Source organism: Ochrobactrum teleogrylli (assembly GCF_006376685.1).
Classification (GTDB): Bacteria; Pseudomonadota; Alphaproteobacteria; order Rhizobiales; family Rhizobiaceae; genus Brucella; species Brucella teleogrylli.
Genome location: NZ_VEWL01000007.1, coordinates 57,138 through 113,377, shown reverse-complemented (window position 1 = coordinate 113,377; position 56,240 = coordinate 57,138). Strand labels below are relative to the sequence as shown.

The window sequence follows — 56,240 nt, the reverse complement described above, 5'->3', positions numbered from 1 at the left end:
CATCACCGACGATGTTGAAGCTGCGCGCGTGGCGAAAGAAATCGGCTTCCCGGTCATCATCAAGGCTTCGGCCGGTGGTGGCGGTCGCGGCATGAAAGTGGCGCGTACCGAGGAAGACCTGTCGGTTGCGCTCGCAACCGCGCGCTCCGAAGCTGCTGCCGCTTTCGGTGACGATGCCGTCTATATCGAGAAATATCTCGAAAAGCCGCGTCACATCGAAGTTCAGGTCATGGGCGATGGTGCGGGCAACGCGATCCATCTGGGCGAACGCGACTGCTCCTTGCAGCGCCGTCACCAGAAGGTCTGGGAAGAAGCCAACTCTCCGGCTCTTAATTCGGAAGCGCGCGACAAGATCGGCATGATCTGCGCCAACGCTGTTGCCGAGCTTGGCTATCGCGGTGCGGGCACGATCGAGTTCCTCTATGAAAACGGCGAGTTCTATTTCATCGAAATGAACACCCGCCTGCAGGTGGAGCATCCGGTCACGGAAGCCATCACCGGCATCGATCTTGTGCATGAGCAGATTCGTGTCGCTGCGGGTCTCGGCCTTTCGGTGAAGCAGAAAGATGTGCGTTTCTCTGGCCATGCCATTGAATGCCGCATCAATGCCGAAGACCCGCGCACCTTCACGCCATCGCCGGGTCTCATCACCCACTACCATACGCCTGGTGGCCTCGGCATCCGCGTGGATTCCGGCGTTTATTCCGGCTATCGCATTCCGCCTTATTACGACAGCCTCATCGGCAAGCTCATCGTGCACGGACGCAACCGCGTCGAATGCATGATGCGTCTGCGTCGTGCGCTGGACGAATTCGTGGTGGATGGCGTCAAAACGACCCTGCCGCTGTTCCAGGAGCTGATTGGAAATCAGGACATCGCCAATGGTGCCTATGATATCCACTGGCTGGAAAAATATCTGGCCAGCCAGTCCGAGAACGAAGGCGCTTAAATAAGTGACTGCAGGAGCAAAACCGGACGACTATGCAATCGAACCGGAATTGCTCCTGCGCGCTTACGCCACCGGGGTTTTCCCGATGGCCGAAGAGGCGGATGATCCAGAGGTCTTCTGGGTACGCCCTGAAAAACGCGGTGTTATTCCGCTGGATGGTTTCCACATCCCCCGCAGCCTGCAAAAGACCATTCGGCAGGGCATTTTCGATATCAGGCTGGATAGCGATTTCGAGGGCGTCATCGATGGATGCGCCAGCGGGGTCGGCGAACGCGCGCGCACATGGATCAACGGTCCAATCCGCGAAGCCTATGGCAAATTATTCGAAATCGGACATTGCCACACAGTCGAGGCATGGCACGAGGGCAAGCTGGTCGGCGGCCTTTATGGCGTGACGCTCGGCAAGGCATTTTTCGGCGAGAGTATGTTCACGCGCAAGCGCGACGCTTCAAAGGTTTGCCTTGCTTATCTAGTACAACATCTGGTCAAGCAGGGCTTCCTGCTGCTCGATACCCAGTTCACCACGCCGCATCTCGAACGTTTCGGTGCAATCGAAGTTCCCCGCAAGAAATACGAGAAAATTCTCGAGCAAGCCCTCGAAGGTATTGCCCTTTTCTAACTGTCGGAAGGTGGTTTGATCAGTTCTGCTTTGCCGCCGGTGCCGGAACGTCGGACTTCTGCTTGCAGTCTTTCAGCCAAACGTCATAGATCGGATGCTCTACGGCGTTGAGACCGGGACTGTCTGCGAACATCCAGCCGGTGAAGATGCGGCGAATTTTGCGATCCAGCGTAATTTCCTCAACCTCGACAAAACTGTCGGTCCGCGGCGCTTCATTTTCGGTGCGGGAATAGCAAACCTTCGGCGTCACCTGAAGCGCGCCGAATTGAACCGTCTCATTGATATAGACGTCAAAAGTCGTAATGCGGCCTGTGATCTTATCCAGCCCCGAAAACTCCGCGACCGGATTGGAAATGCGTTCTGCCTGAGCAGCGTGCAAGCTGCCAACAGCGGCAAAAAGCGAAATCAGGGCCACATGTGCAGCCTTCTTGATTCTGTTCTTTCCGTTGCCAGCCGTGCCGGGGGAATGCTTCGTCAAAACGGAAACCCGCATCAAAGTTTGTCGAATAAACTGGAATAATTCCTAGGCATGAAATGTGACGATTCGTTGCTCTGCTGCAAGTTGCAATGCCACGATCACACCCTCGTCGCCTGTCTATCCCAGCTTTTTAAGTGAAAAAACAAGCAAGGCGACGGCAAATAAGAAAATCCGGCGTGAAAATCACGCCGGATCGTAAACTTTGTCAGTCTTAATTACCCGGCGTCCAGGCGTCATATTCGCCCGTCACACGTGGACGCTCGGCCGGTTCCGTACCCGGACGCGCAATCGAGCCCTTGGGACGATAGGCGAGCGGGGAGCCGGTCAGGTTCTGCAAATGCGGCTTCTGCCAGTCGCGCGGCTTGTAGTCTTCCTTGCTTGGCGGCGTATCGACACGATGATGCATCCAGCCGTGCCAGCCCGCAGGAATTGCACTCGCTTCCGCATAGCCATTGAAAATGACCCAGCGGCGCGTGCGACCTTCGGAGTCCTTGCCACCCTGATAATAGATATTGCCGAACTCGTCTTCACCGACGCGCTCGCCCTTGCGCCACGTATGGAGGCGGGTGCCGAGCGTCTGGCCATTCCACCAGGTGAAGACTTGCGTAAGAAATTTCATCATGGCCTTTTCCAGATCCATCATCTCGCAGACAGCCGAAACTGCCGCTTTATTCTTGCTTATGGCCCTATCGCCCGGTCAAGGCAAGGGTCAAGTTGCCGCTGTCACAAGAGTATGAAGAGCGTCACACGCTCCAGCCTTCGAGCGACTTTTCCATCACGAGAACGGGTTCCTTGCAATTCGGATCGCCCCAATCTTCGTTGCGCCCGACCGTGACATAGCCCTTGCGTTCGTAGAACTTCACCGCCTTGGCATTCTTCTCGATGACTTCGAGCTTGATTGTGCGCACATCCGGGAAAGCCATTTCGATTTCCGCAAGCAGCATCGTGCCGACGCCCTGAACCTGCACGTCGGGGCGCACATAAAGCTGGTGCAGCGATGCCTTGCCTTCCTCGGACTGGCTGGCGAAGGCCATACCATCAATGCCACCCTCGCCGTTATCGGCGACGATGAATTCCGAATAAGGCTTGCGCAGATTGGCTTTCAGCGCGGCAACACCGTGCCACTGGCCGGTGACGGCGTTGACCATCTCCCGGCCCAAAATGTGGTCGAAAGTCGCGTGCCAGGTCGATACCAGCAGTTGGTGAACTGCCTTCAGATCGGCCTCGGTGGCGCTTCGAACCCACATTACTCTTCGATCCCGAGCTTGGCCTTAACCAGATCATTAACAGCCTGCGGGTTGGCCTTGCCGCCCGTCGCCCTCATGACCTGTCCCACAAACCAGCCGGCAAGCGTCGGCTTGGCCTTAGCCTGTTCGACTTTGTCCGGGTTGGCCGCAATGATATCGTCAACAGCCTTTTCAATCGCTCCGGTGTCGGTGACCTGCTTCATGCCGCGCTCTTCAACGAGCTTCTTCGGGTCTCCGCCTTCGTTCCAGACGATTTCGAACAGATCCTTGGCGATCTTACCGGAAATCGTGCCGTCCTTGATGAGATCGATCACCGCGCCGAGCTGTTCCGGGCTGACCGGCGATTCCTCGATGCTCTTGCCCGCCTTGTTGAGCGCACCGAGCAGATCGTTGATGACCCAGTTGGCCGCAGCCTTGCCATCGCGACCGGCAGCGACAGATTCGTAATAGTCGGCAATCGCCTTTTCCGTGACCAGAATAGAGGCGTCGTAGATCGAAATGCCCTGCTTTTCGACCAGACGCTGCTTCTTTTCATCCGGCAGTTCCGGCAGATCGGCGGCCAGCGCATCGACAAAAGCCTGATCGAATTCGAGCGGCAGCAGATCAGGGTCTGGGAAATAGCGGTAGTCGTGCGCTTCTTCCTTGGAGCGCATCGAACGGGTCTCGCCCTTCACGGGATCAAACAGGCGCGTTTCCTGATCGATGGAGCCGCCATCTTCCAGAATGGCGATCTGACGGCGGGCCTCATATTCGATGGCCTGACCAACGAAGCGGATCGAGTTGACGTTCTTGATTTCGCAACGTGTGCCGAATTCGCCACCCGGACGACGCACGGAAACATTGACGTCGGCGCGCATGGAGCCTTCGTCCATATTGCCGTCGCAGGTGCCGAGATAGCGGACAATCGTGCGCAGCTTGGTGAGGTAGGCGCGTGCTTCATCCGACGAGCGCAGGTCCGGCTTGGAGACGATTTCCATCAGCGCCACGCCAGAGCGGTTCAGATCGACATAGGACATGGTCGGATGCTGATCGTGCATCGACTTGCCCGCGTCCTGTTCCAGATGCAGGCGCTCGATGCCGATCTCCACATCTTCGAACTGGCCCTTATTGTCGGGGCCGACCGAAATCATGATCTTGCCCTCGCCGACAATCGGCTGCTTGAACTGCGAAATCTGATAGCCCTGCGGCAGATCGGGATAGAAGTAGTTCTTGCGGTCAAACACCGACTTCAGATTGATCTGGGCATTGAGACCGATGCCCGTGCGGACGGCCTGCTTGACGCATTCCAGATTGATGACCGGCAGCATGCCCGGCATGGCGGCATCCACCAGAGACACATTGGCGTTCGGATCGGCACCAAACGACGTGGAAGCGCCGGAGAACAGCTTCGACTCGGACGTGACCTGCGCATGGACTTCCATGCCGATGACGACTTCCCAGTCGCCGGTGGCGCCGGAGATGAAGCGTTTCGGTTCCGGTATGCGCGTATCAATAAGGGACATGCTGGCTCGCAAATATTCTGATTGAGCTAAAAACGGATTGATTACTGGCTAGAGCAAAGCCCCCATGGATGCAAGCTTTTCAGCCGTTTATCCTTGGGTTGGAACGGAAAAGGCCGCGCAATGCGCGGCCAGTTCCAAATTCGCTAGATAGAAAAGATTAAGCCTCTTCGGACTTGTCTTCGTCGGCCTTCTTCTTAGGAGCGGCCTTCTTCTTCGGTGCAGCCTTCTTTGCAGGCTTTGCTTCCGAACCGTCTTCGTCTTCAGCCGTCAGCTCTTCCTTCGAGACCTTCTTGTCGGTCACGTTGATGTTGGCGAGCAGATGATCGACGACCTTTTCTTCGAAGATCGGGGCGCGGAGGTTAGCCACGGCATCCGGCGTCTTGCGCAGGAAGTCGTAGATTTCCTTTTCCTGGCCCGGATAGCGACGAACCTGGTCATAAACGGCGCGCTGCAGTTCTTCTTCCGACACTTCTACGCCAGCCTTCTCACCGATTTCGGAGAGAACGAGGCCGAGACGAACGCGGCGTTCAGCGAGCTTGCGGTATTCTTCGCGAGCAGCTTCTTCCGTGGTTTCTTCGTCTTCGAAGGTACGGCCAGCCTGCTGCAGGTCGAAGTTGATCTGCTGCCAGATGTTGTTGAATTCAGCGTCAACCAGCTTCTGCGGGGTTTCGAACTGATAATCGCCGTCCAGAGCGTCGAGAATCTGGCGCTTTACCTTCTGGCGGGTGATCTGGCCGTACTGGCTTTCGATCTGTTCGCGAACAACCTGACGCAGACGCTCCAGCGACTCGATGCCGAGCTTCGTCGCGGTTTCGTCGTTGAGTTCGAGTTCGTTCGGCTTGGCAACTTCCTTGACCTTGATGTCGAAGGTGGCTTCCTTGCCTGCGAGATGCGCTGCACCGTATTCAGCCGGGAAGGTCACATTGATGACCTTTTCGTCGCCAGCCTTGACGCCAACGAGCTGTTCTTCGAAGCCCGGAATGAACTGACCCGAACCGAGAACCAGCTGTGCGTCGTTGTCGGCGCCGCCGTCAAACGGCTCGCCATCGAGCTTGCCGAGATAGTCGATCGTGACGCGATCTTCGTTTTCGGCCTTGCCCTTCTTGGTCTCGAAAGTGCGGGTCGACGAAGCGATACGCTTGACCTGCTCATCGACTTCCTCATCGGTGATGTCGACGACTTCACGGGTCACGGCGATCTTGGAGAAATCCTTGACTTCGATTGCCGGCAGAACTTCGTAGTTCAGCGAGAAAACGAAATCGGCCTTGCCGTCGAGAACCTTTTCGGCTTCTTTTTCGTCTTCCGACATGATGACTTCAGGCTGGGTAGCCGACTTTTCGTTACGGTCTGCGAGAACCGAACGCGACGAATCGCTGAGGATTTCGTTGACGATTTCAGCCATGAACGAACGGCCATACATCTTGCGCAGATGGCCAGCAGGCACCTTGCCCGGACGGAAACCATTGATCTTGGCTCGGCCGCGCGCAGTATCGAGCCGCTCAACGAGCTTGGCTTCGAGATCCCCGGCCGGAACCACGACTTTAATCTCGCGCTTCAGCCCTTCATTGAGCGTTTCGGTAACCTGCATGTTCAAACCTTCACTTCTTGTCATTGTCCCGCCGTTTCCGGCATTTTGCCTCAAGACGCGGGAGAGAAATTCTTTGGCCTTATGGCAGTTGGTGCGGATAGAGGGACTCGAACCCCCACGGTCTCCCGCCAGAACCTAAATCTGGTGCGTCTACCAATTTCGCCATATCCGCTTCTGAACCGAAGCGCATTCTTTAAGAACGCACCAAATTCGTCTCAGATCTTGAACTGCCCTCGAAAGCGCGCGTCTCTATATCATCCAATTTTCCCGGTTCAAAGGAAAAAAGCCGCCTTCCCGGTATAGATTTTCCGGGTTTGGCAAGACGAAACGCTTCCGGCACTCTGCCCCTCTATATAGCGATCATTCCGCGCATGCCAAGCCTGAGATAAACTTCAGCTTGACGCGGCAATATAAGAGTGGCGAAACCGCTGGAAAACCGATCAATAGAGCGGTTCTTCATAGAGTTGCCGCCCTTCGTCCCGCAAAGCCTTGATGACCGCAGTGCCGCTGTCATCGACAGCAACGACAACGGAAATCCGGCTTTCACGTTGCCCGATCTCGATATCGCGACCCTGCCCTTCAGGAACATAATAGCGTTCGATGCCGAAATTGAGGCGGATGGTCTGATCCGGATAGCCCGAAACCGGATAAGTCGACTGGCCGCGAATCTGCACTTCATCCGGCGCCAGATCGGTGAACGGGCTGAGCGCCGCCCGCGAGAAATGCCATAGCTTTTCTGCATCCGGCTTTAGCGCCACATAGACCGTTCGTGGTTCGCCCGTGGGTTTACCCTGCACATCCTTGCCCATGACACTGGAAATTGCGTAGCCGAGGATGACGTAATCGCCGCGCATCAGATCGCGCGGATCGACCGGCTCGGTCTGCAACACGATTTCATGGCCTGAACGCAATATGGATGCGCGCTGTTCGATGCCCGCATAAAGAATGCCGCTCTGCAGCAAGGCGGAGACGGCAGCGCCTATATAAAGCCACTTCTTGCTCATGACTGGCTCCCCGCTTCGCGTTTTTTACCGAACCGTCGTTCCATTCGGCGGACAAAGGCCGCCAGCAGCAGCACGAGGACGCCTGCGGTCAGGAAGAAGCCCGACGTACCGATCATCGTGCCCACGGTCGTGAATGCCAGATAAAGCACTTGAAACGAAAACGCCGCATAGCCGATGGAGCGTAGTCCGCCATTGTCGCGACCACACAGGGCGATAGCGCCAATCGATAGGCCGAGGATCAGCATACTATAAAGAACATCCTGATCGAGCGAGGCAGAGCCGCCTGACGAAGAGAACATATGATTGAGCTGCAAAATGCCAAGCGACAGCAGAGCCAGCATCAGCCCGTAGGAAGCCAGCGGCTGCGCGAAGCGGGTGAGCCGCTCCATCGTGTCATGTGCGAATGCATCCGCCAGCATCAACGCGATGCCGACCGCAATCATGAGGCACAGGATCACGTCGTTTTCATTCTGAATGTAAAGCAGCAAGGCCCAGCCGATTGCGAACAGGGCCCAGAGATGGGCGGCATGGCGCGAACGCGTGAGGAGTGCTGCACCGACGCCGACCAGCAACAGAAGCGGACCGATCCAGCGATAGGCCAGCTCACCATTGTCAGCCGATGTGCCGTCAAACACGAATGTCGAAAGATAAAAACACGCAACGCCTGCACCGAATGCAGCCAGAACCGGTGCACGCACCAGGAAGGCTGACGCAAGCACGCCCAGGGTCCAGTAGACGGCGGCGGAATGAACATCGCCGGACACGTGATACATCTGCCCGACAAGCGCGATACCTGCGCCGAAGGATGCGGCACCGACGACATAAAGAGCGGACGAGAACACCTTGTCGCCCCTCGCCTGTCGCCATGCGCCGCCGAGATAGCCGATCCAGATAAGTGCAAGCACCATCCCGATCCGCATCAGGCGCGGCACATCCTGCCAGTTGGCGGCAACCAGCATGATGACGGCTGCGCCCAGAAGCAGACCGCCAAGCGTGGCGAGCACCGCACCCAAGCTGAAACCCGTTGCTCGTTTTTCAAGATCCGCATTCAGGCGCGACGCGGTAACCGCATCGATCAGCCCTTCCTGCTGCCAGCGCTCAACCAGGCGCTCCACTGAGATTGAAAAAGACAAAATGACTCCCGGGTCAACGAACTGAGATGGCGGTCGCAACCGCAACCGGTTGAGAACATATAAGAAACTTCGCAACCAGCAAACCACCCGATCAAATCGCATTGCGGCAATTTTGTGCCGGAACAGTCCAATCGATTTAAAGCGTCGTGCAGGAACCGCAAGGCAGCTATGCAAAGTCGGCTCTGCAACTTGCAAAAACAATAGCTTATATCATGGGCAACAAAAGAGATGAATTGAACCCAAGCGATAGCATCGCACATTGAAGGATTAAGATCATGAACCTGTTTCGCTCTTACAACAACTGGCGCCGTTACCGTGAAACCGTCAGCGAACTGAACCAGCTTTCGACTCGCGAACTGAACGATCTCGGCATCTCCCGCGCCGACATCCCTTACGTCGCTCGTCAGAGCAAGGCTCGCTAAGCATCAAGCTGAAGACCGAAAAGCTGTTCGCGACGATTGCACTACGCTGAACGCCTTTCGATGAAAATTTCAGATTGAAGTTTCGCGCTGTGAATACCACCAGGACTGGATCCTCCTCCCACCAGCCCTGGTTTGTCGCCAAGCCATCCTCCTCCCAGGCTTAGCGACAACGAGACCGGCTCTCCTCCTCCCAATCCGGTCTTTCCATATGGCATCCGTCGCACCTCCTCCCGCGACGGATGCCATTTGTTTTTCTGGACCTTGCTCGCCCATTGATGGCCGCCAGCAAAGGCGATATGGGAAGGACCATGACAAACACATCCGATCTCACCCCCATTCACGTCGTTGGCGGCGGTCTCGCTGGCTCTGAAGCCGCCTGGCAGATTGCGCAGGCAGGCGTTCCTGTCGTGCTGCATGAAATGCGTCCCGTGCGCGGCACTGATGCGCACAAGACCGAACAGCTGGCCGAACTCGTCTGCTCCAATTCATTCCGCTCCGACGATGCCGAAACCAATGCTGTCGGCGTGCTGCATGCGGAAATGCGCCTTGCAGGCTCGCTCATCATGGCCTGCGCCGATGCACATCAGGTTCCGGCGGGCGGCGCGCTTGCTGTGGACCGCGAGGGATTTGCGCAAGCCGTAACCGAAAAGCTTGAGGCTCATCCGCTAATTACCATCAAGCGCGAGGAAGTCACCGGCCTGCCGCCGGAAGAATGGGGCACGACCATCGTTGCCACCGGCCCGCTGACCGCGCCGTCTTTGGCCGAGGCCATTGCCGCGGAAACGGATGCCGATGCGCTCGCCTTTTTCGACGCGATTGCGCCCATCGTGCATTTCGATTCGATCAATATGGATGTCTGCTGGTTCCAGTCGCGCTACGACAAGGTCGGCCCCGGCGGCACCGGCAAGGACTATATCAACTGCCCCATGGATAAGGAGCAGTATGAGGCGTTCGTGGCTGCGCTTGTCGAAGGCGACAAGACGGAATTCAAGGAATGGGAAGGCACGCCCTATTTCGATGGCTGTCTGCCGATTGAAGTCATGGCGGAACGCGGACCCGAAACGCTGCGCCACGGCCCGATGAAGCCTATGGGCCTGACCAATGCGCATAACCCGACCGTCAAGGCCTATGCGGTTGTGCAACTGCGTCAGGACAATGCGCTTGGCACGCTCTACAACATGGTCGGTTTCCAGACGAAGCTGAAATACGGCTCACAGACCGGCATCTTCAAGATGATTCCCGGACTGGAAAATGCCGAATTCGCGCGCCTCGGCGGTTTGCATCGTAACACCTACCTGAACTCCCCCGTGCTGCTCGACAGGGTGCTGCGCCTGAAGTCGCGTCCGACACTGCGCTTTGCCGGTCAGGTGACGGGTTGCGAGGGCTATGTCGAATCATCGGCCATCGGCCTTCTTGCCGGTCGGTTCACCGCTGCGGAGCGACTGGGCAATGCTGCCGTCCCGCCACCCCCGACAACCGCCTTTGGTGCGCTGCTTGGGCACATCACCGGCGGCCATATCGTCGCTGACGATGCCGAGCCTGGCAAGCGGTCGTTCCAGCCGATGAATGTCAATTTCGGTCTGTTTCCGCCGGTCGAAGTGCCGAAGGAAGAAGGCAAGCGTCTGCGTGGCAAGGAAAAGACCATCGCCAAGAAGCGTGCGCTTTCCGCCCGCGCGCTTGCAGATTTCCGCACATGGCTGGAACAGCTGGCCTGACGGTCAGAAATTGGCGCGAAGCATCAGCCACTGCTTACGGATAGCCGAAATATCGGCTGTCCGTTCTGCCGCCCTGCCGCCAAGGCGTTCAATCGCTTTCAGATAAGCTGGCACGATGGCCATCGGCAAAAATGCCGGTGCAAGGCTTTTTGGCAATTTCGCCCTTGCCTTATCGAAAATCGCCAGATGTTCCCGCGCCAGTGCCAGCATGACACTGACCACGCGCTCACAGGCCGACGGATCGTCGTTGGCAAAAAATGCTTCGCGCGTTACGCCGACCGATGCCAGCATGTCGGCTGGAACATAGAGCTGGCCGCGACGGCGATGGATCGGCAAAAGGCGCAGCAGGCCTGTCGTCGCCTGCGCAACGCCCGCGTGACCGGTGGTTTCACTCTGCGCCTGCGCGGCGTCACGATCCAGAATAAAGCCGGCTAACTGAATGATTGCCGAAGCGGTCTCACCGCAATAGCCTTCCAGATCGTTACGGCTTGGCATCGGATCGTCATAGAGATCGAAGATACGCGCCTCGCAATAATTGTCGAAAGCGGAGCGCGGAAGCTCGTATTTGTCGATTGTTTCGACCAGAGCAGCGGCAACGGGATGTGCCTCAGCGCTGCCCCTCGCCTCGCCATTGATCAGATCGCGCCACCATTGCAGACGTACTTCGCCCGGCAGCGGCTCATGAACAAGATCGCGAATGCGCGCCACTTCCGCATTGAAGGCATAGAGCGCAGCCAGCCCGCCGCGTTTATCCTCCGGCGCATAGAGCACCGACAGATAACGGTCCCGGTCAGCCTCACGAAGAAGCGCCAGGCAATGTGCCTCATTCTGGTTCATGATCGTTATTCTACTGCAATAAGCGCCGCCGCAACCGCGCGATCTTCCGCCAGCAGCACATTATAGGTCCGCACGGCAGCACCTGTGCTCATCGGATCGGATGAAATGCGATGCTCGCGCAAAACCGCGCGTACGTCTTCTGGAATACGCCGCAGATCCATTCCGGTTCCAACCAGCAGAATTTCAATATCCGAAGCCTGCTCCAGAATCAGCTCCAGATCGGCCCGCGAAAGCACCGGCGGCATTGCAGGCTTCCAGCCGTGAATACCGGAGGGCAGACACAGGATCGAACCGCGATGCGACATTTCGGCGAAACGAAACCCGCCATCGCCATAAGCATCAATGGGCGCGCGCCCCGGAAAATGCGCTTCGCGTATTTCTATTCCCTTGGCCATTCTCAGCTTTCCAGATTGAGCGACTGTGCAAGTTCGTCGCCCATTTCCTCATCCTGCTCAGGCCCGCGCGGCTTCAGTCCAAACTGAACCAGCAGCGGTGCGGCGATGAAGATCGACGAATAGCTCGCCACAATAATGCCGACGCTGAGCGCCAGCGCAAACATGCGGATATCCGCGCCGCCAAAGGCGTAAAGCGGAATATGCGCGAGGAACGTCACGAAAGACGTCAGCAAGGTACGCGACAGGGTCTGGTTGATCGAGGCATCGATGATCGCAGGCAGCGGCGCGCTGCTGTAGCGGCGCAGGTTTTCGCGAACGCGGTCATAAATCACGACCGTATCGTTCAGCGAATAGCCGATGATCGTCAGGATTGCCGCGACGCTCCACAGATTGAATTCCATGCGGAAGACAATGAACATGCCTGCGAGAATAACCACGTCATGCAGGGTCGATAGCACGGCGCCAAGCGCCAGTTGCCACCGGAACCGCACCCAGACATAGATGAAAATGCCGATTAGCGACAGGACAACGGCCAGAATACCGGCGCGCGACAGCTGTTCGGAAACCGTCGGGCCGACCACTTCCACACGCTGGAACGAATAATCCTGTTCGAACTCACCGCGCAGTTTTACAGCCACCGTCTGTTCGGCATCGTCGCCGACTTCCTGGCTGCCGATGATCACAAGCGCCGAGCGCGCTGATTTGGCGGGCAGAACGCGGGCGCTATCGATATTCAGTTCGGAGAGACGGTCCTGAATATCTTCCAGATTGGCGTCACCGCTGCGCGCCTGAAGCTCGACCATTGAGCCGCCACGGAAATCGATGCCGTAGTTGAAGCCGATATTTACAAACAGCGCCACCACGATGGCGCAGGCCAGCACGGAGATGCCGAGCGTAATGAATTGAAGGCGCATGAACGGAATATGCGTCACCGTCGGCACAAGCTTGAGACGACGCTTCGGCACTTCCTTCGGCTTTGCCGTGCGCACCCATTGGGCGATCAGCAGTCGGGTAAAAGTCAGCGTGGTGAACAGCGTCGTGCCAATACCAACCGCGACGGTCAAAGCAAAGCCATGCACCGTGCCGGAACCGAGCAGGAACAGAACCAATGCGGCAATGAGTGTTGTCAGATTGGCGTCGATGATGGTCGACAGCGCGCGGTAGAAACCGGATTCCATCGCCTGAACAACGGAATAGCCCTTGCGGCGATCTTCGCGCACGCGTTCATAGATCAGAATATTCGCATCAACCGCCATGCCGATGATCAGCACGAGACCGGCAACGCTGGCGAGGCTGATGGAAGCGCCGATCAGCGACATCACCGCAGTCAGGATGATGATATTGACTACAAGCGCCACCATCGCGATGACGCCAAGAACGCCATAGGACAGCACCATGAACAGGCCGACGAGAAGTGCGGCCAGAAGTGCAGCCGTCACGGCAGCGCTGGCATAATCCTCGCCCAGTGCCGAGGCGATGGTGCGCTCTTCAAGCACGGTCACAGCTTGCGGCAATGTGCCGGAGCGCAGGACCACGGCCATATTGTTGGCAGCCTGCAAATCGAAGGCGCCTGAAATCTGCAATTCGTTGGTATCGAGCGGCTCGCTGATCACCGGCGCAGACACGACCTGATTATCGACCACGATGGCAAAGCTCTTGCCCGTCGCATTGGCGGTCAGTTCTGCCAGACCTTTGCGGCCCGCATCGTCGAGGGTCAGGGTAATAACCGGCTCGTTATCATCGGAAGAAAGCGTTGCCTTCGCGTCGGTGATATTCGCGCCGGTGAGAACGGGCTGTTTCTTGACGAGATAACCCACCGGCGGATCGTCATAGGAATAGACGACTTCGCTGCCCACCGGGGGCGCGCCGCGAATGGCATCGTCCGGCGAAACGGAATCATCCACAGCGTGGAATGATAGATCGCCGCGAATGCTCAGAATGTCTTTCAGAAGCTGTGCATCATAAAGGCCGGGTACTTCGACGCGAATCTGGTTGCGCGCTTCGGTTTCCACAACGGGACGACCATAACCCAGTTCCTCCAGACGCTGCCGCATGATCTCGGCACTGTGTTCCAGATCGTTGCGGCCTGCATTTTGAACCTGCAGAACAAGGCGGGAGCCGCCGGAAAGATCAAGGCCGAGCGCGACCTGCTTCTTCGGCAGGAAACCGGGCAGATTCGCCAGCGTTTCACGCGAGAAAAAATTAGGGGAAGCGATGACGAAGCTGACGAGAACCGCCAACCAGATCAGGGCCGATTTCCAGCGTGAAAAATAGAGCATAGAGCAGCAATTCCGTTTCAGCTTGGCCCGTTTTGGCCTGGATAGGGCATGCCGGGGTGCGAATGCGCACCGCTCTCCGGCCTTGGGTCATGCGCACATACAAAGGTCGCGCCGACCGAATATTGCACGGGCTCCGGTTAGTGAATGCTTACCGGAGCCCGTATCATCTCAAAAAAGAGATTACTTGTTCTTATTATCGGCGACTGGTTCGCCCTTGACGCGCACATCCATCAGGGTGCTGCGCAGAACCTTGATGCGAACGCCTTCGGCGATTTCGACTTCGACTTCATTGTCGTCGACGACCTTCTGCACCTTGCCGACGATGCCGCCGCCGGTGACAACCGTATCGCCACGGCGCACTGCGTTCAGCATTTCCTGACGCTTCTTCATCTGGGTCCGCTGCGGGCGGATGATGAGGAAATACATGATGACGAAGATCAGGATGAACGGCAGAATGCTCATGAGCATGTCTGGGCCAAAAGCGCCGCCGCCAGGTGCTTGAGCGAAAGCCGGTGTTACGAACATTAGGAACTCCTCTGAAGTCTCAAAGACAATTTGTTAAGGGCATTACAATGGTTGGCGCGCCAAATGCAACCGACGATCATCCCGCCTGCGCCAAGGTCGCACACTTTTCGCCTCCGCTGTGACATGTTAAGCCGTTTGTCTACCACTAGGGGCATGAAATGACGACCGAAGACATACTCAGCCAGAAACTGGACCGTTTGATCGCCGCGCTCGAACGTATCGCACCACCAGAAGCCAAAACGCCGGACCTCGACGCCGCAGACTGTTTTGTCTGGGCGCCGGAACGATTGACGCTTGATCCGGTGAAGCGGGTTAACCGCGTGGATATCTCCCTGATCCGTGGCGTAGATTTGGTGCGCGACCAGCTTGTAGACAATACCCGCCGCTTCGCAAATGGCTATCCGGCAAACAACGTTTTGCTATGGGGCGCACGCGGCATGGGCAAATCCTCGCTGGTGAAGGCCGCGCAGGCCAGCGTTAACGCCGAACTCACGTCCCAGAAGCCGCTTAAGCTGATCGAAATCCATCGCGAGGATATCGACAGCCTGCCGACGCTGATGAACATGATCAAGGATACGGAATATCGCTTCATCCTGTTCTGCGACGACCTTTCCTTCGACCATGACGACACGTCTTATAAGTCGCTCAAAGCCGCGCTCGAAGGCGGCGTCGAGGGCCGTCCGGGCAATGTGATCTTCTATGCAACATCGAACCGCCGCCACCTCATGCCGCGAGACATGATCGACAACGAGCGTTCCACGGCGATCAACCCGTCGGAAGCGATTGAAGAAAAAGTCTCGCTGTCGGACCGCTTCGGCCTTTGGCTCGGCTTCCATAAGTGCAGCCAAGACGATTATCTCGCCATGGTTGACGGCTATGCAGACCATTTCAAACTGAACTACGACCAAGCCAAGCTTCACGCGGAAGCACTGGAATGGTCGACCACGCGCGGTAACCGCTCGGGGCGCGTGGCCTGGCAATATGTTCAGGACCTTGCTGGCCGCCTCGGCGTTGCAATGTAAGAATAGAAAAAGGCGGGCTTTTCAGCCCGCCTTTTGATTTACATCTCTCAGCGCAATCAGCTTTCCAGATATTTGGAAGGATTGACCGGCGAAGAATTCTTGCGCACTTCAAAGTGCAGCTTCGGCGACTTCGCATTGCCGCTCATGCCCGACTTGGCAATATCTTCACCACGACGAACCTTCTGGCCGCGCTGCACCAGTATCTGGCTGTTATGGCCATAGACCGTGACAAGACCGTTGTCGTGACGGATCAGAACCGTCTGACCGAATTCCTTCAGACCGTCGCCTGCATAGATGACGACGCCGTTTTCAGCGGCCTTAACAGAGGTTCCTTCCGGAACCATGATATCGATGCCATCGCTGACAGCAGTGCCTTCACGCTGACCGAAGCTCGCCAGAATACGACCGCGAACCGGCCAGCGCATCTGGGAAATACCGGTGGAAGAAGGCGCTGCGGCCTGATCCTTCTCGGCATCCTCGATCACCTTGTTGCTCGCCTGCGGCGGCGTGTAAGGCTTGACGCTTCCAGCCGCTTCCGGCGCTGCGGCAACAGCCTTGGCCGGGCTTGCGGGCTGTGGTGTTACAGCGGCAACTTGCGTTACAGCAGCAGCACCGGCTGCCGGGATCACCAGTGTCTGACCGACGCGGATTGCGCCGTTTGACAGGCCGTTGGCTTTCTTCAGATCATCAACCGGGACGTTATGCTTCTGTGCGATCGAGAACAGCGAATCGCCACTCTGGACCGTATAGCCGCCCTTTGGTGCAGGCGGCGTTGCCGTGTTCGCGCCAGCCGATGCCAGATCGGTTGCGGCAGCAGATTTCTTGCCGTTAACCGAAGGGACTGCGGGGACAACAGCTATGTTGTTGTCCGTCGGGCGCGGGGCACCCTGCCCCGGCGTTGCCGGAAGCTGGCCCAGAACCTTTTCCTTCGTGCCGTTCACGGCATTATGGGTCGTCGTGGCAGCGCTTGCCACGCGGGTCTCTGCGCCATTGACCTGATTGGCCGCCATATCGCGGGCCTGACCAACCTGGTTCTGCATCTGCGTTGATGCCGCAGCGACTGGTGCCTGAACCGACTGGCGCGCTGCGGCGACCGGTGCCGCCATCGGAGCGGAAGACACCGCAGAAGGCGCCGGAAGGGAATTGCGCTGTACCGTTCCGCTGGAAACCCGCGGGGCTGGCGCTATTGGGGCGGACGCATAAACATCGCCTGCGGGCTGTTGCGCAACGCGCTGATTGGACGTCGAACCGGTAAAGATGCCGTCTGTGAAACGCATCGTATCGGAACTGCACCCGGCTCCAAAGCCGGCAATCAGAACAATTGCGACATTCCGCAGGAGACGTTCGGACGTATGATGCAAAATTGGGAAACGCATGTTCAACTCGTCCATACTCGAAACTCAGTAAGACGATTAAAGCGCGTTAATGTTACTCGCTGGTTAAGAACGGCCCAACTTTGGAAAAAGATTCACCAATTAAACACCATAAGCCCGCATTGGCGCGCGGCCATCATCGGTGGGCACTGAAACAAATGACGGGTAGATTGGAAAATGTGAATCTTCAGAGAACCGAGGAAACGCCTTCAATAAAGGGCTGATAACGAACAGCCATCAGGTTTTCCTGCTCGAAACGGCTGCCAACCTTCGAGATTCGCGTCACGATCTGTTCGCCGTCACCGGGACCAATCGGCGTGATGAGAACCCCATGCGTTGCGAGCAGCTCCACGAAATGACGCGGCACTTCCTCGCAAGCCAGCCAGAGAATGATTCGGTCGAACGGCCCGCCCGGCATGCCATGCCGTCCATCGGCATGCTTGACCATGATGTTCTCACGCTTGAGCGAGACGAACTGCTGCAAGGCATGGTCGCAGAGTTTGCGGTAGCGCTCTACGGTCGTCACACGACCGGACAGCAATGACATGACAGCGGCGGTAAAGCCCGATCCCGTGCCGATTTCCAGCACGCGATGGCCGGGTTCCAGCTTGAGCGCGGCTAGCACACGCGCCTGATCGTCAATGCCTTCGATATATTCGCCGCAATCGAGTGGCGCCGTGCGGGTGCTATAAGCCAGATGCGACCACGCCGAAGCAAGAAAGCTCTGGCGTGGGGTTGCTTCAATGGCTGCAAAGAGGCGCGGATCATCAATGCCGCGCGCGCGCATGCGCAAGACGAAGGATGCAAATCCTTCCCGGTCCGAAAGCCTTGGCCGCTCAGACGTTGCCTGCCTCATGCTTCCCCCCGCTTCAAGCTTCAAGACCAAGCGCAGAGCTCAGTTCTGCACGAACCTTATGCGCCGTCAGGTCGAGGTGCAACGGCGTGACCGAGATGCAGTCGGAGCGGATGGCGGCCAGATCGCTGTCGTCGGCGACCGGAGCTTTGCCGCGACCGAACCGCAGCCAGAAATACGGAAAACCGCGACCGTCGCGGCGCTCGTCGAGACGCGCATCATGGCTGAGCTTGCCCTGCGCCGTCACGCGTGTGCCCTGCACTTCATCCGCACCGCAATTCGGGAAATTGAGGTTCAGCAGAACGCCTTCCGGCCAACCGGCTGCGACCAGCTTGCGGATGAGGTCTGGCGCGTGCGCTTCAGCCGTTTCCCAAGGAACGATCCGGCGGTCGCCTTCATAATCATATTCCTGCGATAGGGCGATGGAGCGAATGCCGAGCAGCGTTCCTTCCATCGCACCGGCCACGGTGCCCGAATAGGTCACGTCGTCTGCGATATTCGCACCGGAATTGACGCCGGACAGGATGAGGTCCGGCGCACCCGGCAGCACATGACGGACGCCCATGATGACGCAATCGGTCGGCGTGCCGCGCAGTGCGAAATGGGTATCGTCAATCTGGCGCAGGCGCAGCGGCTCCGACAGGGTCAGCGAATGCGCCAGACCGCTCTGGTCGGTTTCCGGCGCAACCACCCAGACATCATCCGAGAGCTGTCGTGCGATTCGCTCCAGAACTGCGAGGCCTTCAGCGTGGATACCATCATCGTTCGTCAGCAAAATTCGCACGTCTTCACTCCTGCTTTAATTATTGAGATCCTGAATCACGCAGCCTTTTCAATGCGCGTGAGGCCGCCCATGTATGGCTGCAATGCTTCAGGAATATGAATGCTGCCATCTTCCTGCTGGTAATTTTCCATGACGGCAATGAGCGCGCGACCGACAGCAACGCCAGACCCGTTGAGGGTGTGGACGAAGCGCGTGGACTTCTCGCCCTCCGGGCGATAGCGGGAATTCATGCGGCGGCCCTGGAAATCACCGCAGACCGAGCAGCTGGAGATTTCGCGATAGGTGTTCTGACCTGGAAGCCAGACCTCGATATCGTAGGTCTTCTGCGCGCCAAAGCCCATATCGCCGGTGCACAGCACGACGGTGCGGAACGGCAGTCCAAGACGCTTCAGCACTTCTTCAGCGCAAGCCGTCATGCGCTCATGTTCGGCAATCGAGCTTTCTGCATCGGTGATCGACACCATTTCCACTTTCAGGAACTGGTGCTGGCGCAACATGCCGCGCGTATCGCGCCCGGCGGAACCGGCTTCCGAACGGAAGCAAGGCGTCAGAGCGGTGTAGCGCTGCGGAAGGGTCTTCACATCGACGATTTCGTCGGCGACCAGATTGGTCAGCGGCACTTCCGCCGTCGGAATCAGCCAGCGGCCATCCGTGGTGCGGAACAGGTCTTCCGAGAATTTCGGCAGCTGGCCGGTGCCATAAACGGCCTCATCGCGCACCATCAAAGGCGGCATGGTTTCGGTGTAGCCATGCTGCGTCGTGTGGAGGTCGAGCATGAACTGACCAAGCGCACGCTCAAGACGCGCCAGACCGCCCTTCAGAATCGTGAAGCGCGCACCGGCGATTTTCGCGGCGCGTTCGAAATCCATCATGCCGAGCGCTTCGCCCAGCTCATAATGCTCCTTCGGCTGGAAGGAGAAATTGCGCTGATTGCCGACGCGGCGAACTTCGACATTGTCGGCTTCGTCCTTGCCAAGCGGCACATCGCCAAGCGGAACATTCGGTATTGTCGACAGCGCGTCGTTCAATTCCTTGACCAGCCGACGCTCTTCTTCCTCAGCGTGAGCGAGGAAATTCTTGAGCTCGTTTACTTCCGCTTTCAGCTTATCGGCGGTGGCGGTGTCTTTTTCAGCCATCGCCTTGCCGATTTCCTTCGAAGCGGCATTGCGACGTTCCTGTGCGGCCTGAACCTTGCCGACATTTTCGCGGCGCTTTTCGTCGAGCGCGATCAGTTCGGACGAGAGCGGCCCTGCCCCGCGCTTTGCAAGCGCCTTATCGAGGTCTTCAGGGTTTTCGCGAATCCATTTGATGTCGAGCATGGGAAAAGCCGTTTCGTGAAATTTGAGTACAAGCGGGCCGCAAAAGCTGCGGCCCGCGGAAATCGTAGTCTACGATCAGGAGGAAGAAGCGTCGTTTTCAGCTTCTTTTGCGTTCTCTGCTTCGTCGCGTTTCTTCTCGATCATACGAGCCACGATAATGGAAATCTCGTAGAGAAGGATCGTCGGCAAGGCAAGACCGATCTGGCTCGCCGGATCGGGCGGCGTCAGAACGGCGGCCACGACGAAGGCGATCACAATCGCATATTTACGCTTGTCTTTGAGGCCCGCCGAAGTCACCAGACCAACACGCGCCATGAGGCTGGTGATGACCGGCAACTGGAAAACCAGACCGAAAGCGAAAATGAGCGTCATGATGAGGCTCAGATATTCCGAGACCTTCGGCAGAAGCGAAATCTGCACTTCCCCCGCGCCGCCCGTCTGCTGCATGGCCAGGAAGAACCACATCACCATCGGGGTGAAGAAGAAATAAACGAGCGCGCCGCCCAGCAGGAACAGAAGCGGCGATGCAATGAGGAATGGCAGGAACGCCATACGCTCGTGCTTATAAAGCCCCGGCGCTACAAACTTGTAGATCTGCGCTGCGATGATCGGGAATGCGAGCACAATACCGCCGAACATCGCCACCTTCACCTGCGTGAAGAAGAACTCCTGCGGTGCGGTATAGATCAGCTCGGCCTTGGAGCGGTCCATGCCTGCCCAGTCGATGGCCCATTGATAAGGCACCACAAGCAGATTGAAGAGATGCTTTGCGAAGGCAAAGCAGAACACGAATGCCACGAAAAATGCCAGGATTGCCCAAATGAGGCGGCGGCGCAGTTCGATCAGGTGTTCAAGCAAAGGTGCAGCACTCTGCTCGATTTCATCCTCGTCACGGGTCACGCTTTGGTTCCTGTCTTCTTGGTGGTCTTTTTGGCAGGAGCAACCGCCTTATCGGCGGCTGGCTTTGCTGTATCCGCCGCTTTCTTTGCCGCGGATTTCACCGCAGCCGGTTTTGCAGCAGGCTTTTTGACAGCAGCAGGTTTCGCGACCGCAGGCTTTGCCGTCTCGGCCTTGGCCTTTGTCACCTTCGGTGCCGCTGGCGCAGCTTTTGCCGCCGTTTTGCGGGGCGCCCGCGCAGCCTTGGCAGGCTTTTCCGGGGCAGTGTCTGCCTGAACCGGCGCAGATACAGGAACAGGCGCGCCGCTCAAATCGACCGGTGTGGTCACTTCCGCAACCTTGTCAGGCGTCGCAGGCGACATGGAGGTCGAGGATTTGATGCTCGATTTCAGGTCTTCGCCTGCACTTCGAATCGGATCGAAAACCTGCGTCAGCTTGGAGCGCGGATCGAGCTTGCGTGTTTCGTCGATGATATTCTTGACGTCTTCCAGTTCCGCCTCTTTCAAGGCTTCGTTGAACTGGTTGCGAAACTCGTTGGCTGTCGCGCGCATGCGCGCCGTCGCCTTACCGAAGGCTCTAAGCATCTTCGGCAAATCCTTGGGGCCGACGACAACGATCATCACGATCGCAATGACCAGCAATTCAGACCAACCGACATCGAGCATTTTATACCCCGCGCAATGCGCGCGTGTCCCGTCTTTCGGCGGAAAACCGCACTTTTACAGATGACAAACATGCTGCGTATCCATCGCGATACGCAGCATTCTTGATCCGATAGATCAGGACTTGGTGGTTTTCTTGACGGTGTTGACGGTTTCTTCCGCCTTGGCGTCGATCGTGCGACCGTCATCCCCAGCGTCCTTGGCAGCGTCTTCGTCGTTCATGCCCTGCTTGAAGTTCTTGATGCCCTTGGCAACATCGCCCATCAGCTCGGGAATCTTGCCGCGGCCAAAAAGAAGCAGCACAACCGCCAGAACGATCAGCCAGTGCCAGATGGAAAAGCTACCCATTTCATTCCTCTCATCGCTGCTTAAACGCAGCCTGTTCCTGCAATCTCGATAGTGATTTAAGCGCTTTCAAGCAATCTTTCAAACGGAAGTATAGCTGTGAAGGCAGATGTGACGATTTTATTCGTCGCATGTGTCCTCTTTATGTGCAGCGAATTGTGGATCATGACGAGATTGGGCCTATTTCACCCTTTAGGAGCCAGCAGGCCGAGGCCTTCAAGATCGATATCCTCGAGCGGCTCTTCTTCGTCGGTCAGCTCATCCGGATCGATATTCGGCACCGGAACAGCAAAGCTTGAAGGCATGCGGGCGGAAAGAAGCCCTGCCCCGCGCAATTCTTCCAGACCCGGAAGATCGCGGATTTCCGGCAACCCGAAGTGGTCGAGAAACGATTCCGTCGTGCCATAGGTGACCGGACGGCCCGGCGTGCGGCGACGCCCGCGCAGCTTGATCCAGCCGGTTTCCATCAACACGTCCAGCGTGCCTTTCGACGTTTCGACACCGCGAATATCTTCGAGTTCAGCGCGCGTGACCGGCTGGTGATACGCAATGATCGCCAGCACTTCCATTGCAGCTCGCGACAGTTTGCGCTGCTGCACCGCCTCACGGCTCATCAGGAAAGCGAGATCGGGCGCGGTACGGAACGCCCAGGCCGCACCGACCTGCACCAGATGCACACCACGCGACTCATAGACTTTCTGGAGATGCTGCAAGATCGGAGCAAGCTCGGCTCTTGGCGGCAAGCGTTCCTGAAGGGCGCGCTCCGACACTGGTTCGGCGGAAGCAAAAATGATCGCCTCGACGATGCGCGCCAGATCGGCCAGTCCATTTGCCGGAAGCTGTGCTTCCTCAAATTCATCATCCATCTCGAATTCCGCCAGCGGGCGTTCGGCCTCAGACATCCTCGTCCTCGTCAAATTCGCTTAAACCGGGCTTGGCCCGCATATAAATCGGCTCGAACGGCGCATTCTGGCGAACTTCAAGCTTGCCTTCACGCACCAGTTCCAGACTGGCGGCAAAGGAGCTTGCGAGCGCCGACGCCCTTTCCTGCGGCGACAGCGCATAGTCGATGAGAAAACGGTCGAGCGAAATCCAGTCGCCGATATCGCCACCCATCAGGCGCACCAATGCGACACGGGCTTCTTTCAACGACCAGACGGCACGCTTGGTAATCTGCACATTCGTCACGGCTTGCCGCTGCCTTTGGGAAGCGTAAGCCGTCAGAAGATCGTATAGCGAGGCAGAAAACTGGCTGGCGCGATCGACCATCACCACTTCCGGCATGCCGCGCGCGAAGACATCGCGCCCCAGCCGGCTGCGATTGACCAAAGCGGCTGCGGCATCGCGCATTGCCTCCAGCCGTTTCAGGCGAAATTGCAAGGATGCCGCAAGTTCTTCGCCGGTCTCGCCATCATCTCCTTGCTGCTTTGGAATCAGCAGCTTGGATTTCAGATAAGCGAGCCACGCCGCCATCACGAGATAATCGGCGGCCAGCTCCAGCCGGAACGCCCGGGCCTGCTCCACGAATTCGAGATATTGCTCGGCCAGCGCCAGAACGGAAATACGCGCCAGATCAACACGCTGGTTGCGCGCCAGATGTAGCAGAAGATCGAGCGGACCTTCAAAGCCCTGCACGTCGATCTGCAAGGAAGGCTCGCTTTGAGCCCGTTCGGCATCGCTTTGCCACAGCGAATCCATCGGCACGAGCGTGCCGTCTTTTCCGTCCGTGTTCGTTCCTGATGCCGCCAAGCCGCTTGCCTCTCGATGCGCAGTCGTCAATCACGCTGCCCGGACAAGCCGGGCAACGCATCTTTGCAGTTTACCAAGTTTTAACGATTACGCTATCGCTTCGAACATACCATTGAATTCTGCGCGCAGTTCATCTTCATCCGAAAGGTCCGGATCACCGGCGTAGACTTCGGCCAGATCAGCGCGACGCTTCGACTTGCCTTCAAGGACCGGCACGCGGGCGGCGACCTGAACCAGTTCCTCCATCACGCCTGCGCAATAAAGCACGATATCGCAGCCTGCTCCGGTGATGCCCCCAGCGATATCGCCAAGTTCACCGGAGAGCGCTTTCATCGAAATATCGTCGCTCATGATGAGGCCATCGAACTCAATCACCTGACGGATGATTGTGTTGATCACGGTCGGCGACAGGGTCGATGGACGCTGCGGATCGAGTGCGTCGAATACGACATGCGCCGTCATCGCCATCGGTAGATCATTCAACGCCTTGAACGGCACGAAATCATGCGCCAGCAATTCGCTCAATGGCGCGTTCACCCGGGCCAGTTCCTTATGCGTATCCGCAAAGGCGCGGCCATGGCCCGGCATATGCTTCATGACCGGCAATACGCCGCCCGCCAGCAAGCCCTCGGCAGCGGCACGGCCCAATTCAGCCACCGCATGCGGATTCTTGGAATAAGCGCGGGCGCCGATCACATCATTTGCGCCCTCGACGGGGACATCGAGCACCGGCAGGCAGTCGGAGGTGACGCCAACCTTCAAAAGATCGAAGGCGTGCAGACGCGCATGCAGCCATGCGGCGCGCAGGCCCGCTTCGCGGTCACGCGTATAGATCGCTCCAATCTCTCCAGCAGAGGGATAGTTCTGCACAAGCGGCGGACGCAGGCGCTGCACGCGCCCGCCTTCCTGATCTATGAAAACCGGCGTCTGATCGCGCCCCGTCACCTCGCGCATATGCGCGGTCAGTTCGGCAACCTGTTCAAGACTTTCGACATTGCGCGCGAACAAGATAAAGCCCCAAGGCCTCTCATCGCGGAAAAAGGCAACTTCATCCGGTGTAAGTTTTGTCCCCGAAACACCGGCAATCCAGGCCTTGCACTGTTTCATGCGAATATCCCTCGTCTTTTCCGCAAATTAGAAATTTGTTCTAACGAAAATTCCATGCACTTGATAGTGCATATGAAAAGGGCGGCCTCAAGCCGCCCTGTTCCTGTCTATTCCCGTGGCTTACCGCGTTACAAGGCAGCTGCCCCCAGCCGACTTCAACCGTCCGCAGAGCGCGTTGGCATCGTCACGCGAACCCGCCTGAACGCGGACACGGTAGTAGGTGCCCTTGCCCGGAATGTCGGCGCGCTTGATATCCACGCCGCGTCCGCCGATCACATTGGCGTATTTCTGCGCCATGTTGGAATAGGACTTCTGCGCCAGTTCGGCAGAAGGCTGTGATGCGATCTGGATGAAATATCCACCGGCACCGGCTGCCGATGCAACCTGCTGATTGGCCGCCCGAGCAGCAGCGGCAGGCGCTTGTGTCTGCGTGCGCTGCGGAACATTGCCCACGATATTGACCGGCTGTTCAGCCGGGCGCGACGGGACAACCGGAGCGCGAGCTGGAAGGCGCGGCGTTTCTGCAACCGGCGCCTGAGCAACAGGGGCTGGCGCGGCGGGCTGCGGGGCAGGCGCCGAAGCTTCCGGCACGGAATTGCCCGAAGCAATTGCCGCGATTTCGTCACCACCCACCGGAGCGGAAGGCTGTTCCGAAGGCTGGGGGGTGTTGTTGGCCGTCTGCGGTGCGGGCGATTCCGGCTGCATGATCGTGCCATCGGGGCGAACGATCATCGTTTCAACTTCACGCGGCTGGATCAAAGGCGCATTTTCCTGCGCGTTCTGATTACCGGTATTGGCCTGACTGTTTTCAGCCGACGAATCCGGCGTATCGGTCATGGCTTCATTGTCGTCCGTGCCGGAAATATCAACCGGCTCCTCGCCTGAGGTGATCAGTGATTTCTGTTCCGGATTGTTCGGCAAAGTGCCTGCCACACGGTCATAGACCGCCTTGTCCTGGTTCGGCACCGTTGCACCGCCTGGGTTTTCCGGCTGCATCTTGATCGGCTGCGTGTCGGCACGAATGACGACCGGCTCTTCCGAGCCGCCGCCCATGAAGTGATATCCGATACCGCCGAGCAACACGACTGCACCGGCAACACTTGCCAGAATCAGGCCGCGACGACCGCGTACCGGACGGTTGCGATAGGCTTCCGACGCCTTGCCAAGATCGTCTTCCGGCTGCATGGCGGCACGCGCGCCATAGTCACCACCTTCAACGGTCTGTGCGCCCTGAGCAGCCCAGTGATTGTAGAAATCATCCTCGCTGCCAGCTTGCTCGCCTGCACTGTACTGGCCAGTCTGGCGCGGCTGCGCCCGGCCATAGGAGGCAGCGGATGCGGCAACGGCAGCACCAAGTCCCGCCGCGGTAGCACCTGCGGCAACACCGGCGTTCGGCAGATAGCTGGATGCGCTTTCGCGGAAAATATCCTCAAAGGCTTTGTCGGCTTCGCTCTGCGCTTCCGATGGGGTGTTCAGCTCATCGACGCCAACCGTATTGAAGACCTCGGCAAATTCAGCTTCGAGATCACCAAGACCGGCAGCGGTTTCCTCTTCACCGTAATTGACTTCCGGCAGATCCAGCGAATGGGTCTGCTCGACCTTGTTTTCGGCAACGCTCAGCGTTTCCACATCCGGTGCGGGTGCGCTGGCAGCCTGCTGCGCGCTGGCAAAATGCGGCATCGATGTGGACGGACGATAATCCTCGTCCGACAGCACCGCATGCGCATAGGCGGGCGCGGCTGCACTGTTTTCAACGCCGCCCAGATCAAGATCGTCTTCGTTGAAGAAATCATCACCGCCAAGCAGTTCTTCATCGGTCGCCTTGAGCGGTTCCGATTCGGAATAATCACCCGAAGGCTCGAAACCGAAATCGTCTTCGGTCAGGCTCAGCTCATCAAGGTCGGATAGATCGTCATCGGTGCCTTCCGCTGCGGTCGCTGCGGAGAAAGCTGGTGCGTCGAAGGAGAAATCATCATCGAACGAAAAATCGTCGTCTTGCGCTGCAACTTCGTTCGAAGCTTGTTCCGAACCCGTGAAGGCGGCGTAAGGCGCTTCCGCCTGACCAACCGGCTGCGCTGCCGTCACTGGCATTTGCGCAGCAATGCCTGAAGCAAAGTTGCCACGGGTGTAATAGGGATAACCGGATGGCTCCGTGCGCGCGACAGCTTCGTGCACCGGCGCGGCAGCTACCGGCTGATGCGGTTCTTCAAAGGTCTGCTCATCCAGTTGCAGTTCGTCGAGCTCGAGATCGTCAAATGCAGGCCCGGCTGCTTCCTCGCCCGCATAGGCGTGATCCGGCGCGGACGCGTAAGACACGGCCTGTTCCGGCTCGTGAGCTGGGGTCTGCGGAGCATAGGATACCGGCTCCGGCTGGTAGCCATAAGCGCTGTCGTTTGCGGATTGGGGCTGTGGCTCATCACCGAACAGCAGGTTTTCCAGTTCGTCCTCAAGCGACAAGGACTGATGCGCAGGCTCGACATCATAAGACGGCGTAGCAGGCTCAACGGCCTGCACTTCCCAGTCGCGGCTTTGCGCGGTCTGGGTCAAATAGGATTCTTCGTGCGGCTCGATAGCCGGCTGATAAATCGTCGGATCATATGCACCGGCTTCGGTCGCATGGCTTCCACGCGCACTATCCAGCGATTCGCGATTATCATAGGCCGAGTTCTGCGCCGCATAAGGATCGCCATACGAATCGCGGGCGCTCGAATAATCGGCATAATCGAACTGCTGAACGGGTTCAGTCCGTTCGATATCTTCGAAGTCGTCCAGTTCAGGCGCAAGAACGGATGCACCGCTATCCAGATGCAGGTCGAGTTCTTCCTCAAGCGCCGAAGCAAGTTCGTCTTCATGCACCAGCGGTTCGGCACCGCGATAATACTGCGCGCTGTAGCGCTGCTCCTGAGCGGCCTCGGCCTCGGGCTCCACAGGCTGGCTCTGGCTGGCCGCCGGTGCGTAATCGTCGAAGTCGCCGAGAAGCTCGCGCTCAAGGTCAAGCGACGCATCGAAGTCAGGCTCCGCTCGCTCACGCGCCAGTTCATCTTGCGATCGGCGCTCGTTCCAAGCGGAATGATCACCTTGAGGCGCGCCAAAGTCCACGATTCGCGACAGTTCCATCAGCGGATCGTCTTCGTGCAGCGGACGCTCGCCGTAATTACGGGGATTTGCACTGCTGTCCGTCATGGTGTGTTCCTAACTCAAACCCTGGACGCCGCAAGACGTCACCTTACATTGCTTATTAGCGAGGCAATGTGGGCAAAAGTTGACGGTAGTTTCCTGCACCGAAAGACCAGAACGGGATAAACCAACACCTTCGGTTCATCCCGGTCCTTTCTCGTTAGACTTAATCGTCTGCACCCGAAAGCTTCGTTTGACTTAACGAACCCTCGATCAGTCGATCAGTCCTAGCGCATTTCCGTCGGAGCATCAGCCCCGATGATCGTCAAACCTGACGTCAGCACATCGGAAACAACCTGTACCAGCCCTAGCCTGGCTAATGACAAGTCTGGATCGTTAACCTTAATAAAACGTAAGTCCGGGTTCTCTGTGCCCTTATTCCATTGCGAATGGAACGCGCTGGCAAGATCAAACAGGTAAAAAGCCAGACGATGCGGCTCCTGATGGATCGCCGCTGCTTCGATCAAACGCGGATATTCTGCAAGCTTGCGGATGAGTGCGATTTCGCTCTCGTCGGTCAGCTTGTCGAACTGGGCGGCCATCGCCACACGATCCAGATCAGCGAGACCCAGCTGGTCGGCAGCCTGACGGAAAACCGAGTGCGAACGCGCCGATGCATACTGCACGTAGAACACCGGATTGTCCTTGGACTGTTCCGTCACCTTCGCGAAATCGAAATCGAGCGAGGCATCGTTTTTCCGGTAAAGCATCATGAAACGCACCGGATCACGGCCCACTTCGTCCACGACATCACGCAGGGTGATGAATTCGCCCGAACGCTTCGACATGCGCACCGGTTCGCCGTTACGGTAGAGTTTCACCAACTGGCAGATCAGCGCCGTGAGCTTTGCCTTGCCGTCGGAAACAGCACGCGCGACAGCTTCAAGACGCTTCACATAGCCGCCATGATCGGCGCCCAGCACATAGATCATCTCTTTGAAGCCGCGGTCGTATTTGTCCTTGAAATAGGCAACGTCCGCCGCAAAATAGGTGAAGGAACCGTCAGACTTCATCAGCGGACGATCGATATCGTCACCCACTTCGGTCGAGCGGAACAGGGTCTGTTCGCGGTCTTCCCAATCTTCCGGCAACTGGCCCTTCGGGGGCGGAATCTTGCCCTTATAGACGTGGCCCTTCAACGTCAGATCGTTGATCGCATTGCGAATCGCCCGCGCATGGTCGGCATGCAACTGGCGTTCGGAATAGAACACATCATGATGGACGTTCAACGCTTCGAGATCGGCGCGGATCATCGCCATCATGGCATTGATCGTGGTTTCCTTGACGATAGCCAGTGCTTCCGTCTCCGGCATTTCCAGAAGCTTGGTGCCATATTCCTTGGCAAGCGCCTGCCCCACCGGCACGAGATAATCGCCCGGATAGAGACCTGCTGGAATTTCACCGATGATTTCGCCCAGCGCTTCGCGATAACGCAACATGACGGAGTTTGCGAGCACGTCGATCTGCGAGCCCGCATCGTTGATGTAATATTCCTTGACGACGTCGTAGCCCGCAAATTTCAGCAGGTTGGCCAAAACGTCGCCGACAACGGCGCCACGGCAATGACCGACATGCATCGGGCCGGTCGGGTTGGCCGATACATATTCGACATTAACCTTATTGCCTGCGCCAAGCTTGGACCGACCAAAATCCGTGCCTTCATTGAGCATCGCGGCAAGCTCGCGCTGCCAGTAGCTGGCCTTCAGACGCAGATTGATGAAGCCCGGACCGGCAACATCGACTGTTTCAACATCCTCGTCGTTCTTCAAGGCTTCGGCGATACGCACCGCAAGTTCGCGCGGGTTCTGCCCCACGGCCTTGGAAAGAACCATGGCCGCATTGGTCGCGATATCGCCATGGGTCGCATCGCGCGGCGGCTCGACACCCACGCGCGAAAGATCGAGTTCACCGCCATCTTTCGGTTTCAGATCAATATCTTGCAACGTCTTTTTGATACGTGCGTCGAAATCTGCGAAGATATTCATGGTCTGTCCTGTCAGGCTGTCGTCCGGTGTCGTGATTTGCGTATTCCGGAGTCGGCTCGTTCGATTAGGTAGTTGTGTTGCAGGGGCCTTTTCAGCCTCGCCAGCACTTCGTTTGGCCCCGATTAAGCTAAATCGGGGGTATGGTCAAACAATCGTCGGTGTTCGCGCACGGCAAAATTGTCAGTCATCCCCGCCAGATAGTCGGCGACACGGCGCGCGCGCGACGGGATATCCAGCGTTTCGCAGCCCGATTGCCACTCGGGCGGCATGATCGACGGATCGGCAAAACAGGCATCGAAAAGGTCCTGCACAATTTTGTCCGCCGCCTGCCGACGCACCACCACGCTGTCATGAAAATAGAGGTTCTTGAACAAAAACCGCTTCAGCACCTTTTCCTCGTCGCGCATCGTCGGCGAAAACGCCACCAGCGACCGGGACTGGTTATGAATATCGGCAAGGCTTTGCGGCTGCGCGACAGCAAGGCGACGCTGCGCCTCGGCAATCACATCCTCAACCATGATGGTGATCTGCCTGCGGACCAGTTCGTGGCCGGTGCGCACCGCATCGAGATTGGGATAGCGTCCGCGCACCACATCGAGCAGCCGCTTCGTCAGGGGCACTTCGTCCAGCGCGTCGAGCGTCAACAGGCCCGCGCGCAGGCCGTCATCAATATCATGGGCATTATAGGCGATGTCGTCGGCAATCGCCGCGCATTGTGCCTCCAGGCTGGCAAAACGGCCCAATTCGAGATCGTAGCGTTCGTTGAAGTCCAGAATTGGCTGCGGCACTGGCTCATCCGAATGCACAGCATGCGGCCCGACCAGCGGACCATTATGCTTCACCAGACCTTCCAGCGTCTCCCAGGACAGGTTGAGACCATCGAAATCCGCGTAACGATGCTCAAGCTTGGTGACGATGCGCAGAGACTGGGCATTGTGATCGAAGCCGCCATAATCCTTCATGCGCTCGTTGAGCGCGTCCTCGCCGGTATGGCCAAAGGGCGTATGGCCGAAATCATGTACGAGTGCGACCGCTTCGGCGAGGTCTTCATCCAGCCGCAACGCACGGGCCAGCGCGCGCGCAATCTGCGCCACTTCAATCGTATGCGTCAGCCGCGTGCGGTAATGATCGCCCTCATGCGCAATAAAAACCTGCGTTTTGTGCTTCAGGCGACGGAAAGCGGTGGAATGGATGATGCGGTCGCGATCACGCTGAAACGGTGTGCGCGTCGGGCTTTCCGGTTCCGGCACCAGTCGTCCACGGCTTGAGGCCGGATCGCAGGCATAGGGCGCGCGTTCGCGATAACCAAAGCCTATTCCTTCCAGCGACATTGCGATGCATCCTTCACTGTAATATGATTACACCAAACATTGACTTCTATCGGTAGCGTTCATAGCTATCAGAGGAATATGAAGGCAAGTCTGCGATAATGGGCAGCAGGGGAAAATCACGCTCCAGCCCAGCAACTGCAAACGGATGAGACCGATGACAGGCATTACCGTTTCCGATTCCGCCGCAAAGCGGATCGCTAAAATTCTCAATTCCGAACCGGACAAGACCGCGCTGCGCGTTTCTGTCGAGGGTGGCGGCTGCTCCGGTTTTTCCTACAAATACGACCTCGTCGACGAACAGACCGACGACGACATCGTCATCGAAAAGCTCGGCGCGAAGGTGCTGATCGATTCGATCTCGGTTCCTTATATGGACGGCTCGGAAATCGATTTCGTTGACGATCTGATGGGACAATCGTTCCAGATCCGCAATCCGAATGCGACCGCCTCTTGCGGTTGTGGCACAAGCTTCGCGATTTAGACGGTCCAGAACGCACCGCATAAAAATAAACCGGCTGCCTCGTGGCAGCCGGTTTTGTTTTGTCAGACTTTCACCGAAGCGACCGTCGCATCGATATGGTCCACCAGCGCGTCGGGCAGACCAAGACGTCCAGCCAGCATATCGAGATAGCCACGCTCCGCCCGGCTATCGGGATCGATGGTCAAACGCGAGGCGGTGTAAAGCTCCACCTTCTGCTCTTCTGTTTGTGCGGCGGCGACCAGTGCGTCGAGATCGACGGGCTCTGCCAGTTCTTTCTGGAAAAAAGCTTCCGCATCGTCATCAAGCCCCGAAATCTGAAGCTTTTCCATGATGCGCGCGCGCTCCGCGTCGTCGATATGGCCGTCTGCCTTGGCGGCGGCGATCATGGCCTGGATCAGCGTCAGGGCAAAACTGTTGCTCATGGCTGGCGAATGCGGGTGAAAAGGAGAATCGGCGGGCGGCGGCGGAAGCAGTTCCTGCTCCTTTGCCACCGGCTGTTCCGCCGTTTGCGGCGATTGACCGGACTTGTAGTTCTTATAGGCCAGATAGCCGAGGCCGGCAATGGCCGCGATCCCGCCAACAGTGGCGACATTGCCTGCCAGCTTGCGGCCCGTCTTGGTGCCAAGAACCGCCGCGGCGATAGCGCCGGTCGCAAGCGGGTTCTTCTTGGCCAGATCACCCACCTGCCCGGCTCTGTCCTTCACGCTCCCCGACATGCCTGGTATTTGCGATCCCAAAAACTGGTCGAGAAGTTTCTTGGCGTCGAACATCGTCATCTCCTGTCTGGCTCCATTGAGTCCGAGATAGGAACGCGATGGCGACAATACAAATACAACCGGCATCGAAATATGCACTTGGCTGCAATTTCTGTGATGAGGTCTGCGCCGTGCTTGCCCTCACCCTTTCAAGCGCCTAATCATTGAGCCATGAAGATTGCTACGTGGAACATCAACGGCGTCAAGGCCCGCATCGAGAACCTTCAGCATTGGTTGAAGGAGTCTTCGCCCGATATTGCCTGCCTGCAGGAAATCAAGTCGGTGGACGAGCAGTTCCCCCGCCTTGAGCTTGAGGCGCTTGGCTATCACGTCGAGACCCATGGCCAGAAAGGCTTCAACGGAGTCGCACTTCTCTCCAAGAAGTCACCCGATGAGGTCAATCGCGGCCTGCCCGGTGATGACAGCGACGAACAGGCGCGTTTCATCGAAGGCGTCTACTCGACCGATAAAGGCGTCATCCGCGTCGTCTCGCTCTATCTGCCGAACGGCAATCCGATCGATACCGAGAAATTCCCCTACAAGCTTTCGTGGATGCGGCGTCTGGAAGCCTGGGCGAAGGATCGTCTAGCACTTGAGGAACCGCTTGTGCTGGCTGGCGACTATAATGTCATCCCCGAGCCGCAAGACGCGAAAAACCCGCAGGCATGGCTTGGCGACGCGCTGTTTCAGCCGCAATCACGGCAAGCGTTTCGCAAGCTCGAAAATCTCGGTTTCACCGATGCTATTCGAGCGGCGACCGACGATGACGGCATCTATTCATTCTGGGATTATCAGGCCGGTGCCTGGCAGAAAAACAACGGCATTCGCATCGATCATCTGATGCTCTCGCCGGAAGCGGCCAATCGTTTCGTATCGACCGATATTGAAAAACACGTTCGCGGCTGGGAAAAGCCATCCGACCACGTGCCGGTAACGGTCACGCTGTCGGTTTAAAAACGGAAAAGCTTAGAAAGACCCCTTGGTCGTCATATCGCTCGCAAGAGCCACAGCATTCCGGCGATCAGCTTCACCGACAATTGAGAAAGCCTGTTCCTGCATTTCGCGGATCCAGGTGCAATCCTCGGCGGCGCAACGCTCAGAGGCAGCCGTCATGAAAGCCAGCCCGCGCACGGTCTTGCCTGCCTGAAACAACATGTTTCCAAGCATGGCCTGAGCGCTGACATTGCCTTTATTCGCAGCCAGCTGGAACCAGCGCGCAGCCTGAACCGAATTGCGCTCTCCGCCCTCACCGGACAGAAGCATCTTGCCAAGTTCAAACTGGGCGGCAGAGTCACCGAAATTCGATGCAGCTTGCACGTAAAGATCGCGGGCGACACCAAGATTGGCGCGTACCGGCGAACCCGGAATGCCGCGTTTCACATAGCCAGCCAGCGCGACCAGCGCGTCAGCGACATAGGAATCGTTCTCGGAACCCGGTTCGGAACCCTCACGCACGATCTTTTCGAAAATCTTGTAGGCTTCGTAATCGTTTTCCGCCACGCCGTCGCCATCGGCATACATGCGCGCCAGTTTCCACTTTGCACCCTGATGACCACGCTCGGCGGCATAACGCAGCGCCTTGATCGCCTCGTCTTTGTGACCGTTCTTATAGGCGGAGAAGCCGAACTTGAAGAGTTCAAACGGGCTGCGCGACTTTTCGGAATCGTCGTTCAGATCAAAAGCAAAGGCACTGTTGCAGGCGATGGCCAAACCAACAGCCATGGCAATAACAGGATATGAAAAACTACGACTACGCATCACAACGCCGGTCTTTCACAATAGTTGGCACAAATCGTGTAGAAAGATTTCATTACAGGCAGAATAGCCACGCTTTTCGTCAAGACTGAGACCCGATCTTGGCCGAAAAAAGCCTTACCATCATTGGAAGGAATCGGAGCGGCGGCGGCAAGGTTTCCCTTGCTTGCAATCGGTGTGCTCTGCAACAACGCGCTCTTGCTCATTCCTGCCTAATCCTGCGGGAGCCTTCGCTCCAGATTGTTTGACGGCTTTTGCCTTTCCTTGACGGATGATGTCCCTTTGTGGCGGGAAATAGGCAAAAATGACCGTAGTTCTTTCTAACCTAAAGTAACGGTAAAGACTGTTGCCGTTTGACAACAAACCGATTGTTGTTGATCCCTTTGAATATGCTCCCCATGGAACAGAACGCTGACGATTGTTTCCGTCTGAGGGTCGCATAAAATAGAACGCCTATGACACCGACGATTGCAACCAACCGGATCCCATGCGCAATTACAGACGCCCCTATCGGCGCCCCAATAGGCGAAACAACTCCGGCACCCGCAAAAGCGGAATGGGAGGTCTTCGCAGCATCATACTGACTTTATTGTTCTTTTCAGCCATCGTTATCGGCATTTCATACTTGCCGAATGAAAAGCGCCCGACCGAAACGCGCGATGGCTCGGTCTATGTCATAGATGGGGATACGGTAATCATAAACAAGGTGCATATTCGCCTGAAGGGTATCGACGCACCGGAGATGGCACAGAGCTGCGAGCGAAACGGCAATAGTTACGATTGCGGCAAGGAAGCTCGCAATTTCTTGCGGGCAAGAATCGGAAGGGCACCGATTCGCTGCGAGACCGAGGGCTTTGACCGTTATGGCCGCGACCTGGCGCGTTGTTATCTCGGAGAAACCGACCTCAATGGCTGGATGGTGCAGCAGGGTTGGGCGCTTGCCTATGGCGATTATGACCGCGAGGAAACAGACGCCCGCCGCAACAGCCGTGGCATGTGGGCAGGGCGTTTCGAGAAGCCCTCGTCATGGCGGAAGGAAAATCCGCGCGAGGATAAGGATGCGCAGACGGGGAGCGAGACCTCATCGCTGGACCGCAATAGTATCGACGCTTTCGTTTACTATATTAAGGAGCGTATCGCCGCCTTCATCGACCGTTTCCAATGACGACATCCCGAAATCCGGAGCGAAGCTTCGTGGAAGACCTGATCACGCTCAGCCAATCGATCAAAGCCTGCCGCATCTGCCGCGATGAGCCGCTGTTTCAGCCACCGCTGCCACATGAGCCCAATCCTGTCTGTATTGTCTCCAATACGGCGCGTGTCGCGATCTGCGGTCAGGCGCCGGGTATCCGCGTGCACAATACGTCCCTGCCCTTTAACGATCCTTCCGGCGACCGCCTGCGGCAATGGCTTGGAACGACCCGTGAGGAGTTTTATGATTCGGCCAGGTTTGCCATCGTTCCCATGGGCTTCTGCTTTCCCGGCTATGACAAGCATGGCGGCGACCTGCCCCCGCGCCGCGAATGCCGTATGACTTGGCATGACCGGGTCTTTGCTTCCATGCCGCAATTGGAGTTCGTTCTGGTAGTGGGGCAATATGCGCTGGCTTACCACTTGCCCGACTATCGCGGACGCAACCTGACCGAAACAGTGAAGAACTGGCGTCACTTCATTGAAACGCCCAACAAGGCAGGACGGATCGTGCTTCCGCTGCCTCATCCTTCCTGGCGAAACAGCGGCTGGCTGAAACGCAATCCATGGTTCGATGAAGAGGTTGTGCCTATTGTTCAGGCAAAAGTGCGAAGCCTCATCTGCGACGATAAATAAATTTTACTGGATTGCTTCTCATAAGAATATTTTTCCTGTAACTTCTGCCGATAGCACATCATAAGGTATGACGTTTCGCACACTCGTAAAGTTCGGGAAACGATTTCTAAAACCGGGAACGGAAACGCATGGACAGGCTCGACAGAAAAATACTGCGCTTATTGCAGGAAGACGCAACATTGGCAGTGGCAGACGTTGCCAAGAAGGTTGGCCTTTCCACAACGCCTTGCTGGCGTCGTATCCAGAAGCTTGAAGAAGATGGTGTCATCAAGCGCCGTGTGGCGATCCTCGATCCGATCCGCGTCAATGCGCGTGTAACGGTGTTCGTATCGGTGCGCACCAGCTCGCACAGCCATGAATGGCTGAAGCGCTTCTCGGAAGTGGTGCAGGAATTCCCTGAGGTTATCGAATTCTACCGCATGAGCGGCGATGTCGATTATCTTCTGCGTGTCGCTGTACCGGATATTGCGGCCTATGACGCCTTCTACAAGCGCCTGATCAGCAAGATCGAAATCCGCGACGTGTCGTCATCCTTCGCGATGGAGCAGATCAAGTACACGACCGAGCTGCCGCTCGACTACATGGTGCTGGATAAGGAAAATAATTGACCTCCCAGTCTTTGAAATGAAAATGAAAAGCCCGGCAGCGCCGGGCTTTTTGTTGTTGTTAGTGCTTCGCGGAGGCTACACCGGCCTGCTCGAAGGTTGCCATGCCGCTATGGCATTGTGCCGCCGCCTTGACGATGCTGGCGGCGAGTGCGGCACCGGTGCCTTCACCCAAACGCATGCCGAGATCGAGTAGCGGCTCCTTGCCAAGCTTTGCCAGCAGCAGACGATGCCCCGGCTCAGCCGACACGTGGCCGAACAGGCAGTGATCGATTGCTTCCGGATTTGCCGCATAGAGTATCGCCGCAGCCGAAGAGGCGACGAAACCGTCGATAATGACCGGGATTTTTTCCATGCGAGCGGCCAGAATTGCGCCTGCCATGGCTGCAATTTCACGCCCGCCGAGGCGGCGCAGCACTTCAAGCGGATCTTTCAGATGCGCCTGATGCAACGCAACCGCCTGACGAACGGCTGCAAGTTTGCGCTGCAACAGATCACCCGTAGAACCTGTGCCCGGCCCCACCCAGTCTTCCGCCGTGCCACCAAACAAAGCGAGCGCGATAGCCGCCGCAATGGTCGTGTTGCCGATACCCATTTCACCGATGCAGAGAAGATCGGTGCCGCCGGCAATCGCCTCCATGCCGAAAGCCATGGTCGCCGCGCAGGTGCGCTCATCCATGGCCGGTTCTTCGGTGATGTCTGCCGTCGGATGCTCCAGCGCCAGATCGAAAACCTTCAGGCCCAGATCATTGGCAATGCAGATCTGGTTGATAGCCGCACCACCTGCCGCAAAATTCTCAACCATCTGCGCCGTGACGCTCGACGGAAATGGCGTAATGTTCTTTGCCGTGACACCGTGATTGCCAGCAAACACCGCGACCAGCGGGCGGTTGATCTGCGGCGTGCGCTTTCCGGTCCATGCGGCGAGCCAGGCTGCGATGTCTTCAAGACGCCCCAGCGAACCGGCAGGCTTGGTCAGAGTTACCTCGCGCTCGCGCACGGCCCTTTCCGCACCCAGATCGGGACCGGGCAGATTGCGGATCAGTTCACGAAAATCGTCAAAAGGAAGGCCACTGGCGCTCATATCGTTCAGTCCAATCGATCATGGGAGATGCAAATCTGTTTGGCACGTCCTATAAGCACTGACACAATTTTTCAAATCACCTCTTCGAGCCAATGGCCCTTGAGGCGAAATATCGCGAGCCCCGAACCCTTCTTTGGGCGATAAAGTGTTGCGGAGCAGTCGTTTGCAGAAAAATGGTTTCATAGGCGATACAATCCGGTCGCTCGGCTTTCTGAGCCGTCTGCCGCTTCCGCGAAGCTGGTTTGAAAACACGGACGATTCGCTATTGCGCAATGCACGCGCCTTCCCGCTTGCCGGTGCTGTGCTGGGCCTGCTTGCAGGCATCGCGCTGATGGTCGCCAATTCACTGCATCTGCCGGCCCTCGCCTGCGGGTTTATCGTAATCGGCGCGCTGGCAGCCATGACCGGCGCGCTGCATGAAGACGGCCTCGGCGACACGGCTGATGGCTTCTTCGGCGGCGCAACGCCGGACCGTCGGCTCGATATCATGAAGGATTCGCGCATCGGCACGTTTGCCGCCCTCACGCTCATCACGTGGGTGGGCATCAAGGCTTCGCTTCTGGCCGCTATTATAGAGCGCGCAGGCCCCGGCTATGCATTGCTTGCGCTCATCGCCTGCGAAGCGGCGAGCCGTTCGGCCATGCTCGCCTTCTGGCATAGCCTGCCCTCCGCCCGCCCCGGCGGGCTTGCGGACAGCGTTGGTGCGCCAAGTTGGGAAACGGTCGTTTGCGGCGCGGCGCTGGGTTTCGTTATTCTGGCGGCGGGGCTGATCCCTTCAGGCGGCGTCCCGTCCGTCATCAATGCGCTTGTTCTTGTGACGCTGCTGCTTGTCGGTTTCGCCCGGCTGTGCATGTCGAAAATCGGCGGGCAGACGGGCGATACTTTGGGCGCTGCGCAACAAATCGCGTCGCTTGCGGTGTTGATCGGGCTTGTCATGGCCCTGTAATGCAACCACATTTCATGCATGAACACGGCGACAATCAAATCACCCTGCATATTGATATGCACGATGGACGCAGAAACCGGCTTTTGTCTCGGTTGCGCGCGCACGCTTGATGAAATCACGCGCTGGTCCCGGATGAGCGCCGAAGAGCAGATCACGGTGCTATCGCTTCTGCCCGACCGGCATGAAATTCTCATTGAAAAGAAAGTAGGCTGATGGGGCGTTTCTTCTGGCTCGTTATTGCCGCTGTCGCAATTGTCGCTCTGCTGCTGATGTCCAATAATGACAGCGGCACCACGATGGGGCTCGACAATGATGTCTTCGCCCGCGCAGCCTATCTTGGCATATGGGGCGTGGTTCTCGCCGCCGGTCTGCTCGGCTCCGGCATCAAGCTTTCGGATTTCGCACGTAATATGGCGGTCTGGGCGGTGATTATTCTCGGTCTCGTTGCAGGCTATCAGTACCGCTACGACCTTCAGGATGCTGCCAGCCGAATTACCGCAGGCCTTATTCCCGGCAGCCCGATTTCCGGACGAAACGCCGAAGGGTCGCTGACCGTCACACTCGCCAAAGCCGCCAATGGCCATTTCGAAGTGAATGGTCGCGTCAACGGCGCGCGCGTGCATTTTCTGGTCGATACGGGCGCATCTTCCGTCGTGCTCTCACAGCAAGACGCGGAGCGCGCGGGTCTGGATACCGCGTCGCTCAACTATAATGTCCCGGTGATGACAGCCAATGGCACCGCTTCCGCCGCCAGCATCACTATCGCGAATTTGCAAATCGGCAACATCGAACGCCAAAACATCCGCGCCATGGTCACCAAGGAAGGCCTCATGACCGGCAGCCTGCTCGGCATGAATTTCCTGCAGACGCTGGGCGGCTTTACGGTGCGCGGCGATCAGTTGATCCTGATCGATTAAGCCGCTTCGGCACTGGCTTCGGTTACAACAGCATAGGCTTCACGCAGCACAGCGCTGGTAGCATCCGGCTTCGTCGCGTCGGTGGACAGCATCTGGCGCCAGCGGCGTGCCCCCGGCAGGCCGCTGAACAGGCCCACCATATGGCGGCTGACATGGGAAAGCCTGCCGCCCGATGCGATATGCCGGTCGGTATAGTCGCACATGGCTTCGATAATATCCGCCATTTCAACCGCGACAGGTTCATCGCCAAACAGACGGGCATCCACTTCAGCCAACAAAGCGGGATTGTGATAGGCAGCGCGTCCGAGCATCACACCATCCATCTGTTCCAGATGCGTTTTGGCTTCATCAAGCGTGGTAATACCGCCGTTGATACCGAAGAAAACATCGCCAAGACGCTGCTTCAGGCGATAGACACGATCATAATCCAGCGGCGGAATTTCGCGGTTTTCCTTCGGTGACAGCCCTTTCAGCCACGCCTTGCGTGCATGCACCCACAAGGCGTCGGCGCCTGCGGCAAGCGCCAGATCGACCAGCGCATCGAGCGCCACTTCCGGGTCCTGATCATCGACGCCGATACGACACTTGACCGTGACCGGCACGGAAACAGCCGCCTTCATCGCTTCGACACAGCGCGCCACGACTTCGGGCGTCTGCATCAGGCAAGCGCCGAACGTGCCCGACTGGACGCGATCCGATGGGCAGCCGACATTGAGGTTGATCTCGTCATATCCAAAGCCGATCCCGATCTTTGCCGCTTCTGCAAGCTTCACCGGATCGGACCCACCGAGCTGCAAGGCGATTGGATGTTCTGCCGCATCAAAACCGAGCAGACGATCGCGCGGACCATGGATCGCCGCATCCGCCACAACCATTTCCGTATAAAGCAAAGCGCGCTTCGAAAAGAGCCGGTGAAGATACCTGCAATGTCTGTCACTCCAATCGATCATCGGCGCAACGGCGAAGCGATAGTCCGGATAGTTGCGATTTTTCGACGGTACATCAGTCATTTAGGCATAAATCCTGAGAAGGCGATTCATGGAGCGTTTCAGAGCAATCGGCTCGATTGCAGGCAATTTGGTCCCAATCTGGCACTGGAACGGCGCAAAAAGCCACAGTTGGGCAAAATGTTCAAGTTTTGCGGGTTGGGTTTCGCTTTGCACCTATATAGGAGTTTATCGCGTTCAGCGCCAACCAGCGCCGTTATATGCCAAAGACTGTGACTTTGGTCGCATTTGCGCATTATGATCGCGTACTAAAGCATTTCTTCCGATTCTTTTCTCATTCATTCAAGGAAATCCGGCGTGTCCTCCCTTTCTCCCTTCGGCAAAACCTTCGATGCCTTCCTGTTTGACATGGACGGCACGATCCTCAGCTCCATTGCGGCGACAGAGCGCGTCTGGGGAGAATGGGCCAAGCGCCACGGGATCGATCCGGTTACATTTCTGCCGACCATTCATGGCGTACGCGCAGTCGATACCGTTCGCCGCCTTGATCTCGGCCTTGACCCCGATCAGGAAGCGGCGATCCTGCTGGAAGCTGAAATGGCCGATCTGGATGGTATCGTTCCGATCGACGGTGTCTGCGATTTTCTGAAGGCCCTACCGGAAGATCGCTGGGCGATTGTCACATCCGCCCCGCTTGAGCTGGCCCGACGCCGCATCAAGGCAGCCGGACTGCCGCTGCCGAAAACCATTGTTTCGGCAGAAGATGTCGAGCGCGGCAAGCCGAGCCCCGAATGCTTCCAGCTGGGCGCAAAGAAGCTTGGTTTCGATCCACATCGCTGTCTGGTGTTCGAAGACGCTCCGGCTGGCATCGTCGCAGGCGAAACGGCTGGCGCTTGCGTGGTCGTCGTCACGGCAACGCATCCACATTCACCGCAGACCTCGCATCGCAGCATAAACAGCTATCGCGAGTTCGAGTTGAACGTGGCCGACGACGGCAAGCTTAGCCTTGCCGCAGCAGAGCCGATGCCGGTTGGATAAGCGCGACGAAATTCTGGTTATGGCGACCCGAAAATGGTGGAGTTCGAGAACCGGAGCGGAGTGTACTTGAAGCATGGTCCCGAAAAGTTGCAGACTTTTCGGGTAAGACCATGCGTCGAATAAAGTTACATGAGCACCGGAAGCGCAGAACAACGCCATTTGCAGGCCGTCAGAGCCGGAATTAAATGACCCGCCGCCCCTCGCGCCAGACCGTCTTGATAATAGGCACATGGTCGGCCACCTGAAGGCGTACCAGATCGGCGCGCTTGCCTTCGGCAATTTCGCCGCGATCATCGAGACCCACAGCCTGTGCGGGGTTCTTCGAAACCAGACGAATAGCCTGCGGAAGTGAAATTCCATCAAGCACATCGGCCAGAAAGAATGCCGACTGCATCATGCTGGCCGGAATATAATCCGACGAGATGATGTCGAGATGCCCGGCTTCAACCAGTTCGCGCGCGGAAACATTGCCCGAATGCGAGCCACCGCGAACCACATTCGGTGCGCCCATCAGCACCGACATGCCAGATTCTTTCGAAGCTCTGGCCGCGGCATGAGTGGTCGGAAACTCGGCCACGCGAATGCCCTGTTCGCGCGCTTCGGCGACGTGATCCAACGTTGCATCGTCATGACTTGCGAGGATTACGCCGCGCTCGTGGCAAAGATCGGCAATCGCCTTGCGGGTCTTGGCGGAATATTGCTGCGACTGGCCGATGCGGCGGTCGCAGTAAATCCGGAACTCTTCTTCCGACAGCTTGTTCTTGCCCAGGAAGTAGGCCTTGTAGGCGTCCAGATTGGTGAATTGGCGCTGTCCGGGCGCGTGATCCATCAGCGAGACCAGCCTGATCAACGGATGACTGCCAAAGCGTTCAAAGGCCGAAAGACAATCCGGCGCGGAAACTTCGCAGCGCATGTGCAGGAAATGGTCGGCACGGAGCCGTCCCGCCGCACGACCTTCCGCTATTGCCGTGGAAAGCTTGAGCATATCATCGATGCCCGTTGGCGCATCGTCATCCAGACCTATGCGCAAGGCGTCGAATACGGTGGTAATGCCGGAAGCAGCAATCTGCGCATCATGCGCCTGCACGGCGGCAATCGGGTTCCAGCGCACTTTCGGGCGCGGTGCATAATGCCCTTCCAGATGGTCGGTATGCAGTTCGATCAGCCCCGGCGTCAGGAAGTCGCCTTCCATATCCTCGCCGACCGCTGACGGACCGCTGGCAATATCTGCGATTTTACCATCGACGAGCTTGATCGATCCGTCGATAACATCGTCTGCGAGAACGATACGCGCGTTGCGCAGGATAGTTTCATTGGTCATCGCTTACGGCCTCCCCACTGCCCGCTGGGTGCGCGTCTTCGTGGTTCCGCCTGTCAGCGGATGCAGCGAATGGATCTCGAAGGGCGCGCCCTTCTCAGGTTCCACAAACAGAGCGAGATTCGCAACCTCGACCGGGTCGTTCAGCAATGGCGCAAAGAATTCTTCCAGCCTGCGCTCGATCCTGGCGCGGTCACCTTCCGCGACAGGACCCGTGAGCGTCATATGGAAACGGAACTCTTCAAAAACGTATGGATAGCCCCAGCGCTCCAGATTGTGACGCTGCGCTTCGCTCAGGCGTTCAGGGCGGCGCTTGGCAATTTCAGCTTCGTTGAGCGGCGCGCGGAAGCGGTCCAGCGCGACGACAACATCATTGGCGAGTTGGTTCAATGCCGTGACAGGTTCATGCGGCACCAGCGCGAAGAACGGCCCGATGGCCTGAAGCTTCAGGCGTGGAATGACGACCGGCTCGACCGACGAGGCAAAATGCATCAATGCGGACAGGAGTTCGCTTTCCGTCTGATTGTCGTTCAGGCGAAACGGCGCTTTCATCGTGGCGTGGAAACCGTAACGACGCGGCTCTTCAGTCAGCGATGCGATCTCTTCCGTCCCAAGGGAGCGAATCGCCGGCAGCTTGACCGGCTCACCGCTAAAGGCGTTACGCCCCAGCCAGTTAGCCGCAACCTTCAAAAGCGCATCGCTGGAAGGCGGCGTGAAATAGATTGCGTAACGCATTTCAAATCCTTGGTCTGTAACGGTGTCTCACCCCAGCACGGCGCGGGATCGTTACACAACGAATGTGGCAAGTCGATAAAGCCTGTATGACAATGATGGAAGACAACTGACAAAGCGATTTTACATCACAGAAAATTGGTATAGGCGTCTGTAATCGATTTGAGGAGAAAAAGATGAGCGGTTTCGCGTCTATCGGCGAGTGCATGATTGAACTTTCGGGCGGCGAAGGCGACCAGTGGCGCATGGGTTTTGCTGGCGATACGCTGAACACCGCCTGGTATGTTCGCGCGCTGACAGACAGAGCGTTTCCGGTCGACTATGTGAGCGCATTCGGCGAAGACAATTTCTCGCAGAAACAGCGCGTTTTCTTTTCGTCCAACGGCATCGGCATTGCCCATAGCCCGGTGATTGCCGGTGTACATCCGGGCCTTTATGCCATCACGCTGAGCGGCGCAGAACGGTCCTTCACCTATTGGCGCAGCGATGCCGCTGCGCGCCGTCTGGCCAGCGACAGAGCCGCGCTAGAGCAAAGCCTTTCCGGGCGCGACATCATCTATTTTTCCGGTATTTCGATCGCCATCGTCCTGCCGGAACATCGCGAAACCTTTTTCGACGTGCTGCGCCAATGCCGCGCTGCCGGATCGCGGATCGCTTTCGATCCGAATTTCCGTCATCAACTCTGGCCGGATCGCAAGGCAGCGCAGGAGATCATAAGTGAAGCGATGCGCCTTGCCGATATCGCTCTGCCGACTTTTCCGGATGAACAAGCGCTTTTCGGCGACACCAATGCCGAGGCCTGCGCCGAGCGCCTCATCAGCCTTGGCGTGAAGGAAGTTGTCGTCAAGGACGGCACCGAACCCGCCCTGGTTGCAGCCGGTGGCGAACAGACACTGGTTCCTGCCGTTTTCGCCAATGCCGTGGACACGACCGGCGCTGGCGACAGCTTCAACGGCGCCTATCTTGTCGCGCGCATGGAAGGGCTTTCACCCGTCGAAGCCGCGCAGAAGGCCCATGCCGTCGCGGCCCGTGTGGTGGAAACGCGCGGCGCGCTCACGCCCATGGAAACAGCGCGCGCCGCTTATGCCGGATAGCATCCATTAGTCCCGGGTGAAGGCGAAACGGCTCTCCTGAGCGTAGATTTCGCCCGGGCGCAGAATGGCCTGCGGGAAATAGGGATATTCGAGCGAGCCGGGCCAAATTTGCGGCTCGAGGCAGAAGCCCGCATGTTTCCCGTAAGGCTTACCCGTCAGGCCGATGCAATCATTGGCCATCGTATTGCCGGCATAGAACTGGACGCCCGGTTCTGTCGTCAGCACATCCATACGCACACCGGACTTCGCGGCCTTGACAGAAGCGCAGAGCCGCAACGGCACACGCGCCGCAGAAAGACAGAAATTGCTGTCATATTCGACCTGCTTGCCGTTTTCGGCATGGCGGATCAGGCGATAATCGCGGAAATCATATGCCGTGTCCTTGACCGGCAGAACGCGCCCGTCTGGAATCAGCGCTTCATCCACCGGCATATAAGCGTCGGCCACAATCTTCAGCTGATGGTCGAGGATGTCGCTTTCGCCGCCGTCGTCCAGATTGAAATAGCTGTGGTGCAGAAGATTGCAGATCGTCGGCTTGTCGGTCACGGCTTCCAGCCGCACGATCAAGGCGCCATTGCCATTCAGCATATAGGTGCAGCTGATTTTGAGATTGCCGGGAAAGCCCATTTCGCCATCTTCGGCAACGGTTGCAAGCGTGACATAATCCGCACCGCTGCCGGTGACTTTCCAGACGCGATTGCCGAGGCCCTTGCTGCCACCATGGAGATTATGGCGGCCGAGATAGTTTGGCTCCACCTCGTAAGTCTTTCCGTCCAGCACAAAGCGCGCATCACGAATACGATTGGCCGAGCGACCAGCAATCGCGCCCAGATGCGACGAGTGGGCCGGATAATCATCAAAATTCTGGTAACCGATCACCAGCGGCGCATCATGCCCGGCAAGACGCAGATCTTGAATGGCCGCGCCCCAGGTGATGATCTTGGCCGTGAGCGGCCCGTTGGAGATGGTCAGCCGGTGAACCGCCTGCCCGTCTGGAGCTTGTCCGAAAATTTCCGATGTCACGTCTGCCGCCTGTAAAAGTATGATTTATGGGAACCGCATCAAGCCGCATCGCACGCTCTTAAGCAAGAGGGTTGCTGCTTGATCGCAATCGATTCCTCCGATATTTTTTACATCTATTTCTGTGATAGCGTACAGTATACAGCGCCCATACTTACTTTATATTTCTAATATAAATTAATAAAGGTATTGATATGCGTTCAAACTTCTCGACGATTATGCCCTATATATTTCAGGAAGAAGGCGGCTACGTCGACAATCCGGCTGATCCGGGCGGCGCAACCAATATGGGTATTACTATCGGCACTCTTTCGAAATGGACAGGTCATTCCGAGTCTGCTCAAGACGTCAAAAATCTTACAAAAGACGCTGCAACGGAAATCTACAAAAAGCAGTATTGGGACAAGATCGATGGCGACAGTCTTCCCTCAGGCGTTGACTATGCCATGCTGGACTTCGCGGTCAATTCAGGCCCGGGTCATGCGATCAAGATGTTGCAGCAAATACTTGGCGTTCTTCAGGACGGGTTTCTCGGGCCAGCAACATTTGCCGCACTTTCCGCCCGCTCCCCGCAAGACCTGATCGACAGACTTTCCGATGAACGCGCAGCCTGGCTCAGAGGACTGGCCGCCGCCGCGACCTTTGGCAAAGGCTGGCAGGCTCGTGTCGAACGTGTGCGAACACGCGCGCTGGCGCTGGCGGAAAAGCCAATCAACGATATCGACGCCGCTCATTCGGCAGGTATTTCGTTCCCGCACTCCTATGAACCGGCATATAAGGGGGCCCCGGAGGCTGAACAGCAGAACGCGTCCATAACCACCACGTTGCAACAGCCGGGATTGCTTGGCACGCTGGCCAGCATCATCTCGGGGCTCGTTGCCATCATCATACAGGACGGCCCGCTGGAAACGGCGCTTGCCTGCGCGATGATAGCGCTGTCGCTCATTGGGGTGATCTATTTCGTCAAGCGCTAAAAAAGCCACCAAAACGAGCCATATGAAGTGATTTCAAAAAATTGAGATTGCCTTTATGTTGCGCTTCGCTTGTCTCGTATCTTATATGCGCATCGAATGCCCGGTGATCTTGAAAGTAATATGACTTTCCTCGTGACCGGAAAAACGCTAGACACGCGCATACAGAGCATTTCCAGCAAATGTGCCCGGCACTTTTGCTGGCAGCGGAATGCGACGAAAAAATCAGATGCCTATAATTCGCGGCATCATCAGGAATAAAGGAATCGAAACTTGTCCTCTACTTTTGACAAAGTCGCCGACATCATCGCCGAAACCAGTGAAATCGATCGTGACACCATCACGCCGGAAAGCCACACCATCGACGATCTGGGCATCGACAGCCTCGACTTCCTCGACATCGTCTTCGCTATCGACAAGGCTTTCGGCATCAAGATTCCGCTTGAGCAGTGGACGCAGGAAGTGAACGAAGGCAAGGTTCCGACCGAAGAATACTTCGTGCTGAAGAACCTCTGCGCCAAGATCGACGAGCTGGTTGCGGCCAAGAAGGCCTGAGCTCGCTGAAAAATTGACGGTATTGAAGGGTGGACAGCAATGTTCGCCCTGATTCCGTTTCTGGAGCGCAAGATAGTTCTCGGATAGACCTTGGCCTCATCACGGCAGAACCGGACCCATGCAGAACAATAAAGTCGTCATCACCGGCATCGGCATCATTTCATCACTCGGCGAAGGCGCTGAAGTGCATTGGAACGCTTTTTCGACAACAGGCAGCGAACCGCGCCTCGAAAAAGAAGCCTTTGCTCCCTACACCGTCCATCCCCTCGGCGAAGTCGATTGGAGCCTGCAAATTCCAAAGCGTGGCGACCAGCGCCAGATGGAAACCTGGCAGCGCCTCGGCACCTATGCCGCGGGCCTTGCGCTGCAAGATGCAGGCATGAAGGACGATGAAGCGCTCTGCGCGACCATGGATATGGTTGTGGGCGCAGGTGGCGGCGAACGCGATATTACCGTCGATATGCAGATTCTTGAGGGAGGCCGCACCAGCAATAATCGCGGTGTGATGCTGAACGAGAAACTCTCGACCGAACTGCGTCCGACCCTGTTTCTGGCGCAGCTTTCCAACCTGCTCGCTGGCAATATTTCCATCGTGCACAAAGTGACGGGTTCTTCGCGCACTTTCATGGGTGAAGAAGGCTCCGGCATTTCAGCCATCGAAACCGCGGCAGCCCGCATCCGCACCGGACAAAGCACCCATGCTCTGGTGGGCGGCTCCTACAATGCCGAACATTTCGACATGATTCTCGGTCACGAATTGGGCGGATTGCTCAAGCATGACGGCTGGGCTCCGCTCTGGGAGCGTGACGGCTCGGCTGGCGGCGGCATGATTTCAGGTTCCGGCGGCGTGTTCCTCGTCCTCGAAAACGCCGAACATGCGGCAAAGCGCGGCGCACGCGCCTATGCGGAAGTAGCGGGAATCGCTGCCACGCAAATCCGCCGCGAAAGCGACGATCTTGCAAAGACCGTTCGCGACCTCGTTCTCGAAGCCAATGGCGGCAAAGAGCCTGCTTATGTCGTTTCCGGCGCATCCGGCGCTCATGACGCGACCAAAGCCGAAAAATCCGTACTCGACGGCTTTTCCGCAGCCTATCGCGGCATATCCGGCCTGACCGGACATTTGCGCGAAGCACAATTCCCGCTGGCGCTGGCGCTGGCCGCCATTTCCGTTTGGAAAGGTGAGGCTTTTGCGCCGTTGAACGCGTCGGAAAAGGCAGCTGATGGAAAAATCAGCGAAGCCGTCGTCACCACTGTCGGAGCAACGCGCGCCGAAGGTGCCGCAAAGCTGGTGAGAGCATAAGATGACCAAATATACAGACCATCTGGGCCGCCCCATCGTCGCCATCACGGGCGCTGGCGTTGTTTCCTCGCTCGGACAGGGCAAGGAAGATAACTGGGCCGCGCTGACGGGCGGTGTTTCGGGTATTCACAGCATTACCCGTTTTCCGCTGGAAAATCTGAACACGCGCTTTGCGGGCACTGTGGATTTCCTTCCTGAAAGCGAAGTCGGCGCGTCGGCACTGTCGGAAAAGCTGGCACGTCTGGCCGGTGAAGAGGCGCTTGCACAGTCCGGCCTTTCGACAACCAATTTCGGGGGTCCGCTCTTTCTGGCCGCTCCGCCGGTCGAACTCGACTGGAAAAGCCGCTTTGCGCTTGATGCCAGCGTGAAGAACGAAGGTCCGGCAAGCTATCAGCTTCTGCTTGAAGCCTGCCGCCGTGTACGCCACGAAGCGCTCTTCAACACAACGCAGTTCGGCTATATCGCCGAACGTCTTTCGGAAGCCTTTGGCACGCGTGGTCTGCCGATCACGCTTTCCACCGCCTGCGCTTCGGGTGCAACGGCGATCCAGCTTGGCGTTGAAGCGATCCGTCGCGGCGAAAGCGACCATGTTCTGGCGATTGGCACCGATGGTTCTGTTTCGGCGGAAGCGCTCATCCGCTTCTCGCTGCTTTCCGCATTGTCCACCCAGAATGAAAAGCCGGAAAAGGCCTCAAAGCCCTTCTCCAAGGATCGCGACGGCTTTGCCATGGCCGAAGGTTCCGGCGCGCTCGTTATGGAATCGCTCGAAAGCGCGGTCGCCCGTGGTGCGAAGGTTCTCGGCATTCTGGCTGGTTGTGGCGAAAAGGCCGACGACTTCCACCGCACCCGTTCCAAGCCGGACGCCTCGCCTGCCATTGGCACCGTGCGCGCGGCACTGGCTGATGCTGGCCTGACCGAAGACCAGATTTCCTACATCAACGCCCACGGCACCTCGACGCCGGAAAACGACAAGATGGAATATCTGGCCCTTTCGACCGTATTCGGCGAACGCATCGAATCCATCCCTGTTTCGTCCAACAAGTCGATGATCGGCCATACGCTGACCGCCGCCGGTGCGATTGAAGCTGTGTTCTCGCTGCTCACGATCCAGACGGGGACGCTGCCGCCGACCATCAATTACGACAATCCAGACCCGGCTATCCCGCTGGACGTTGTGCCGAATGTGAAGCGTGAGGCCAAGGTTTCCGCCGTGCTTTCGAACTCATTCGGCTTCGGCGGACAGAATACGAGCCTTGTTTTGGCGGCAAATCCGAATTAATCCGTCCGGCAAAAGAATTTTAAATTTCCTGATGATCCCGGAAGGCGGAAGCTCTCCGGGATCATGCCATGAAAGGAAGAGCCCATGCGCGCTTTGCAGCTTCTCGACGACCGTCGCCTTGAAATCACCGATATTGCACCGCCGCCGCCTCCCGGCCTTGGCGAAGTCACGGTCAAGATCAAGGCGGTCGCGCTGAACCATATCGACGTATGGGGCTGGCGCGGTATGGCTTTCGCCAAACGCAAGATGCCGCTGGTGATCGGTGCGGAAGCTTCCGGCGTTGTCGATGCCGTCGGTCCCGGCGTTTCCAATCTGCTGCCCGGCCAGCTTGTTTCGATCTATGGTGCGCGCACCTGCGGCCTTTGCCGCGCCTGCCGTGAAGGCCGTGACAATCTGTGCGAACATGTCGGCGGCGTTCATGGTTTCCATCTCGACGGCTTTGCCTGCGAGGCCGTGAACCTTCCGGCCCGCCTGCTCGTGGCAGCACCTCCCGGTGTTGATGCCATCGGCGCTGCCGTCGCGCCTGTCACCTTCGGCACGGTCGAGCACATGCTATTCGACAATGCCAAGCTGGAACCGGGCGAAACCGTTCTCGTCCAGGCGGGCGGCTCGGGAATCGGTTCGGCGGCGATCCAGCTTGCCAAGAAGATGGGCTGCACCGTCATCACCACGGTTGGTTCTGACGACAAAATCGAGAAGGCCAAGGCTCTCGGCGCCGATCACGTCATCAACTATCGCGAAGACCGCTTCGAAGGCGTCGTGCGCAAGCTGACCAAGAAGAAGGGCGTCGATGTCGTCTTCGAACATGTCGGCGCGGATACCTGGGCCGGTTCGATGCTCTGCATGAAGCGCGGCGCGCGTCTTGTCACCTGTGGATCGACCTCGGGCGTTTCGACCAACATGAACCTGATGCAGCTCTTCCAGCAGCAGCTCAAGATTCTGGGCTCGTTTGGCTGCCGCATGGAAAACATGGCCGATGCCATGCAGAAAATGGCGCGTGGTATCGTACATCCGGTCATCGATACGGTGGTCGGCTTCAACGATATCGACACCGCCCTGAAGCGCATGGAAGGCCGCGACGTCTTCGGCAAGATCATTCTCCAGATCGACTGAAGCCCGTCCTTGTCATGATGTTCAAACTGAAGCTCCTGCTCTTTCGCTGGTCGCGCAAGCTGAAGCAGTTCAATTACTGGCTCTGGGCTCAGGCCGTTTTTGTGCTGCTTGGCCTGTTGCGCCTGTTTCCGGCGAAGGCTGCCATCAGCTTTTCGGCCAAGGTGGCCCGTCTCGTCGGGCCGCTGACGCCGCGCCACAAGATCGCAACCGACAATCTGCGCCAAGCCTATCCCGAAAAGAGCGACGCCGAGATCGAAGTGATCGCCCGCGACATGTGGGATTCCATGGCGCGGCTGCTGGCGGAGTATATTTTCCTCGACGCGATTTTCGATTTCGATCCCCATGCCGCAAAGCCGGGCCTGATCGAGGTGGACGGCATTCCGATTTTCGAACGCCTGCGCGATGAAAAGAAGCCGCATATCTTCTTCACCGCCCATACCGGCAATTTCGAACTGCTGCCGATCTGCGCAGCCACATTCGGCCTGAATGTCACCGCACTGTTTCGTCCGCCGAACAATCCCTATATCGCCAACAAGGTTCTGAAAGCGCGCCATACCAATATGGGCCATCTCGTGCCTTCCAAGGCAGGCGCTGCCTGGGCGCTGGCGGGTATTCTCGGCGATGGCGGCAATGTCGGTATGCTCGTTGACCAGAAATTCTCGCGTGGCGTGCCTTCCACATTCTTCAACCGCCCGGTGAAGACCAATCCGCTGCTGGCCAAGCTTGCGCGGCAATATGATTGCGATGTCTATCCGGCGCGCTGTATCCGCCTGCCCGGCGGACGCTATCGGCTTGAACTTTACGAGCGCATGGAATTGCCACGCGACGACAAGGGCCAGATCGATATCGACGCCACCGCGCAATTGCTCAATGACACGGTCGAGCAATGGGTGCGCGAATATCCGGGCCAGTGGATGTGGTTCCACAAGCGCTGGGGATAGGATTTTTGCTGTTCATATGATACGGGCAAGCCACGCTGCCAAGGAGACTATCGCCATGCGCCCCATCGCCATTGCCCCGTCCATTCTGTCCGCCGACTTTGCCCGTCTTGGCGAAGAAGTCGATGCCGTGCTGGAAGCCGGTGCCGACTGGATCCATATCGATGTCATGGACGGACATTTCGTGCCGAACATCACATTCGGCCCGCAGGTGGTGAAGGCGATCCGCCCGCGCACCAAGGCATTCTTCGACGCGCATCTGATGATTGCACCGTGCGATCCCTATCTGGAGCCCTTTGCCGATGCAGGCTGCGATCTGATCACCGTGCACGCAGAAGTCGGACCGCATACGCATCGCTCGCTGCAGTCGATCCGTGCGCTCGGCAAGAAGGCCGGTATCGCGCTCAACCCGGCAACACCGGTCGAAGCGATCAGCAATATTCTGGACGATGTAGACCTGATCCTCGTCATGACGGTCAATCCGGGCTTCGGCGGCCAGAAATTCATCACGCCGATGCTCGACAAGATCAAGCGCGTCCGTGAAATGGTCGGCGACCGCCCGATCGACATTGAAGTCGACGGTGGCGTGACGCCGGAAACCGCAGGCTCGGTGGTTGCAGCTGGCGCGAATATTCTCGTCGCCGGATCGGCTGTCTACAAAGGCAATTCGGTCGAGACCTACCGCGCCAATATTGACGCCATTCGTGCTGCGGCGGAAGCCGCGCGTAATCGTTAAACCCTCACTTTCTACAGGACGCTCCCATGATCCCGCGCTATTCCCGGCCAGAAATGGTCGCTATCTGGTCTCCGGAAACGAAATTCCGTATCTGGTTCGAGATCGAAGCCTATGCTTGCGAAGCGCTGGCCGAACTGGGCGTCATCCCCAAGGAAGCTGCCAAGACCATCTGGGAAAAAGGTAGCGTCGCGAAGTTCGACGTCGCCCGCATCGACGAAATCGAAGCCGTCACCAAGCATGACGTCATCGCCTTCCTGACACATCTTGCCGAATTCATCGGCCCCGACAGCCGCTTTGTGCATCAGGGCATGACCTCGTCGGACGTGCTCGACACCACGCTCAACGTCCAGCTGGTTCGCGCTGCCGACCTCCTGCTCGCCGACATGGACCGCGTTCTGGCCGCGCTCAAGACCCGCGCCTTCGAGCACAAGGATACGGTGCGCATCGGTCGCAGCCATGGCATTCACGCCGAACCGACCACGATGGGTCTCACCTTCGCGCGTTTCTATGCGGAAATGCAGCGCAACCGCACCCGCCTCGTCGCGGCCCGCGCAGAAATCGCAACCGGCGCGATTTCCGGTGCTGTCGGCACTTTTGCCAATATCGATCCACGCGTTGAGGAATATGTCTGCGCCAAGCTTGGCCTCGAAGCCGAGCCGGTTTCCACGCAGGTCATTCCGCGCGACCGTCATGCGATGTTCTTTGCAACACTTGGCGTCATCGCTTCGTCGATCGAAAATGTCGCCATTGAAATCCGCCACATGCAGCGCACCGAAGTTCTGGAAGCCGAAGAGTTCTTCTCTCCGGGCCAGAAGGGTTCGTCCGCCATGCCGCACAAGCGCAACCCGGTTCTGACCGAAAACCTGACCGGCCTCGCCCGTCTGGTGCGTATGTCGGTCACGCCTGCCATGGAAAATGTCGCTCTGTGGCACGAACGCGATATTTCGCATTCGAGTGTCGAGCGCGCTATTGGACCTGACACCACCATCACCCTCGACTTCGCGCTCAACCGTCTGGCTGGCGTGGTCGAAAAGCTGGTGATCTATCCGGACAACATGCTGAAAAACATGAACAAGTTCCGCGGTCTGGTGCATTCGCAGCGCGTGCTGCTGGCGCTGACGCAGGCAGGCGTATCGCGCGAAGACGCCTATCGTCTCGTGCAGCGCAACGCCATGAAAGTCTGGGAACAGGGTGCCGATTTCCTTGAAGAACTGCTGGCAGATACGGAAGTGCGCGCAGCCCTTTCCGAAGAGCAAATTCGTGAGAAGTTCGATCTCGGCTACCACACCAAGCATGTGGATACCATTTTCAAGCGCGTCTTTGGTTAAGAAGATTTCGGCTCTGGCGCTGCCTTCCCCTCATCCTGAGGAGCCGCTGAAAACGGCGCATCATCCTGAGATTTCCGAAGGATCGAAGGAGAGGGAAACAAGCAAAGCGCCTGCCCTCGCCCTTCGACACGGCGCTTCGCGCCTGCTCAGGATGAGGGAGAAAACAAGTGTCCGGCTGATCTGAAACGATCACGCCTCAAGTGATAGCCGTATACAAAAAAGCCCCCTGTTTTTGAAAACATGGGGCTTTTCCATTGTGGGATATTGGTTCTATCAGGCCTTGGTCTTGATCGTATTGACCACATTGCCCCAAGGATCGACGAAGGAGCTATCGTTACCGCCGCGCGTATCTTCCAGCTCAACCCAGGCAAGTCCGGTACGATCTGCATCACGCTTACCGGCACCGGCGCTCTGCCAGGCATTGGCTGCGATATGGTGATGGTAACGCCCCGTGGACATGAACACAGCCCGGTCGCCATAGGTCTGCACCGTTTCCAGCCCAAGCTCGGTGTGCCAGAAGGTTTCGGCCTCATGCGCATTGCCAACACGCAGGTGCACATGGCCGACAACGGTGTTTTGCGGCGCGCCAGTCCATTCTCCGCCTTCGGTCTTGATGACATCAAGCAGGCCCCGCACGTCGAGCGCTTCCGTGCCCATTTTCACGCGGTCACCGTTCCACTGCCACTTCTCATGCGGACGGTCGGAATAAATCTCGATGCCATTCCCTTCCGGGTCAGTCAGGTAGATGGCTTCACTGACATCATGGTCTGAAGCGCCGGCAACCGGCAATTGCTTGTCGATAGCCCGGCGCGACCAGCGCGCCAGATCGCCACGCGTCGGCAGCAAGAACGCCGTGTGGTATAGACCAGCGCTGCGCGGATCATCCGCGCGAGCGGCTGAAAACTGCTCGATTTCCATCAATTCACGGTCGCCAGCGCCCAGCACGATGGAAGCGCCGCGACGGCTCATCTCGCGCAGGCCAACAACGTCGCGATAATATTCGGCCAATGTTTCCGCATCGCGCGCCTTGAGACCAATACGCGCCACGCGCATTGGCGTAGTCATGGCAAATGGAAGCGGAGCAACCGGACGGGTCGTCTCGGTAACCGGCGTCTTCAATTGCTGTGTCATATCATTCTCCTTCGACGGCATGTCTGCACGCGCGGGCACTATACCGGCCATTAAAGCAGCTCCCGTAGCGCCAAGCACCGAACGTCTGCTGATTGTCATGACCTGTGCTCTCCTTCGCGTTCTGTTCCCGCTAAACATCGCTGTTTGCGGGATCGTTCACAAGATCGCGATCTGAGAACAGGCTGTTCATCATTCGTAACATTCAGCGGCATCGCCGGTGCTTGAAGAAGTCACAAAGGCAATCTAAATGGGGGCTATGAAAGTCAAAGACGCAGATATCCTCATCATCCCCGGTTACACCAATTCCGGCCCCGACCACTGGCAGACCCGTTGGGAGAGCAAGCTCTCGACAGCGCGCCGCGTGCAGCAGGCCGAATGGTCGAAGCCGGTTCGCGACGATTGGGTGGGCGAAGTCGTCAAGGCGGCGAATGCGGCCACCAAGCCGGTAGTGCTGGTTGCGCACTCTCTCGGCGTGGCCACAGCCCTGCACGCCGTGCCGTTGATCCAGCACAAGATCGCGGGCGCATTTTTCGTGGCCCCGCCAGATGTTTCGAACGAAAGCATCCGCCCGAAGCATTTGATGACCTTCGGCCCCTATCCGCGCGAACGGTTGCCCTTCCCGACCATCACGGTCGTGAGCCGCAACGATCCTTTCTCAAGCTTCGAAGCCGCCGAAGATGTCGTGAAGGATTGGGGCGCCATGCTGATCGATGCGGGCGAGTCCGGTCATATCAACGCGGATTCCGGTCACGGACCATGGCCGGAAGGCTCCATGGTGTTTGCGGAGTTTATGACGCAGCTACAAGCACCCAAGCAGCACTGAAACAAAAGGCGGGTTTGAACCCGCCTTTTTGGTAGTCAACAAAGCAAGCTGAAATCAGGCGCGAACGGCATCCACAAGCTGTTGTGCAGCAAGACGGAGATAGCCGCCCTCATTGCTGACCGTCACAAAACGGAAACCCAGCGGAATATAGCGTCGCGCAAATTCCGGCGACGGTGAGTAAATACCTGCGATCTTGCCAGCGGCAGCGGCTTTGCGCGCAATATTGCTGATCGGCTCGACAATGGCGTCG

The 56,240-nt window shown here is 57.7% G+C and carries 58 protein-coding genes and 1 tRNA gene (2 of these 59 cut by a window edge); 24 read left to right on the top strand and 35 right to left on the bottom strand.

What is annotated here, in order from left to right; genetic code table 11:
* On the top strand, window positions 1-949 hold the 3' portion of the coding sequence (gene accC, locus FIC94_RS12955) for an acetyl-CoA carboxylase biotin carboxylase subunit (protein WP_121536006.1). 410 nt of this gene lie to the left of the window's left edge; only the last 949 of its 1,359 coding nucleotides appear in the window; its start codon lies off the left edge, out of view; the stop codon is at window positions 947-949.
* Between the two features lie 49 nt (window positions 950-998).
* Window positions 999-1,568: a leucyl/phenylalanyl-tRNA--protein transferase gene (gene aat, locus FIC94_RS12950; RefSeq protein WP_140025202.1), complete on the top strand. Its 570-nt coding sequence runs from the start codon at window positions 999-1,001 to the stop codon at window positions 1,566-1,568.
* Window positions 1,569-1,587: 19 nt separating this feature from the next.
* Here the strand turns inward: aat and FIC94_RS12945 are convergent, their stop codons facing one another.
* The 8 genes from FIC94_RS12945 to FIC94_RS12910 all read right to left on the bottom strand — a co-directional run bounded on the left by FIC94_RS12945 (window position 1,588) and on the right by FIC94_RS12910 (window position 8,520).
* Window positions 1,588-2,061 carry a DUF2155 domain-containing protein gene (locus FIC94_RS12945; RefSeq protein WP_140025136.1) on the bottom strand — a complete coding sequence of 158 codons (474 nt, stop codon included), beginning with the start codon at window positions 2,059-2,061 and terminating at the stop codon, window positions 1,588-1,590.
* A 196-nt stretch (window positions 2,062-2,257) separates the two neighbouring features.
* On the bottom strand, window positions 2,258-2,668 hold the full coding sequence (locus FIC94_RS12940; protein WP_167836027.1) for an NADH:ubiquinone oxidoreductase subunit NDUFA12: 411 nt from the start codon (window positions 2,666-2,668) through the stop codon (window positions 2,258-2,260).
* A gap of 121 nt (window positions 2,669-2,789) precedes the next feature.
* Window positions 2,790-3,293, bottom strand: coding sequence for a GNAT family N-acetyltransferase (locus tag FIC94_RS12935; RefSeq protein WP_140025135.1), 504 nt, complete (start codon window positions 3,291-3,293; stop codon window positions 2,790-2,792).
* Window positions 3,293-4,795, bottom strand: a complete 1,503-nt coding sequence (gene gatB, locus FIC94_RS12930) for an Asp-tRNA(Asn)/Glu-tRNA(Gln) amidotransferase subunit GatB (RefSeq protein ID WP_109368876.1) — start codon at window positions 4,793-4,795, stop codon at window positions 3,293-3,295. Before gatB ends, FIC94_RS12935 begins: the two co-directional genes overlap by 1 nt.
* 157 nt (window positions 4,796-4,952) lie before the next feature.
* The gene (gene tig / locus FIC94_RS12925; RefSeq protein ID WP_268967053.1) at window positions 4,953-6,383 is read right to left on the bottom strand and encodes a trigger factor; all 1,431 of its coding nucleotides are present in this window, start codon (window positions 6,381-6,383) and stop codon (window positions 4,953-4,955) included.
* An 89-nt stretch (window positions 6,384-6,472) separates the two neighbouring features.
* A tRNA-Leu gene (locus FIC94_RS12920) sits at window positions 6,473-6,555 on the bottom strand.
* A gap of 268 nt (window positions 6,556-6,823) precedes the next feature.
* The gene (locus tag FIC94_RS12915; protein ID WP_140025134.1) at window positions 6,824-7,387 is read right to left on the bottom strand and encodes a GDYXXLXY domain-containing protein; all 564 of its coding nucleotides are present in this window, start codon (window positions 7,385-7,387) and stop codon (window positions 6,824-6,826) included.
* Window positions 7,384-8,520, bottom strand: a complete 1,137-nt coding sequence (locus tag FIC94_RS12910; protein ID WP_140025133.1) for a DUF2157 domain-containing protein — start codon at window positions 8,518-8,520, stop codon at window positions 7,384-7,386. The genes FIC94_RS12915 and FIC94_RS12910 overlap by 4 nt, the downstream gene beginning before the upstream one ends.
* A 275-nt stretch (window positions 8,521-8,795) precedes the next feature.
* Here FIC94_RS12910 and FIC94_RS12905 point away from each other — a divergent pair, with 275 nt between their 5' ends.
* Window positions 8,796-8,942 (top strand): DUF1127 domain-containing protein, encoded by a 147-nt coding sequence (locus FIC94_RS12905; protein ID WP_078338506.1) that lies wholly within the window; start codon window positions 8,796-8,798, stop codon window positions 8,940-8,942.
* Between the two features lie 308 nt (window positions 8,943-9,250).
* Complete coding sequence (gene trmFO / locus FIC94_RS12900) at window positions 9,251-10,657, top strand: methylenetetrahydrofolate--tRNA-(uracil(54)-C(5))-methyltransferase (FADH(2)-oxidizing) TrmFO (RefSeq protein WP_140025132.1); 1,407 nt, start codon at window positions 9,251-9,253, stop codon at window positions 10,655-10,657.
* 3 nt (window positions 10,658-10,660) lie between these two features.
* Here trmFO and FIC94_RS12895 read toward each other — a convergent pair whose 3' ends face one another.
* The 4 genes from FIC94_RS12895 to yajC form a co-directional block, all read right to left on the bottom strand.
* A complete protein-coding gene (locus FIC94_RS12895; protein WP_140025131.1) occupies window positions 10,661-11,494 on the bottom strand; it encodes a phytoene/squalene synthase family protein in 834 nt (277 codons plus the stop codon).
* Between the two features lie 5 nt (window positions 11,495-11,499).
* Complete coding sequence (locus tag FIC94_RS12890; RefSeq protein WP_109368870.1) at window positions 11,500-11,889, bottom strand: Mth938-like domain-containing protein; 390 nt, start codon at window positions 11,887-11,889, stop codon at window positions 11,500-11,502.
* Between the two features lie 2 nt (window positions 11,890-11,891).
* Window positions 11,892-14,168: a protein translocase subunit SecDF gene (gene secDF, locus FIC94_RS12885; protein ID WP_109368869.1), complete on the bottom strand. Its 2,277-nt coding sequence runs from the start codon at window positions 14,166-14,168 to the stop codon at window positions 11,892-11,894.
* A 180-nt stretch (window positions 14,169-14,348) separates the two neighbouring features.
* Window positions 14,349-14,693 (bottom strand): preprotein translocase subunit YajC, encoded by a 345-nt coding sequence (gene yajC / locus FIC94_RS12880; RefSeq protein WP_109368868.1) that lies wholly within the window; start codon window positions 14,691-14,693, stop codon window positions 14,349-14,351.
* A 158-nt stretch (window positions 14,694-14,851) separates the two neighbouring features.
* Here yajC and FIC94_RS12875 point away from each other — a divergent pair, with 158 nt between their 5' ends.
* Complete coding sequence (locus FIC94_RS12875; RefSeq protein ID WP_140025130.1) at window positions 14,852-15,715, top strand: ATP-binding protein; 864 nt, start codon at window positions 14,852-14,854, stop codon at window positions 15,713-15,715.
* Window positions 15,716-15,771: 56 nt separating this feature from the next.
* On the opposite strand, the gene dipM is transcribed toward FIC94_RS12875, so the two are convergent.
* The 13 genes from dipM to FIC94_RS12810 all read right to left on the bottom strand — a co-directional run bounded on the left by dipM (window position 15,772) and on the right by FIC94_RS12810 (window position 31,297).
* Complete coding sequence (gene dipM / locus FIC94_RS12870; RefSeq protein ID WP_140025129.1) at window positions 15,772-17,106, bottom strand: cell division endopeptidase DipM; 1,335 nt, start codon at window positions 17,104-17,106, stop codon at window positions 15,772-15,774.
* Between the two features lie 169 nt (window positions 17,107-17,275).
* Window positions 17,276-17,944 (bottom strand): protein-L-isoaspartate(D-aspartate) O-methyltransferase, encoded by a 669-nt coding sequence (locus FIC94_RS12865; RefSeq protein WP_109368865.1) that lies wholly within the window; start codon window positions 17,942-17,944, stop codon window positions 17,276-17,278.
* A 13-nt stretch (window positions 17,945-17,957) separates the two neighbouring features.
* On the bottom strand, window positions 17,958-18,725 hold the full coding sequence (surE, locus tag FIC94_RS12860) for a 5'/3'-nucleotidase SurE (protein WP_121535976.1): 768 nt from the start codon (window positions 18,723-18,725) through the stop codon (window positions 17,958-17,960).
* A 35-nt stretch (window positions 18,726-18,760) separates the two neighbouring features.
* Window positions 18,761-20,044 (bottom strand): serine--tRNA ligase, encoded by a 1,284-nt coding sequence (gene serS / locus FIC94_RS12855; protein ID WP_140025128.1) that lies wholly within the window; start codon window positions 20,042-20,044, stop codon window positions 18,761-18,763.
* Between the two features lie 75 nt (window positions 20,045-20,119).
* A complete protein-coding gene (gene tatC, locus FIC94_RS12850; RefSeq protein WP_109368862.1) occupies window positions 20,120-20,944 on the bottom strand; it encodes a twin-arginine translocase subunit TatC in 825 nt (274 codons plus the stop codon).
* A complete protein-coding gene (tatB, locus tag FIC94_RS12845; protein WP_140025127.1) occupies window positions 20,941-21,606 on the bottom strand; it encodes a Sec-independent protein translocase protein TatB in 666 nt (221 codons plus the stop codon). The genes tatC and tatB overlap by 4 nt, the downstream gene beginning before the upstream one ends.
* A 114-nt stretch (window positions 21,607-21,720) precedes the next feature.
* Window positions 21,721-21,951 (bottom strand): twin-arginine translocase TatA/TatE family subunit, encoded by a 231-nt coding sequence (locus tag FIC94_RS12840; RefSeq protein WP_109368860.1) that lies wholly within the window; start codon window positions 21,949-21,951, stop codon window positions 21,721-21,723.
* A gap of 182 nt (window positions 21,952-22,133) precedes the next feature.
* Complete coding sequence (gene scpB / locus FIC94_RS12835; RefSeq protein ID WP_140025126.1) at window positions 22,134-22,850, bottom strand: SMC-Scp complex subunit ScpB; 717 nt, start codon at window positions 22,848-22,850, stop codon at window positions 22,134-22,136.
* Window positions 22,843-23,697 carry a segregation and condensation protein A gene (locus FIC94_RS12830; RefSeq protein ID WP_140025125.1) on the bottom strand — a complete coding sequence of 285 codons (855 nt, stop codon included), beginning with the start codon at window positions 23,695-23,697 and terminating at the stop codon, window positions 22,843-22,845. Before FIC94_RS12830 ends, scpB begins: the two co-directional genes overlap by 8 nt.
* Before the next feature lie 87 nt (window positions 23,698-23,784).
* On the bottom strand, window positions 23,785-24,804 hold the full coding sequence (gene nagZ / locus FIC94_RS12825; protein WP_109368857.1) for a beta-N-acetylhexosaminidase: 1,020 nt from the start codon (window positions 24,802-24,804) through the stop codon (window positions 23,785-23,787).
* A gap of 120 nt (window positions 24,805-24,924) precedes the next feature.
* Window positions 24,925-27,987, bottom strand: a complete 3,063-nt coding sequence (locus FIC94_RS12820; RefSeq protein WP_140025124.1) for an SPOR domain-containing protein — start codon at window positions 27,985-27,987, stop codon at window positions 24,925-24,927.
* A 221-nt stretch (window positions 27,988-28,208) separates the two neighbouring features.
* A complete protein-coding gene (argS, locus tag FIC94_RS12815; protein ID WP_140025123.1) occupies window positions 28,209-29,966 on the bottom strand; it encodes an arginine--tRNA ligase in 1,758 nt (585 codons plus the stop codon).
* A 122-nt stretch (window positions 29,967-30,088) separates the two neighbouring features.
* Window positions 30,089-31,297, bottom strand: coding sequence for a deoxyguanosinetriphosphate triphosphohydrolase (locus FIC94_RS12810; protein WP_140025122.1), 1,209 nt, complete (start codon window positions 31,295-31,297; stop codon window positions 30,089-30,091).
* Window positions 31,298-31,451: 154 nt separating this feature from the next.
* Between FIC94_RS12810 and erpA the strand changes: the two genes are divergently transcribed.
* The gene (erpA, locus tag FIC94_RS12805) at window positions 31,452-31,778 is read left to right on the top strand and encodes an iron-sulfur cluster insertion protein ErpA (protein ID WP_078338486.1); all 327 of its coding nucleotides are present in this window, start codon (window positions 31,452-31,454) and stop codon (window positions 31,776-31,778) included.
* Between the two features lie 62 nt (window positions 31,779-31,840).
* On the opposite strand, the gene FIC94_RS12800 is transcribed toward erpA, so the two are convergent.
* Window positions 31,841-32,548 carry a tellurite resistance TerB family protein gene (locus FIC94_RS12800; protein ID WP_109368853.1) on the bottom strand — a complete coding sequence of 236 codons (708 nt, stop codon included), beginning with the start codon at window positions 32,546-32,548 and terminating at the stop codon, window positions 31,841-31,843.
* Between the two features lie 156 nt (window positions 32,549-32,704).
* Here FIC94_RS12800 and xth point away from each other — a divergent pair, with 156 nt between their 5' ends.
* Complete coding sequence (xth, locus tag FIC94_RS12795; protein ID WP_140025121.1) at window positions 32,705-33,487, top strand: exodeoxyribonuclease III; 783 nt, start codon at window positions 32,705-32,707, stop codon at window positions 33,485-33,487.
* Window positions 33,488-33,499: 12 nt separating this feature from the next.
* Here the strand turns inward: xth and FIC94_RS12790 are convergent, their stop codons facing one another.
* Together FIC94_RS12790 and FIC94_RS12785 are read right to left on the bottom strand one after the other, a co-directional pair.
* Window positions 33,500-34,291: a tetratricopeptide repeat protein gene (locus FIC94_RS12790; RefSeq protein ID WP_109368851.1), complete on the bottom strand. Its 792-nt coding sequence runs from the start codon at window positions 34,289-34,291 to the stop codon at window positions 33,500-33,502.
* Complete coding sequence (locus tag FIC94_RS12785) at window positions 34,291-34,494, bottom strand: hypothetical protein (protein WP_140025120.1); 204 nt, start codon at window positions 34,492-34,494, stop codon at window positions 34,291-34,293. The genes FIC94_RS12790 and FIC94_RS12785 overlap by 1 nt, the downstream gene beginning before the upstream one ends.
* A 350-nt stretch (window positions 34,495-34,844) precedes the next feature.
* On the opposite strand from FIC94_RS12785, the gene FIC94_RS12780 reads away from it, so the two are divergent.
* From FIC94_RS12780 to FIC94_RS12770, 3 genes are all read left to right on the top strand, one after another.
* A complete protein-coding gene (locus tag FIC94_RS12780; RefSeq protein ID WP_235892005.1) occupies window positions 34,845-35,453 on the top strand; it encodes a thermonuclease family protein in 609 nt (202 codons plus the stop codon).
* On the top strand, window positions 35,450-36,115 hold the full coding sequence (locus tag FIC94_RS12775; protein ID WP_140025118.1) for a uracil-DNA glycosylase family protein: 666 nt from the start codon (window positions 35,450-35,452) through the stop codon (window positions 36,113-36,115). Before FIC94_RS12780 ends, FIC94_RS12775 begins: the two co-directional genes overlap by 4 nt.
* Before the next feature lie 128 nt (window positions 36,116-36,243).
* A complete protein-coding gene (locus tag FIC94_RS12770; RefSeq protein ID WP_078338480.1) occupies window positions 36,244-36,723 on the top strand; it encodes an Lrp/AsnC family transcriptional regulator in 480 nt (159 codons plus the stop codon).
* A gap of 58 nt (window positions 36,724-36,781) precedes the next feature.
* Here the strand turns inward: FIC94_RS12770 and cobT are convergent, their stop codons facing one another.
* Window positions 36,782-37,804, bottom strand: a complete 1,023-nt coding sequence (gene cobT, locus FIC94_RS12765) for a nicotinate-nucleotide--dimethylbenzimidazole phosphoribosyltransferase (protein WP_078338479.1) — start codon at window positions 37,802-37,804, stop codon at window positions 36,782-36,784.
* 163 nt (window positions 37,805-37,967) lie between these two features.
* On the opposite strand from cobT, the gene FIC94_RS12760 reads away from it, so the two are divergent.
* From FIC94_RS12760 to FIC94_RS12750, 3 genes are read left to right on the top strand one after another with little or no spacing between them, the layout of a single operon-like run.
* Window positions 37,968-38,750, top strand: a complete 783-nt coding sequence (locus FIC94_RS12760) for an adenosylcobinamide-GDP ribazoletransferase (RefSeq protein WP_121535937.1) — start codon at window positions 37,968-37,970, stop codon at window positions 38,748-38,750.
* An 18-nt stretch (window positions 38,751-38,768) separates the two neighbouring features.
* Window positions 38,769-38,963 (top strand): DUF1289 domain-containing protein, encoded by a 195-nt coding sequence (locus FIC94_RS12755; RefSeq protein WP_121535934.1) that lies wholly within the window; start codon window positions 38,769-38,771, stop codon window positions 38,961-38,963.
* Window positions 38,963-39,667, top strand: coding sequence for a TIGR02281 family clan AA aspartic protease (locus FIC94_RS12750; protein WP_140025117.1), 705 nt, complete (start codon window positions 38,963-38,965; stop codon window positions 39,665-39,667). The genes FIC94_RS12755 and FIC94_RS12750 overlap by 1 nt, the downstream gene beginning before the upstream one ends.
* Here FIC94_RS12750 and dusA read toward each other — a convergent pair.
* Entirely contained in the window at window positions 39,664-40,677 is a 1,014-nt protein-coding gene (gene dusA, locus FIC94_RS12745) for a tRNA dihydrouridine(20/20a) synthase DusA (protein WP_140025116.1), read from the bottom strand. The two genes, FIC94_RS12750 and dusA, sit on opposite strands and share 4 nt — an antisense overlap.
* A gap of 294 nt (window positions 40,678-40,971) precedes the next feature.
* Between dusA and FIC94_RS12740 the strand changes: the two genes are divergently transcribed.
* Complete coding sequence (locus FIC94_RS12740; RefSeq protein ID WP_140025115.1) at window positions 40,972-41,652, top strand: HAD family hydrolase; 681 nt, start codon at window positions 40,972-40,974, stop codon at window positions 41,650-41,652.
* Window positions 41,653-41,833: 181 nt separating this feature from the next.
* On the opposite strand, the gene FIC94_RS12735 is transcribed toward FIC94_RS12740, so the two are convergent.
* Together FIC94_RS12735 and FIC94_RS12730 are read right to left on the bottom strand one after the other, a co-directional pair.
* Window positions 41,834-42,973: an alpha-D-ribose 1-methylphosphonate 5-triphosphate diphosphatase gene (locus tag FIC94_RS12735; protein WP_140025114.1), complete on the bottom strand. Its 1,140-nt coding sequence runs from the start codon at window positions 42,971-42,973 to the stop codon at window positions 41,834-41,836.
* A 3-nt stretch (window positions 42,974-42,976) separates the two neighbouring features.
* A complete protein-coding gene (locus FIC94_RS12730; protein ID WP_121535919.1) occupies window positions 42,977-43,705 on the bottom strand; it encodes a DUF1045 domain-containing protein in 729 nt (242 codons plus the stop codon).
* A gap of 173 nt (window positions 43,706-43,878) precedes the next feature.
* Here FIC94_RS12730 and FIC94_RS12725 point away from each other — a divergent pair, with 173 nt between their 5' ends.
* A complete protein-coding gene (locus FIC94_RS12725) occupies window positions 43,879-44,796 on the top strand; it encodes a sugar kinase (protein WP_140025113.1) in 918 nt (305 codons plus the stop codon).
* Between the two features lie 6 nt (window positions 44,797-44,802).
* Here the strand turns inward: FIC94_RS12725 and FIC94_RS12720 are convergent, their stop codons facing one another.
* The gene (locus FIC94_RS12720) at window positions 44,803-45,819 is read right to left on the bottom strand and encodes an aldose epimerase family protein (RefSeq protein WP_140025112.1); all 1,017 of its coding nucleotides are present in this window, start codon (window positions 45,817-45,819) and stop codon (window positions 44,803-44,805) included.
* A 191-nt stretch (window positions 45,820-46,010) separates the two neighbouring features.
* Here FIC94_RS12720 and FIC94_RS12715 point away from each other — a divergent pair, with 191 nt between their 5' ends.
* From FIC94_RS12715 to purB, 8 genes are all read left to right on the top strand, one after another.
* The gene (locus tag FIC94_RS12715; RefSeq protein WP_140025111.1) at window positions 46,011-46,790 is read left to right on the top strand and encodes a glycoside hydrolase family 108 protein; all 780 of its coding nucleotides are present in this window, start codon (window positions 46,011-46,013) and stop codon (window positions 46,788-46,790) included.
* 270 nt (window positions 46,791-47,060) lie between these two features.
* The gene (locus tag FIC94_RS12710; RefSeq protein WP_078338469.1) at window positions 47,061-47,342 is read left to right on the top strand and encodes an acyl carrier protein; all 282 of its coding nucleotides are present in this window, start codon (window positions 47,061-47,063) and stop codon (window positions 47,340-47,342) included.
* 118 nt (window positions 47,343-47,460) lie between these two features.
* A complete protein-coding gene (locus FIC94_RS12705; protein ID WP_140025110.1) occupies window positions 47,461-48,642 on the top strand; it encodes a beta-ketoacyl-ACP synthase in 1,182 nt (393 codons plus the stop codon).
* Between the two features lies 1 nt (window position 48,643).
* A complete protein-coding gene (locus tag FIC94_RS12700; RefSeq protein WP_140025109.1) occupies window positions 48,644-49,921 on the top strand; it encodes a beta-ketoacyl-ACP synthase in 1,278 nt (425 codons plus the stop codon).
* An 84-nt stretch (window positions 49,922-50,005) separates the two neighbouring features.
* Window positions 50,006-51,034 (top strand): zinc-binding dehydrogenase, encoded by a 1,029-nt coding sequence (locus FIC94_RS12695; protein ID WP_078338466.1) that lies wholly within the window; start codon window positions 50,006-50,008, stop codon window positions 51,032-51,034.
* Window positions 51,035-51,048: 14 nt separating this feature from the next.
* Window positions 51,049-51,975, top strand: coding sequence for a lipid A biosynthesis lauroyl acyltransferase (locus tag FIC94_RS12690; RefSeq protein WP_140025108.1), 927 nt, complete (start codon window positions 51,049-51,051; stop codon window positions 51,973-51,975).
* 55 nt (window positions 51,976-52,030) lie between these two features.
* Complete coding sequence (gene rpe, locus FIC94_RS12685) at window positions 52,031-52,708, top strand: ribulose-phosphate 3-epimerase (protein WP_140025201.1); 678 nt, start codon at window positions 52,031-52,033, stop codon at window positions 52,706-52,708.
* Window positions 52,709-52,734: 26 nt separating this feature from the next.
* On the top strand, window positions 52,735-54,036 hold the full coding sequence (purB, locus tag FIC94_RS12680; protein ID WP_109368832.1) for an adenylosuccinate lyase: 1,302 nt from the start codon (window positions 52,735-52,737) through the stop codon (window positions 54,034-54,036).
* Between the two features lie 273 nt (window positions 54,037-54,309).
* Here purB and FIC94_RS12675 read toward each other — a convergent pair whose 3' ends face one another.
* Entirely contained in the window at window positions 54,310-55,266 is a 957-nt protein-coding gene (locus FIC94_RS12675; protein WP_371830911.1) for a VOC family protein, read from the bottom strand.
* Window positions 55,267-55,423: 157 nt separating this feature from the next.
* On the opposite strand from FIC94_RS12675, the gene FIC94_RS12670 reads away from it, so the two are divergent.
* Window positions 55,424-55,990, top strand: coding sequence for an alpha/beta hydrolase (locus tag FIC94_RS12670; protein ID WP_140025107.1), 567 nt, complete (start codon window positions 55,424-55,426; stop codon window positions 55,988-55,990).
* A 54-nt stretch (window positions 55,991-56,044) separates the two neighbouring features.
* Here the strand turns inward: FIC94_RS12670 and FIC94_RS12665 are convergent, their stop codons facing one another.
* A protein-coding gene (locus tag FIC94_RS12665; protein WP_180917987.1) for an HpcH/HpaI aldolase family protein crosses the window boundary here: on the bottom strand, window positions 56,045-56,240 show its end. Its footprint extends 572 nt past the window's final position; the window shows 196 of its 768 coding nt (coding positions 573-768); its start codon lies beyond the right edge, outside the window; its stop codon occupies window positions 56,045-56,047.

Bases quoted from the DNA above. Each gene is read 5' to 3' on its own strand.
- scpB (WP_140025126.1), bottom strand. From the start codon at position 22,850: ATGTCTGAGGCCGAACGCCCGCTGGCGGAATTCGAGATGGATGATGAA.
- FIC94_RS12915 (WP_140025134.1), bottom strand. From the start codon at position 7,387: ATGAGCAAGAAGTGGCTTTATATAGGCGCTGCCGTCTCCGCCTTGCTG.
- FIC94_RS12895 (WP_140025131.1), bottom strand. From the start codon at position 11,494: ATGAACCAGAATGAGGCACATTGCCTGGCGCTTCTTCGTGAGGCTGAC.
- FIC94_RS12780 (WP_235892005.1), top strand. From the start codon at position 34,845: ATGGGAGGTCTTCGCAGCATCATACTGACTTTATTGTTCTTTTCAGCC.
- FIC94_RS12840 (WP_109368860.1), bottom strand. From the start codon at position 21,951: ATGGGTAGCTTTTCCATCTGGCACTGGCTGATCGTTCTGGCGGTTGTG.
- FIC94_RS12775 (WP_140025118.1), top strand. From the start codon at position 35,450: ATGACGACATCCCGAAATCCGGAGCGAAGCTTCGTGGAAGACCTGATC.
- FIC94_RS12675 (WP_371830911.1), bottom strand. From the start codon at position 55,266: ATGACAATCAGCAGACGTTCGGTGCTTGGCGCTACGGGAGCTGCTTTA.
- dusA (WP_140025116.1), bottom strand. From the start codon at position 40,677: ATGACTGATGTACCGTCGAAAAATCGCAACTATCCGGACTATCGCTTC.
- gatB (WP_109368876.1), bottom strand. From the start codon at position 4,795: ATGTCCCTTATTGATACGCGCATACCGGAACCGAAACGCTTCATCTCC.
- dipM (WP_140025129.1), bottom strand. From the start codon at position 17,106: ATGGACGAGTTGAACATGCGTTTCCCAATTTTGCATCATACGTCCGAA.
- FIC94_RS12935 (WP_140025135.1), bottom strand. From the start codon at position 3,293: ATGTGGGTTCGAAGCGCCACCGAGGCCGATCTGAAGGCAGTTCACCAA.
- FIC94_RS12820 (WP_140025124.1), bottom strand. From the start codon at position 27,987: ATGACGGACAGCAGTGCAAATCCCCGTAATTACGGCGAGCGTCCGCTG.
- FIC94_RS12875 (WP_140025130.1), top strand. From the start codon at position 14,852: ATGACGACCGAAGACATACTCAGCCAGAAACTGGACCGTTTGATCGCC.
- FIC94_RS12905 (WP_078338506.1), top strand. From the start codon at position 8,796: ATGAACCTGTTTCGCTCTTACAACAACTGGCGCCGTTACCGTGAAACC.
- FIC94_RS12770 (WP_078338480.1), top strand. From the start codon at position 36,244: ATGGACAGGCTCGACAGAAAAATACTGCGCTTATTGCAGGAAGACGCA.
- FIC94_RS12735 (WP_140025114.1), bottom strand. From the start codon at position 42,973: ATGACCAATGAAACTATCCTGCGCAACGCGCGTATCGTTCTCGCAGAC.
- FIC94_RS12945 (WP_140025136.1), bottom strand. From the start codon at position 2,061: ATGCGGGTTTCCGTTTTGACGAAGCATTCCCCCGGCACGGCTGGCAAC.
- FIC94_RS12785 (WP_140025120.1), bottom strand. From the start codon at position 34,494: ATGAGCAAGAGCGCGTTGTTGCAGAGCACACCGATTGCAAGCAAGGGA.
- secDF (WP_109368869.1), bottom strand. From the start codon at position 14,168: ATGCTCTATTTTTCACGCTGGAAATCGGCCCTGATCTGGTTGGCGGTT.
- FIC94_RS12790 (WP_109368851.1), bottom strand. From the start codon at position 34,291: ATGCGTAGTCGTAGTTTTTCATATCCTGTTATTGCCATGGCTGTTGGT.
- FIC94_RS12800 (WP_109368853.1), bottom strand. From the start codon at position 32,548: ATGTTCGACGCCAAGAAACTTCTCGACCAGTTTTTGGGATCGCAAATA.
- argS (WP_140025123.1), bottom strand. From the start codon at position 29,966: ATGAATATCTTCGCAGATTTCGACGCACGTATCAAAAAGACGTTGCAA.
- tatB (WP_140025127.1), bottom strand. From the start codon at position 21,606: ATGCTCGATGTCGGTTGGTCTGAATTGCTGGTCATTGCGATCGTGATG.
- serS (WP_140025128.1), bottom strand. From the start codon at position 20,044: ATGCTCGACATCAAATGGATTCGCGAAAACCCTGAAGACCTCGATAAG.
- FIC94_RS12865 (WP_109368865.1), bottom strand. From the start codon at position 17,944: ATGAGGCAGGCAACGTCTGAGCGGCCAAGGCTTTCGGACCGGGAAGGA.
- FIC94_RS12690 (WP_140025108.1), top strand. From the start codon at position 51,049: ATGATGTTCAAACTGAAGCTCCTGCTCTTTCGCTGGTCGCGCAAGCTG.
- FIC94_RS12715 (WP_140025111.1), top strand. From the start codon at position 46,011: ATGCGTTCAAACTTCTCGACGATTATGCCCTATATATTTCAGGAAGAA.
- yajC (WP_109368868.1), bottom strand. From the start codon at position 14,693: ATGTTCGTAACACCGGCTTTCGCTCAAGCACCTGGCGGCGGCGCTTTT.
- FIC94_RS12750 (WP_140025117.1), top strand. From the start codon at position 38,963: ATGGGGCGTTTCTTCTGGCTCGTTATTGCCGCTGTCGCAATTGTCGCT.
- FIC94_RS12700 (WP_140025109.1), top strand. From the start codon at position 48,644: ATGACCAAATATACAGACCATCTGGGCCGCCCCATCGTCGCCATCACG.
- erpA (WP_078338486.1), top strand. From the start codon at position 31,452: ATGACAGGCATTACCGTTTCCGATTCCGCCGCAAAGCGGATCGCTAAA.
- rpe (WP_140025201.1), top strand. From the start codon at position 52,031: ATGCGCCCCATCGCCATTGCCCCGTCCATTCTGTCCGCCGACTTTGCC.
- FIC94_RS12730 (WP_121535919.1), bottom strand. From the start codon at position 43,705: ATGCGTTACGCAATCTATTTCACGCCGCCTTCCAGCGATGCGCTTTTG.
- FIC94_RS12705 (WP_140025110.1), top strand. From the start codon at position 47,461: ATGCAGAACAATAAAGTCGTCATCACCGGCATCGGCATCATTTCATCA.
- FIC94_RS12695 (WP_078338466.1), top strand. From the start codon at position 50,006: ATGCGCGCTTTGCAGCTTCTCGACGACCGTCGCCTTGAAATCACCGAT.
- FIC94_RS12725 (WP_140025113.1), top strand. From the start codon at position 43,879: ATGAGCGGTTTCGCGTCTATCGGCGAGTGCATGATTGAACTTTCGGGC.
- FIC94_RS12810 (WP_140025122.1), bottom strand. From the start codon at position 31,297: ATGTCGCTGGAAGGAATAGGCTTTGGTTATCGCGAACGCGCGCCCTAT.
- xth (WP_140025121.1), top strand. From the start codon at position 32,705: ATGAAGATTGCTACGTGGAACATCAACGGCGTCAAGGCCCGCATCGAG.
- purB (WP_109368832.1), top strand. From the start codon at position 52,735: ATGATCCCGCGCTATTCCCGGCCAGAAATGGTCGCTATCTGGTCTCCG.
- trmFO (WP_140025132.1), top strand. From the start codon at position 9,251: ATGACAAACACATCCGATCTCACCCCCATTCACGTCGTTGGCGGCGGT.
- nagZ (WP_109368857.1), bottom strand. From the start codon at position 24,804: ATGAAACAGTGCAAGGCCTGGATTGCCGGTGTTTCGGGGACAAAACTT.
- FIC94_RS12940 (WP_167836027.1), bottom strand. From the start codon at position 2,668: ATGATGAAATTTCTTACGCAAGTCTTCACCTGGTGGAATGGCCAGACG.
- cobT (WP_078338479.1), bottom strand. From the start codon at position 37,804: ATGAGCGCCAGTGGCCTTCCTTTTGACGATTTTCGTGAACTGATCCGC.
- FIC94_RS12670 (WP_140025107.1), top strand. From the start codon at position 55,424: ATGAAAGTCAAAGACGCAGATATCCTCATCATCCCCGGTTACACCAAT.
- tig (WP_268967053.1), bottom strand. From the start codon at position 6,383: ATGCAGGTTACCGAAACGCTCAATGAAGGGCTGAAGCGCGAGATTAAA.
- FIC94_RS12890 (WP_109368870.1), bottom strand. From the start codon at position 11,889: ATGGCCAAGGGAATAGAAATACGCGAAGCGCATTTTCCGGGGCGCGCG.
- FIC94_RS12755 (WP_121535934.1), top strand. From the start codon at position 38,769: ATGAACACGGCGACAATCAAATCACCCTGCATATTGATATGCACGATG.